Genomic DNA, 54220 nt, shown 5'->3' on the forward strand with positions numbered 1-54220 from the left:
GACGCGGTAGCCGGACGCTCCGTCCGTCTCGCGGCGCAGGAGCGAGAAGACCTCGGGGGGTCCGGTGACGTCGAGGAGGTCGACGCCGTCGAAGAGGACGATGACGACGAGGCGTTCCATCGGGCGGCTCCTTTCGGCGTGTCCGTTTCTGCAAGTTGGCTGACATTGCCGACGTGTTGGGGGCGGCCATAGCGTTTCAGACGTAGCGAGAACCGCCGAACAAGGGGTCACTTCCATGGGTACGACCGCGTCCACGACCGCGTCCACGACCGCGTCCTTCCGCGCCTCCACGACTCTGCGTGAGCTGAACGGCTTCGACGAGACGCCCGGGTCGCTCGCCGACGCGACGCTGATCCTGGTCGACTACCAGAACACGTACACGCGCGGTGTGATGGAGCTGGACGGCTGGCAGCCCGCGCTGGACGCGGCCGCCGCGCTGCTCGGGCGGGCCCGGGAGGCGGGCGCCACCGTGATCCACGTCGTCAACGACGGCGGCGAGGGAACCCCGTACGACATCCGGGCGGAGATCGGCGCGATCCACCCGAGCGTCGCGCCCGTCGAGGGCGAGACGGTGGTCGTGAAGCAGGTCCCGAACGCCTTCGTCGGGACGGACCTGGCCGAGCACGTCGACGCCGCCGGTCACAAGGACGTCGTCATCGCCGGGTTCATGACCCACATGTGCGTGACGTTCACCGCCGAGGGCGCGTTCCTGCGCGGAAACCGTCCCACCGTCGTCGCCGACGCGTGCGCGACGCGCCCGCTGCGGACGGCGGTCGCCGGGGTCTCCGCCGAGCGGCTCCACCACGGCGCGCTGGCGACGATCGGGGACCTGTACGGGGTCGTGGTCGCGTCGGGGTCGGACCTGGGCTGAGCTGGGCTGGGCTGTACTGGGCTGAGCGGGCTGGGTTGAGCTGGGCTGGGCTGTACTGGGCTGAGCGGGCTGGGTTGAGCTGGGCTGGGCTGGGCTGAGCGGGCTGGGTTGAGCTGGGCTGGGCTGACCGGGCCGTCGGGTTTTTCGCAGCTGAAGGGCCTCGACGTCCCGCTCGTCTCAGTTGGCGTGGTCCTTGAGCTTTTCGCGGGCGCGGATGGCCGCCGCGTGGGCGCGGACTCGGGCGGCGGGGAGGACGGCGGTGCGGCGGGTGGGCGGGGGTTCGCCTTTGCAGGGGCCGCATTCGCCCTCCCGGAGGAGGTCGGCGTAGGTCGGCGCGCCGCACTTGGCGCACTCCAGGAGACGGAGGGGTGGTCGGTCCCGGCGGATCGGCTCCGGGGGGAGCTTCGTCGTCAGGCGCTTGCGGGCGAGGGCCGCCGGGTGGTGGACGGGGGTCGGGAGGCCGGTGGTGAGGGCGCGCGTGACGTCGTCCTCGGTGGCGTCCCGGACGAACCACTCGTTGACCAGGGGCGCGAGGGCCTGGCACTCCGCGTGGGAGAGGGACATCGCGGAGTTCGTACGGCCGAGGGCGGCCAGGAGGATGTACGCGCGGGAGCGGGTGGGCTTCTCCTTCGGCACGTCTCCGCGCTGGAACGCGGACCACCAGGCGTCGTCACGTGCCGTACGGGACCACCACGTTCGGGTGATCCAGAGGCCGTCGAGGCACTCGCGTCCACGGCGCAGATGACCGGCCCGTGTGATGCGGGTGAGGGCGGTGCGTAGCGCGCACTGACCGTAGGCGAGGTGCTTGGCCAGCGTCTTCACGGAGATGTCGCTGCCGTCGGCGAGCCGGTCGATGTAGGCGGCGATGGCGGCTTCGCGGGGCGGGAGGTGCGCGAAGTCGGTTTCGGTACGGGGTTGTTCGTACGGCGCGGCGCGCTTGCCGTAGCCGGGGTTGGCGAGGGGGTGGGGCTCAGCACTAAACTCGGCGTCAGCCATGGATCGAACTTTCTGGTTTGTCGATCTGGTTGGTGAGGCCCTCGCAGGTGTTGGAGCACCGGCGGGGGCCGTTCTTATGTCTTATGGACGTGTTCACTCACCGTAGAGGCATATGACGCTGGGTGGCAAGTTGCTCGCGGAGAGTCAACTCGGGGGGTGGGTGGGCGGGTTGATTACCGGACCCGTACCCCTTCCGTAGAACAGCGCTCGAAGCTCGGAGCTTGAGCTTCGGGTCTCTGAGGGGGTCGTGGCAGGGGCCCTCGCGGGCTTCTGGTTCGGCCGCCCTCGTCTTGAGTGTGGCAACCTCCGGCGGTGCGCCAAGGGCGCTCCCTGCGGTCGCGTCGGCTGCGCCGATTCCGCTCCGCTCCACCCTTGACCCACCACCTCCGGTCGCCGGTTCTCTACTCGGGGGCAGCCTGGGGGCGTGGCCACGGGACAGACCGGGGATCGCTGCGGTGGCGTGACTGGCCTGCGGCCCGGTGGGTGGGGGGCCGGGTATCGCTCCGGTGGCGTGGGGTTCACCCGCCCGGTGGGTGCGGGCTCGGTTTGCGGCGGGGGTGGGGGAGTTGGTGCGGGTTGAGTGGGGTGCGCGGCAGTGGAATGGGGCGGTGGCGGCACCGGCTCAGCGGCGGACGGTCGTCGTGGGGCCGGGACTCATGCCCCGCCGGTGACTGTCCGGTGGGTGGCGGGGCTCCGAGCGCGCCTTGTAGCCGTAGGTGCAACGTACTCGCGGTAACGCTCTGGGCATATCGGACATGGAGCGGTGATTCGGCGCTTGGAGGGGGAATTGGGCGACGTTAGGTGTGTCCGCGGCTATCCCATCGACAGAGTGCGCAGAGGTCTGCCGGTCTCGGGGTCGAGGTCGATGAGGTGGACCTGAACTTCTTCGGTCGGGTCACCGGTGACGAGGCGTATCCGGTCGGGGCCTGCCCACGACGCTTCGTGCAGGCCGTTGGTGTAGTCGTCGCCGTTGAAGTAACCCACCTTCCAGCGGCGTTGGGCCGGGCCCCAGTCCTCGTCGACGTAGACCCACCAGACGGGTCGATCATCGCCGATCCCTCTTCGATCACGAGGTGTCGGTTTGGGTGGCTGGGAGCCGTTCTGTCCGACGTCTCCGAAGGGGTGGAAGCGAGGAGGAAGAAGGGCATCACCGCGAAGAGCGCGAGGCCGGCCCGGCGAGGGAGACGAGTGCCGCCGCCAGCACAAGGTCGCGTGCGCGCTTCCGAGGGTGCCGTGCCGTCGTCTCCACGGTGATCCTTGCTGTTGGCCGGTCGGGACACGTGAGTGTGGCGCACTCCCACCGGGCGGATACCAGCGGGGCATGAGTCCGGGCCCGACGACGGCCGTCCGCCGCTGAGCCGGTGCCGCCACCACCCCATTCCACTGCCGCGAACCTCACCACCCGACCCGCACCAACTCCCGCGCTCACGCCGCAAACCGAGCCCCCACCCACCGGGCACAGGGGGCCCGCCCGGCCGGAGCGATACCCGGACCCCCACCCCACCGGGCCGCAGGCCGCCCCGCCACACTCGGAGAGAGGGCGGCCCCGCCAGAGGCTCACGGGGGTGGTCAGCACTGGGGCCGGCGGAGACCAACCGGGGGGCGCGCTCGGGATGCGCGTGCCGGTTGGCCCCGACGTACGGGCTTCGTTCAGTGCCGTTCTGCGACGCCCTCGATGAACCTGGCCCAGGCGGCCGTCCGAAACGCGAGCTTCGGGCCGTCGGGGTTCTTGGAGTCACGGACGGGGACGATGCCGGGGTGGTCGTCGGAGACCTCCAGGCAGTTGCCGCCGTCGCCGCCGCTGTACGAGGACTTGCGCCAGGTGGCGACCTCGACGCAGTCGCCGCCGCTGGCCCCGCTGTAGCTGGACTTGAACCAGACAGCCGTGCTCAGATCGTACTCAGGAGGGGTGATCTTCATGGGTGAAATCCTCCACCACGGACTCGATCAGGGCTAGGGAATCTCGGGGCGACAACGCGGCGGCGACAACAAGGTCGTAGGTGAGAGTGTGGCGCGCGACGGTAGCCGGATCGTCCTCCAGGCGGCCCGATACGTGGCCCTGCAGGTACGCCAGGGGAGGGGCGTCCTCGAAGGACATCAGCTTGACCGGGCCGTCGAGTGACGCGTGGGCCCCTGCCATGAACGGGAGCACCTGCACAACTACCCTGTGGCTCCGCGCGAGTGTTGCCACATGGCCCAGTGCCTCGGCCATGACCGCAGCTCCGCCCACCTTCTGGCGCACCACCGCTTCTCCCAGCACCACCCACAACAACGGCCCGGTTGCGTTGTCCAGCAATCGGCCACGAGCCAGTCTGGCCGCCACCAGTTCATCGATCACCCCCTTCGCGGCCGTCGGCTGATACGCCCGGAACACCTCAGTGGCGTAAGCCGGCGTCTGCAACAAGCCCGGGATCAGCAGCGGCTCGAACTCCTTGATCACCGTAGCCACGGCCTCCGCCTCCGCCGCCTCCGCGAAGTGGTCCGGGTACTTGGACTTGTTCGCCGCCGCGCAGTTCCGCGTGAAGAAGCCGCCGGTCCCCAACACCTCGTCCAGTTGGGACGCGATCTCCGGCCGGATCCGTCTCGTACCCGCCTCCATCTGGCCGATGTACGAGCCGCTCACGAAGAGCAATTCGCCCAGCGCCTCCTGGCTCAGGCCCTTCCGTTCCCGTGCGTGGCGCAGTTCCGCGCCGATTATCGCTCTGGGTGAGGTCGACGGGTCTGGCTTCCGCTGTCCGGCCATGGCCATGGTCATCAACTCCCGCTTGCACATCTGGGGTTGTTGGGGCTGCACCACTGTTCCCCAGTCTTCTCCATCCGGACACTCGGTGTAGTCGAAACCGATACACAGAGTGGAAAGGTCCGTAAAATGCCTACTTCGCTTGAGCGTCTCCAAGCCGTTCAGGAAGTCGTCAGTCAGCTCAGGGGTGAGTTCGACGCCCTCGGTGTCGCCCTGCCCTCCCTCGGGGTCGACCCGCTCACGATGGCCGGGACCGGGGAGGCGTATCCGCTGGTCGAGCTGGGGCGGTGCAATCTCGACACCGCCTTGCGGCTCGCGGCCGTCCTGAACGAGGTGCGTCGGTGAACGTCGGGGCGTACGTCATCGACTCCCGTGACGGGCGGATCGGGCGGGTCATGGGGTGCGTGGGGCCCTGTGTGCAGCTGAGGCCGCCCGGTGGCGGGCGGGAGTGGGGCTGTCCGGCCGAGCTGCTCAGTCCCGCACCGCCCGGGGAGGTGCTCCGGGCCCGGGTGCGGGCGATCAACCGTGACGGGCGACTGCCCTGAAGTCCCCAGGCAGCAGGTGGGGTTGACCCCACCCGCGATCCGCCTGCCGACCGGATGGGGTGTGAGTGGCTGATCGAAGAGGCTGCTCCCATGACGACTTACGGACGCACCAGCCTGGTTCTCGCCCTCTCGGCCGCCGCCGTCGCGGCCACCCTCACCGTCGCCCCCGGCGCCACCGCCTCGGGCTCCGCCGCGCCCGGCCTCTCCTGGAAGCCGTGTGGACCGGCCGGCCTCGGGCAGGAGTGCGCCACCCTCTCCGTACCGCAGGACTACGCCGACCCGGACGGCCTCCAGCTCTCCCTGGCCGTCTCCCGGATCCGCAGCGAGCGGCCCGAGGCGCGGCGTGGGACGCTCGTCGTGATCCCGGGCGGGCCGGGTGGTTCGGGGGTGCAGCGGCTCTCGCAGAAGGGCGCGGCGCTGGTCGGGGAGCTGGACGGGGCGTACGACCTGGTGGCGTTCGACCCGCGTGGGGTCGGCGGGAGTTCGACGGCGAACTGCGGGCTGGACCCGGACGACCGGCGGATGGTGACCCTGCGGTCGTGGCCGGCCGCCGACGGGTCGATCGACGAGAACGTCGCACGGTCCCGGCGGACAGCCGAGGCCTGCTTGCGCAACGGCGGTGAGCGCCTGCGCAGCTTCACGACGGCGAACCAGGCCCGGGACCTGGACCGGTTCCGGCAGGCGCTCGGGGAGGAGAAGCTCTCCGCGTGGGGCGTGTCGTACGGGACGTACGTGGGGGCGGTGTACGCGACGAAGTACCCGCAACGCACGGATCGTTGGGTTCTGGACAGCAGCGCCGACCCGAACCCGGAGCGCGTCGCGCGGGGGTGGCTCGCGGACATGGCGAAGGGCGCGGAGGACCGCTTCCCGGACTTCGCGAAGTGGGCGGCGGACCCGGCCAGAGGTGACCTGCGTCTGGCAGAACACCCGTCTGACGTTCGCCCGTTGATCCTGGCTCTCTCGACCCGCCTGGATCGCGAGCCGAAGGAGTCGACCACGCCGGGTCTTCCGCTGACGGGCAACATTCTCCGGCAGGCGCTGCAGAACGCCCTCTACTCCGACACCGCGTTCGCGCCCTTCGCGGAGCTGGTCCGGTCGGCCCGGGACCCGAAGGGCACGCCGGTCCTGCCCGCGCAGTCCTCCGCCCCGATGCCGGACTCGGACGCGGCGCTCAGCGTCGCCGTGATCTGCAACGACGTGAAGTGGCCCGGTTCGGTCCGCGCCCACGAGCGCGCCGTCGCCACCGACCGCGCCCGCCACCCGCTGACGGCGGGCATGCCGGTCAACATGACCCCGTGCTCCTTCTGGAAGTCCCCGGCCGAGAAGCCGACCCGGATCACCGACCGGGGCCCCTCCAACATCCTCATGATCCAGAGCCTCCGCGACCCGTCCACCCCGCACGCGAGCGGCCTGAAGATGCGCGAGGCCCTGGGCGCCCGAGCCCGCCTGGTCACCGTCGACCAGGGCGGCCACGGGATGTACCTGGGCAACGGCAACGCGTGCGGCGATGCGGCCGTGACGACGTTCCTGAAGACGGGGGAGCGGCCGGCGGGGGACGCGTACTGCGGCTAGATACGCCGGATGATTCCGACGATCCCGATGTTCCTTGGTCACCGCGCCGCCGTTTGGCCGGATCAGGTGCCTTCGCCACCAGCCTCTCGAACTCCGGCGTCACCCGCGCGACCGTGCCCGGGCCGAGGACGATCTGGTACGTGTCGTCCTCCACCACGCCCATCACCGACGGCAGGGCCCGTCCCGCAGGGCCCGGGGGATCGCGGCGGCGAAGGCGTGGTTCTTGTCGTCCGTGCTCGTGTGCGGTTGTGGTGCCTTGCTGCGCGGGGGAGCTTCAGGGGGTCAGGGCGGCGCGGAGGTGGCCCTTTGACGTGCGGAGGCGCCGGTCGGCGGTCTTGGCATCGACGTCGGCGAGAATCATCAGGATCGCCGTCTTCACCTCGCCGTCGGCCTCGGCGAGCGCCGACTCGATCTGCTCGTCCGGCGCTCCGGTGGCGAGGGAGACGATCCGGCGCGAGCGGGCCTGGAGTTTGTCGTTGGAGGCGCGGACGTCGACCATCAGGTTTCCGTACGTCTTGCCCAGCCGGATCATCGTGATCGTCGAGATCATGTTGAGGACCAGTTTTTGGGCCGTGCCCGCCTTCAACCTGGTCGAACCGGTGAGGAATTCGGGGCCCGTGACGATCTCGATGCCGTGCTCGGCCGCCGCTGCGAGCCCACTGTGGGCGTTGCCGGACAGGCCGATCGTCAACGCGCCCTTCGCACGGGCGTGTTCGACCGCCCCGATGGCGTAGGGGGTACGGCCCGAGGCGGAGATCCCTACCACCGTGTCGTCCGGGGTGAGGTCGAGTGTGTCGAGGTCGGCGGCTGCCAGTTCGCGCGAGTCCTCGGCACCCTCGACCGACTTCACCATCGCCGACGGGCCGCCCGCGATCAGGCCGACGACCTCCGAGGGGTCGGTGTTGAAGGTGGGCGGGCACTCGCTGGCGTCGAGGACGCCGAGCCGGCCGGCGGTGCCCGCGCCCGCGTAGATCAGCCGGCCGCCGCGCGCCATCCGCTCGGCGGTGGCGTCGATGGCGGCGGCGATGCGCGGCAGCTGCGCGGCGACGGCGGCGGGGACGGTCTGGTCCTCGGCGTTCATCGTCCGGGCGATGTCGAGGGTCGGGAGCTGGTCGATCTCCGCGAGCTCGGGCCGGAACGCCTCCGTGGTGAGGGTGGCCAGCTGGGCGCGCAGTTCGGAGTACGCGGCAGAGGAAGCAGAAGACACGTGCGGCTCTTTCGGTGCTCTGGTCAGCGGGTGCGGTCAGCGGGTGCGCGGGGAGTGGCGGTGCGCCAGGGCTTCGTACGAGGCCGCGAGGGCAGGTGCCGCCGTCTCGTACGTACGCTGGGTGACGCAGGTGAACAGGCAGTCCACGACGAGGAGTTGGCTGGTACGGGAGGACATGGCGGCGGGTCGCAGTTCGCTCTCGCGGGCGGTGGAGGTGGTGAGGATGTGGTCGGCGTACTGCGTCACGGGCCCGTCCGGGCGGCCGGTGATGGCGACGGTCGTCGCGCCGTGGTCGAAGGCGACGCGCAGGGGTTCTATGACGTCGCCGGTCGAACCGGAGTGGGTGATGGCGATGGCCACGTCGCCGGAGCGGAGCTGCACGGCGTTGGTGACGGCGAGGTGCGGGTCGCTGTGCGCGTGGGCGAGGAGGCCGATGCGCAGGAGCTTCTGGACGAGGTCCTGGGCGACGAGACCGGAGGCGCCGACGCCGTAGACGTCGATCCGGCGGGCGGTGGCGAGGGCGGCGACGGCGGCGCCGAGCTGGACGGTGTCCAGGCCGGCGGCGGTGTCGGCGAGGGTCTGCTGCTCGTCGTAGGCGAGCTTGGCGACGACGTCGGCCACGGGGTCGTCCACGGCGATGTCGGCGGTGACGGAGGGCGCGCGGCCGGACTGCTGCTGGGCGGCGAGGCCGGCGAGGGCGAGGCGGAGGTCGCGGTAGCCGGGGTAGCCGAGGAGGCGGGCGGTGCGGACGACGGTCGCCTCGCTGGTGCCGGTGAGCTCGGCGAGACCGGTGACGGTGAGGGCGGCGCAGCCGGCCGGGTCCCCGGCGACGGCCTCGGCGACGCGCTGCATGGACCTCGTCATGGACGGTGCGAGCGTCCGCACCTTGGCCGCGAGCGCGGCGGGCGCGGGCGGGGCGGCATCGGCCGTGCCACCGAGCGCGGGGGCGGTGCCGCCGGCGCCGGTGCCCGGAGCGGGGCGGGACGCGGCGGAGGGCGGCGCGGAGGGCGGGGCCCCGGGCGCGGGCACCTGGCCGCTGAAACTTTCCTTCACGTCATTGGTCACACCTGAAAGATATTTTCGGAGGTAGGGGCCGTCAAGACCTCGTCGGCCCCTACCCTTCCGGGACGGCCCCGGATGCGGAAGGCACCTTCGCCCCTGAGGCTTGTCGGGTGACAATGACTCCATGGACGACATCGACCCGCTGGAGCAGGCGCTGCACGCCGCCCGCGCCCTGGTCCTCGCCGATCTCGCGGCACGCGACGTGGCGGCGGCCGAGGTCGTGTCACTGGTCGAGGACGCCGTCACGCACCGGCGCTGGTGGGTCGAGCAGTGGCCCGAGGGCATCACGTACGTCGCCGGCCTCGTCGCCCAGGACGTCCAGGACGCCCTCCTGGAACGGTACGGCCGCTGGCCCCTCTGCCCGGTCTGCTCCACGGGCGACCCGCACGCCCTGGACGTCGAACCCGAACTCGGCCCCGACCCGCACTGGGTCTGCGGCAAGGCGGGCGTGGTCGTCGCCCCGGTGGGCGGCCTGAAGTGACCCTCTACATCGACCCGCCGACCTGGCCGGGCCACGGCCGCATGTGGTCGCACCTGGTCAGCGACGTCTCCCATGACGAGCTCCACGCCTTCGCCGCCATGATCGGCGCCCCGCCCCGTGCCTTCGAGCGCGACCACTACGACATCCCCTCGGACCGCTACGCGGACGCGGTGGCGGCGGGCGCGGTCGAGGTCGGCTCGAAGGAACTCGTCCGCCTGATCACGGAGGCGGGACTGCGGCGGCCCAAGGGCCGTTCGACGGCCTGAGCCGACCGCTTACGCAGCGTCCGACGGCGTGAGGGGCCTGTCGGCCGTCGTGGACGGTGCCGAGGAGGCCACCACGCGGGAGCCGGACTTGTTCAGGCGGAGTGCGAGCGCGGCCGTGGCCAGGGCCACCACCGTCATGGCCGCTCCCGCCCACGCCGTCGCGGCGAAGCCGTGGTCCGCGTCGATGACGGTGCCGCCGAGCCAGGGGCCCGCCGTGTTGCCCAGGTTGAAGGCGGCCGTCGTCGTGGCGCCCGCCAGGGTCGGGGCGGCGCCGGCCACGTTGAACATGCGGGCGTTCAGCGCGGGGGCCGTGTAGAAGGCCGAGACGCCGAGGAGGAAGGAGAGGGTCACCACGGCGACCGGGCTGGAGGCGAAGAGGGCCAGGGCCACCAGGAAGACCGTCGAGGCCGTGATGCCGCTCAGCAGGACCCCGAAGAGGTGGGCGTCCGCGACCCGGCCGCCGATCGTCGTACCGATCAGCGCGCCGATGCCGAAGAGGCCGAGGATCCCGGAGACCCAGCGCGTGTCGATCCCGGCGACGTCCGTGATGACCGGCGCGAGGTACGAGAACGCGCAGAACACGCCGCCCGCCGCGAGCGCCGTGATCACGATCGAGAGCAGCACCTGGCGGTCCCGGTAGATCGACAGCTCCCGCTTGAGGCGCGGCTTCGTCTCGGGCAGGGGGATGTGGGGGATCCGGGTGATCACGCCGACCAGCGCGATCGCGGAGGCCGCGCCGACCGCCCAGAACGCGGCCCGCCAGCCGAGGTGCTCGCCGAGGAAGGCGCCTGCCGGGACGCCGAGGACGTTGGCGATCGAGAGGCCGCCGATCATGACCGCCATCGCGCGCGCCCGGGAGGTCACCGGGACCATGGCGATGGCGACCGCCGCTCCGACCGCCCAGAAGCCCGCGCAGGCGAGGGCGCTCAGGACGCGGGAGGCGAAGAGGACGGCGTAGTTCGGCGCCAGCGCTCCGGCGACCTGGCCCAGGCCGAAGACCGTGATCAGGGTGACCAGTGTCGTCTTGCGGGGGAGGCGGAGGGTCGCGACGGCCAGCAGCGGGGCGCCGACGACCATGCCGATCGCGAAGGCCGAGATCAGGAGGCCCGCCCGGGGGATCGAGACGTTCATGTCGTCGGCTATCGGCGGCAGCAGTCCGGACAGCATGAACTCGCTGGTGCCGAGTGCGAAGACCGAGAGGCCGAGGATGTAGACGGCCAGCGGCATGCGGGTGCGGCTGCGGGTGTCGGACGGTGCGGTGCGCTCGGTGGAGGTTGACGGCATGACATGCGTCAACCCGGGTTTTGTGCCTGTCATTCCCTGGGGCGGGAGTGTCTCGCCATATGAAACGACGGCCCACCCCAGGGGCGGGCCGTCGTTTCGGTGCGTCAGAGGACGTGGTTGCCCGCGTCGCCCACGTACGGCAGGGACGCGCGCTGCCTGGTGCGCAGCGGCGCGCGCCAGTCGCCCGTACCTCCGTAGAGGTACTGGGACGACGTGTTGAGAGCGACCAGATCCGCGCGGCCGTCACGGTCGCCGTCGCCGATGGCGACGAGGTGCTGGTACGTGTTCCAGCCCGCGCCGACCTTGGTACGCGCCGCGAACGTGCCGTCGCCCCTGCCCAGGTACAGCCAGAGGACACCGGCCTTGTCCCGGGCGAGCAGGTCGCCCGCCGTCGCGCCGGCGATGTCGCCGGCGGCCACGAGGTCGTTGTAGATCCCCCAGCCGCTGCCGATCTTCGTCCGCGTGGAGAAGGGGGCGGTGGCGGAACCGGTGCTCTTGTAGAGCCAGAGCGCGCCCGCCTTGTCGGTGGCGAGCAGGTCCGGGCGCCCGTCGCCGTTCAGGTCGCTGCCGGCCGCGATCTTGTCGTAGATCTGCCAGCCGCCGCCGACCTTCACGCGGGTGGCGAAGCCGCCCAGGCCGTTGCCCTGGTACAGCCAGAGCACACCGGTCTTGTCGCGGGCCACGAGGTCGCCGACCGCCGAGCCGCCGAGGTTCCCCGTCGCCTCGATCCGGTCGTAGATGTTCCAGCCTGCGCCGAGCAGCTGACGTGACTCGGCCGTCAGCTGGCCGTACTCCTTGTAGAAGGTGGTGTCGCTCCGCCACAGCCTGCCGGCGGTGTCGCGGAAGAGGACGTCCGGGTGCCCGTTGTCGTCGAAGTCGTGCGGCACGGTCTTGCGGACGACCTTGAAGGTGCCGGATGCGGACGTGGCCGGGCCGATGCCGTTGAGCGGCTCCACGTCGAGGCGCCAGGTGTACTCGCCGTTGTAGGCGCTCGTGAGGGTCGGCCCGGTGTCGCCCTTCCAGCGGAACGTCGCATTCGGGGTCTGCGGGTGGTGGACCGTGAGCTCGCGGCTCATCCCGGTCCGGACGTGGCGCAGCGTGAGCGTCGCCGCGAAGCTGGTCCGGGACATCGGGAAGCTGAACTCCGCCGTGCCGCCGTTCTGGTCGAGGTCGACCAGGGCGGGGATGCCGGAGCCCTCGATGACGACCTTGGTGGGCTCGCCGGTGGTGGCGACCATGCTGACGGCCGGAGCCGCACCGTCCGCACCCGCCACGATCTTGTACACGCCTTCGCCCTGGGCGACGGTGCCGCCGCGTACGTACAGGGCGTCGGGCGCGGCGGAGGACGAGGTCAGGTGGTCGAGCAGCTTCACCTTCGCGCCGGTCGCCGGGTCGTAAGCGGTGAGGGCGTACAGCGGGTTGATGTCGCCGTTCGCGATGCCGCCCGCCTCGCCGTACACCACCCAGCCGCCGACCAGGCCGATCTGGAGGTCGCTCGTCCAGGCCGTGTCGATCGGGACGACCTGGACCTTGTCCGTGGCCCGGTCCAGGAGGAAGACCATCGGGCGGCCGGTCTCGTCCCCCTCGGTCCAGGCGATGTGCGTCTCGGAGACGGCGATGTCGCCGCCTGCCGAGCCCGCCGTACGGTCGTGGATCTCGTCGACGGTGCCGGTGTCGAGGTCGATCAGACCCCACTTCTTCGCCGTGCCGTCGGTGAAGGTGACGAGGGCGTCTTCCGGGGTGCCCTGGGCGACGGCGATGTCGGTCGCCCCGGCCGGGAGGCCGGTCACGGTCACGGTGCCGTTGCCCTCGGTGGGGTGCGTGTGCTTCCGCAGCACGGTGCCGTCCGCGGACTTCGTGAACACCGCGTTCGCCGCCGCACCGACGAACGTGGCTCCGCCGGCGGTCGACCCGACGGGGACGTCGAGGATCGACATGGTGCTCAGGTTCCGGACGGTGACCTGGTAGTTCCCCACGAGGACCAGGTGGTCCGTGGTCTGCGACGACCGGATGTAGGTACGGAACCCGTAGCCCGTGGCCGTACCGTGCTGGAGCGACCGCACCGCCGTGGTCATGGATCCGGCGGCCCGCGAGGTGATGTGTGCGAGCCCGGCGTCGATCAGCTTGGCGTCCTTCGGGAACGAGATCGGCGCCGCCGCGGTGTTCGTCGCAGCCGCGTCCGTCGTCGTCGTCGAACCAGTCGCACCCGTCGCCGCCGGGGCGGCCTGCGCCGGGGCCGTCAGCGCGCCCGCTCCGAGCGTGACGGCGAGGACGGTGGTGGTGGCGGCCAGGAGGCGCCGCCGGGTCCAGCGAGCTTGGGGCACGTGCTGTTCTCCCTCGGATGCATCAGGCGCACCGTGCGCCGCACCAGAAGGGACTCGTGAGCGGGTGAAAGGTTGTACGGCCGTCGCGACTCTTCTCGGGACCTCAGCCCTCCAGCTCCGCCAGCTCCCCCTCCAGGTTCCGCCGCGCCCGCGCCTCCCACGCCGTCGCGCCGTACGGCGTGCGGAACAGGCGGGGCAGGGCGAGGAGTTGACGCAGGACCGCCGCGCGGCCCTGCCGGAAGGCGTCGTCCGGGACGAACGCGTACTCCTCGCGGACCGCCCGCGCGTACCCCCCGTACGTATCCTCGTCCGTCGCCAGGATCGCCAGGTCCGCGTCGCACAGGAGCTCGCCGTTGACGTCGCCGTCCGCCGGGTCGTGCGTGACCGTCAGACGGACCAGGCGGGCGACCTCCGCGACCTCGTGCGCGGTCAGGCCCGCTTCCGTCAGGGCCTTCTCGGCGAGGGTCGCCGAGCGCTCCTCGTTCTCGGAGCGGTCCGGGCGGTAGACCGCGTCGTGGAACCAGGCCGCCAGGCGTACGAGCTCCAACTCCCCGCCCTCGCCGCCCTGTTCGGCCAGTTCGTCGACCCGGTCGAGGACCGCCCGCAGGTGGTCGACCGTGTGGTACCTGCGGTGCGACTCGGACCAGCGTGCCAGCAGGTTCCGGCCGTACGCCTCCGGGTCCGGGCGGTCCGCGAGTTCACGGCCCGCGTCCGAACCGGCCGTGGCCTCGTGGCCGGTGCGGGCGGCCCGCAGGGTCGACGTCCAGCGGGTGAGGAGCGCGTCGTTCACGTCTGCGGTCATGGCGGAATCCTCTCTCGTCCCGGCCATGATCGCCGCGATGTCCGGCGCCCCGAGTCCGCCCCGCAGCCGGACAAGGTCTCCGTCTGACGACCTGCCGATCCACCACGCCAGGGGCCGTCCGAACTCATCGGGCGGCCCCTTCTGCTCATCCACCGCTAGCTCGTTCGGTCTCGCCGCCGTGCGACGGGAGGGGGGTGCTGCTCGACTGGGAGCACCCCATCCCCACGCAGAACGGGAGCGTCACCATGGCGGTCATCGTCGTCATCGAATTGCCGGGCGTCACGAAGGATCAGTACGAGAAGAACTACAGCAAGATCCACTCCGCGCCGTGGTGGCCGGTCGAGGGCTTCGTCTCCCACGCGGGGGCGCCGGCCGACGGCGGCTGGTTCGTCGTGGACATCTGGGAGTCGATGGAGGCGTTCCAGGGGTTCAGGGAGAAGGCGGGGCCCATCTTCCAGGAGGTCGGGATGCCCCAGGTCGAGCCGAAGATCTACGAAGCGGTGCACGTGGACATCGGCTAGCCGGAGCGGGGCTCCGGGGAAAACCCTTTGCCGGGCCGAGACCGTGCACGCCACGCTACGACGCATGACTTCCCATCCCGTATCGAGCCCGGTGGCGGACCTGTTCTCCGCCGAAGGGCGCCTGAAGGCGATTCCGCGCAGGGCCCCGCGCCGGGCGCAGCTTCTCGCGTATCTGGCGGAGAGCCTCTTCGAGCCGTCCCGCTCCTACAGCGAGCGTGAGGTCAACGACGCGCTGCTCACGGTCCACGAGGACTTCCCGGCCCTGCGCCGCTACCTCGTGACCGGCGGCCAGCTCTCCCGTACGAAGGACGGCGCCCGCTACCGCCGACAGCAGCAGCCCGGCTCCCTCGGAGGCGCGATCCCCTCCGTCGCGTGAGCGGCGCGGTGGTGGCCGGTCTGGTGGCCGGCTACGGCATCGCGATCCCGGTCGGCGCGGTGGGCGCCTATCTGGTGGCGGTCACGGCACGCACCGGCTGGCGTACGGGAGCGGCCGCGGCGCTCGGCGTCGCGACGGCGGACGGGGTCTACGCCCTCGTGGCCATCCTCGGCGGTTCCGCGCTCGTCCCGCTGCTCGCCCCGGTGACGACCCCGCTGCGATGGGTCTCGGCGGTGGTCCTGGTGGTCCTGGCGGCGCGCTCGGCGTGGACGGCGGTCCGGGCGTACCGGGCCCGGGCGCAGGCGTCCCGCGACGGCGACGACGCCGAGCGGCCCCTCACCCCGCTGCGGGCGTACGGCACGTTCCTCGGCATCACGATCCTGAACCCGATGACCGTGGTCTACTTCGCGGCCCTGATCCTCGCGACCGGCCCCGCGGGCCCGTCGACCGCTCTCGACCGTACGGCCTTCGTGCTCGCGGCCCTGGTCGCCTCCGCCAGCTGGCAGCTCTTCCTGGCCTCCGGGGGCGCGCTCCTCGGCCGCGGGCTGACGGGGCCGAAGGGCAGGCTCGGGACGGCGCTGGTGTCGAGCGCGCTCATCGCGGGACTGGCCATCCACCTCGTGAGCTGACCGGATCCCCCTCGCAGAGGGGCGGCCGTCACGTCGTCATCGGCGCGGTGAGCGCGACGCCACCGTGAGCGCGACGGCGAGCGTGACGACCGCCCCGGCCGCCATGACGCCGCGCCGGGAGCGCCAGGACATCACCGACCAGCACGACTGGGCGGACAGCAGGGACCCGGTGCTCAGCCAGGAGCCGACGGAGGCCACGGAGGCGGCCGAGCCGACGGAGCCGACGGAGAGCACCGAACCGACGGATCCGACGGACAGGACGGATCCCACGGAGCCGATGGAGAGCACGGAGTCCCTCGACCAGAGGGAGAGCGCGGCAGCCATGCTCCGATCGTAGGCGCCGCGAGGCCCCAGGGCCTGCCGGCGTGAACTGCCGGAACCCCGGGGCCCGTCCCTGGCCGATCTGACGGCCCGTCGTACCGTCCGTCGACCCGTCACCTGTCGGCGGCCTGGAAGCCGCGCAGGCGCAGGCTGTTGCCGACCACGAAGACCGAGGAGAACGCCATCGCGGCGCCCGCGATCATCGGGTTGAGCAGGCCCGCCGCGGCGAGTGGCAGGGCGGCCACGTTGTAGGCGAAGGCCCAGAACAGGTTCGAGCGGATCGTGCCGAGCGTGCGCCGGGAGAGCCGGATCGCGTCGGCGGCGGCCCGCAGGTCCCCCCGTACGAGCGTCAGGTCGCCGGCCTCGATCGCGGCGTCCGTGCCGGTGCCCATGGCCAGGCCCAGGTCGGCCTGGGCGAGCGCGGCGGCGTCGTTGACTCCGTCGCCGACCATGGCCACCGAACGCCCCTCCTCCTGGAGGCGCTTGACGACATCGACCTTGTCCTGCGGCATGACCTCGGCGATGACCTCGTCGATGCCGACCTCGGCGGCGACGGCCTCCGCGACCGCCTTGTTGTCGCCGGTCAGCAGGATCGGGGTCAGACCCAGGCCGCGCAGCCGACGGATCGCCTCGGCGCTGGTCTCCTTGACCGCGTCGGCGACCTCCAGGACCGCGCGGGCCGCCCCGTCCCAGGCGACGACGATCGCGGTCCTGCCGGACTTCTCCGCCGCGTCCTTCGCGGACCTCAGCGAACCCGGCAGCTCCATCGCCCACTCCGCGAGCAGCTTCTCGCGGCCGACGAGGACCGCGTGGCCCTCCACGACGCCCTGGACGCCGAGTCCGGGGAGGTTGGCGAAGTCCTCGGGGGTGGGGAGCGTACCGACCTTGGCGGCGGCGCCGGTCGCGACGGCCTGCGCGATCGGGTGCTCGGAGGAGTGCTCCAGGGCGCCCGCGAGCCGCAGTACGTCCGACTCGTCCACGCCCGCCGCCGTGTGGACCTTGAGGAGCGTCATCCGGCCGGTGGTGACCGTACCCGTCTTGTCCAGGACGATCGTGTCGACCTTGCGCGTGGTCTCCAGGACCTCCGGGCCCTTGATCAGGATGCCGAGCTGCGCGCCGCGACCGGTGCCGACCATGAGGGCGGTCGGCGTGGCCAGGCCCAGGGCGCAGGGGCAGGCGATGATCAGTACGGCGACGGCGGCGGTGAAGGCGGCCGTGAGTCCGGAGCCGGTGCCGAGCCAGAAGCCGAGCGTGCCGAGCGCGAGCGCGATGACGACGGGGACGAAGACGGCCGAGATCTTGTCGGCGAGGCGCTGGGCCGCCGCCTTGCCGTTCTGGGCGTCCTCCACCAGCGCGGCCATCCGGGCCAGTTGGGTGTCGGCGCCGACGCGGGTGGCCTCGACGACGAGCCGGCCGCCGGCGTTCAGGGTGGCGCCGGTGACGGAGTCGCCGACGCCGACCTCGACCGGCACGGACTCGCCGGTGAGCATCGAGGCGTCGACGGCGGATGAGCCCTCGACGACGGTGCCGTCGGTGGCGATCTTCTCGCCGGGGCGGACCAGGAAGCGCATCCCGACCTGGAGTTCGGCGGTGGGCACCGTCACCTCGGCCCCGCCGCGCAGGACCGTCACCTCCTTGGCGCCCAGCTGCATCAGCGCCTTGAGGGCCGCGCCCGCCTTCCGCTTGGAGCGGGCCTCGAAGTAGCGCCCCGCCAGGATGAAGGCGGTGACGCCGGCGGCGGCCTCCAGATAGATGTTCCCGGCGCCGTCGGTACGGGCGATCGTGAACTCGAAGGGGTGGGTCATCCCCGGCGTACCGGCGGTGCCGAAGAACAGCGCCCACAGGGACCACAGGAACGCGGCGATCGTGCCGACCGAGATCAGGGTGTCCATGGTCGCCGCGCCGTGCTTGGCGTTGGTCCAGGCAGCCTTGTGGAAGGGCCAGGCGGCGTAGACGACGACCGGCGCGGCGAGGGTGAGGCTGAGCCACTGCCAGTACTCGATCTGGAGCGCCGGGATCATCGCCATCGCGATGACGGGGACGGCGAGGGCGACGGCGGTGACGAGCCGCTGCTTGAGGGGCCGTAGCTCCTCGTCGGCCTTCTCCTCGTCGGTGGTCCCGCCCTCGCCGCCCAACTCGGCCTGAGGGGGAGTGGGCTCCTGGGCGGTGTAACCGGTGGCCTCGACGGTGGCGATCAGGTCCTGGACGGAGATGTCGGCGTCGGCGTCGAAGGTGACCTTCGCCTTCTCGGTGGCGTAGTTGACGGTGGCCTCGACCCCGTCCATGCGGTTGAGCTTCTTCTCGATCCGGGCGGCGCACGAGGCGCAGGTCATGCCGCCGATGGCGAGCTCGACCTGGGCGGCGCCTGGGGTGGTGGTGGTCATTTCCTGCTCCTCGGTACAGCGGGTGCGGGGCCGGGGCCCCTGGGCGGACGGGCCCCGGCGGCCGGGATGCGGCGTGGACCGCGCGGTCAGGCGCGGCCGGTGAGGTCGTAGCCGGCGTCCTCGACGGCGGCGGCGATCGCGGTGTCGTCGGGCGCTCCGCCGGTGGTCACGGTCACCAGACCGCCGGCGACGTCGACATCGACGGAGATGACGCCGTCGAGCGCGGAGACGGAGGTGGTGATCGCGGTCCTGCAGTGTCCGCAGGTCATGCCGGACACGGCGTAGACGGTGCTGGTGCTCTCGGCGACGGCGGTGGCCGTGGTGGCCTCGCCCGTGCTGGTGGAGCAGCTGCCGTCAGGAGTACAGCAGGAACCCATGTCTTCCTCCTCGGATGGGGCGATACCCGGTGGGGGTATCCCGAACTGAGTCCAATGTATACCCCCAGGTGGTATCAGGCGCAAGGGCGGACCCGGCTTGACTTGATACCCCCTAGGGGTATCGTGAAAGGCATCGGAGTACGCGCACGACCACATACGTACGTACGGGAGAGCAGCCATGAACACAGGAGTGAGGATCACCGTCTTCGCCGCCGCGCTCGCCGCGACCTTCGGGACCGCGTACGGCGTCGGCACGGGCGTCGGGCCCGTGGGCGAACCGGCGAAGGCCGGGAACGGGGAGCACGCGACCGCCCACGCCGAATCGGGGTCGGACGCGGCGGCGAACGCGCCCGCGGCCGGGGGCCTCCAGGTCTCCGAGGGCGGCTACACGCTGGCCCTGGAGACGCCGACCCCTGCGCAGGGGCGGAGCGTCCTGAAGTTCTCGGTCAAGGACGCGGACGGCAGGAAGGTCACCGCCTACACCACCGAGCACGGCAAGGAACTGCACTTCATCGTCGCCTCGCGCGACCTCACGGTCTACCGCCACCTGCACCCGGTGCGCGCGGCGGACGGCACCTGGTCGACCCCGGTCGACCTGCCCGCCGCCGGCGGCTACAAGGCCTTCGCCGACTTCAAGCCCGCGGGCAAGAACGCCAAGGGCGTGACGCTGGGCGCCGACCTCGCCGTACCTGGCGCGTACGCACCGAAGCCGCTGCCGGCCGCCGCGCCGACCGCGCCCGTGGAGGACGGCTACGAGGTCCGGCTCGGCGGGACGCTCCGCCCGGGGCGGGCGGGCGAGCTGACGCTCACGGTCAGCAAGGACGGGAAGCCGGTCACGGACCTGGAGCCCTACCTCGGCGCGTACGGCCATCTCGTCGCCCTGCGCGACGGGGACCTGGCCTACCTCCACGTCCACCCCAACGAGGGCGGTCCCGGCCCGGACGTCTCCTTCACGGCGACGGCGCCGAGCGTCGGCACGTACCGGCTGTTCCTCGACTTCCAGCACGGCGGGAAGGTCCGCACGGCGGCCTTCACGGTGCACGCCGGGCCGAACCAGGCCGCGGATGAGGCGTCGCACGATGCGGGAGGGCACGCGCACGGCTAGGGTGGTCATTGGACTAGACCTGTAGCCGTCATTCATGGAGGAATGGGCTCGATGAGCAACCGTGCAGTCCTTGAGGTGATCGCCCTCGACGAGGAGGACGCGGTCGCCGCCCAGGCCGGTGGAGCGGACCGCCTTGAGCTGGTCACCGACATGGCGGCCGACGGGCTGACCCCGTCACGGACCGGCTTCGCCGCGATCCGCGCCGCCGTGGACATCCCGCTGCGCGTGATGCTCAGGCTCGCGGACGGCTTCGCGGCGGGCGACATCGACGCGCTGGTGTCCCGCGCGTCCGACCTCCGGGAGGCCGGCGCGGACGAGTTCGTGCTCGGCTTCCTGACGGCGGACGGCGACGCGGACCTGGTGGCGGTGGAGCGGCTCATCGCGATCCTCGACGGCTGCCGGTGGACGTTCCACCGGGCGATCGACCGCGCCGCCGACCGCGACGCGCTGCGCAAGCAACTCGCCGACCTGCCGGGCCTCGACACCTACCTCACGGCGGGCGCGGCCACCGGCGTCGACGACGGCCTCCCCGTCCTCAAGGCGGAGGCCGGCCGCTCCGGCGAGCCGGGCTACGAGCCCCAGATCCTGGTCGGCGGCGGCCTCCGCCTCGACCACCTGCCGGAACTCCGCGCGGCCGGTCTCGACGCCTTCCACATCGGCGGCGCGGCCCGCCCGAACGGCTGGAAGTCCCCGGTCACCACGGACGCGGTCCGCACCTGGCGCGAGGCGCTGGACGCCTAGGGGAGCCTCTCGACACCTCTAGGCCACGTCACGGCACCACCGGCTTCGCCGTCGCCGCGATGATGTTTTCGAGGAAGTCCTGGCCCGGTTCCTCCCAGTAGGGCAGCTCCGGGACCTTGCGGACGAGGTCGAACGCCTCGTCGATCAGCTCGTGGTGGATCGCGGGGCCGTGGCAGGACGCCGCCGTGTCGATGTCGAGCTCCTGGACGCGGTCCACGTGCTTGTTGAACTTCGTGGTGTCCAGCCACAGATGCCAGGGGTGGTTCAGCCGGTTGCCCAGGAGCATGCCGTCGCGCCAGGCCTCCCGGTCCAGGTCGGCGGCGTCCTCGACGGGATGCGGGAGGGCCGTGGCGAAGGTGTCGGCCGCCCAGTAGACGCGCGTCGTCGGGTCGAACAGCCCACGCGTCGTCGGGTTGTCGAAGAACGGCGGCCTGATCGCGAGGAGTGTGCGGTCACCGGCCGGGAAGCTCTCGCCGTCACGTACCCAGCGGGAGCGGTTGAACGGCATCCAGAACTCCTCGGTGTCGATGGCGTAGCGGGCCATCGAGAACCAGGTCGTCACCAGGGTGGCGTGCGGGCAGGCGGCCATGACCTCACGGACGTTGCCGGCGTGGTCGTGGTCGTCGTGGGTCAGGAAGACCCACCGGACGTCGGCCGGATCGACGAGGCTCCAGGCGTGATCCAGCCACTGCTGCCGGTTGGAAGGCGCACCGGTGTCGACGAGCACGGGCTCGCTGCCGGTGATCACCATCGAGTTGACGTAGAACATGCCGACCGGCGGCGCCTCCAGCAACTGCGGAATGACATAGGTCTCGGGCGCGACCTTGTACGGCTCGACCTTCGGCGCAAAGATTCCTTCGGCGCTGGTCATGGCCCCGCCTCCTCGTGACGGTATGCGTGACCGAGGGGTCCTCCCTCCATCGTGCGCACGTCACGCGGGCGGGCACCACCGCAGCCGCGACCCTCTGCGCCCGGCACGATCCGAACGAGAGGCCCTAGCGGCCGCCGGCCACCCGCAGGATCGTGCCCGTCGTGTACGAGGCGTCGGTGGACAGGAGCCAGGACACCGCCGCCGCGATCTCGTCCGGGCGGCCCGGGCGGCCCAGGGGGATCGTCGCCGCCGCCGTCGCCTCGGCGGCGCCCGCGTCCCGTACGTACCCGAGCGCCAGATCGTTGCCCCTCGGCGGCCAGACGTACACGGGTCGCCGCGCCGATCCCCCGGCTGCCACCGGTGGCGACAGTCGTACGGGACATGGTGTTCCACCCTTCTCGCGGTCGCGCCGCCCCACCGTAAATCGTTCGCCGCCCCGGTCGGCCGCTGGCTACCCTCCCCGGCATGGTCGACCTCGTGCGCAGACTGATCGCCGCCCAGTTCCCGCAGTGGGCGGAGCTGCCGGTCACCCGCGTCCCGTCGGCCGGCACGGACAACGACATGTACCGCCTCGGCGAGCGCCTCGCGGTCCGGCTGCCCAAGAACGCCGGGACCGCCGGGTCCATCGCCAAGGAACAGCGCTGGCTGCCGCACCTCGCCCCGCACCTGCCCCTGCCCGTCCCCGTGCCGGTGGGCCACGGCGTGCCCGGGGAGGGCTTCGGGCTGCCCTGGTCGGTGTACGACTGGCTCGACGGCGCCAACGCCTACGACGAGCCGATTGTCGACCTCGCCCACGCCGCCGTCGAGTTGGGCCGCTTCGGTGCCGCGATGCGCCGCGTGGACGCGAACGGCGGCCCGAGGTCCTTCCGGGGCGGTCATGTCACCGAGTGGGCGGACGGCGCCATGGAGAGCGCGATCCAGGGCCTCGGCGCGGAGGGCCTCTTCGACGCCGGCCTCGTGACCGGCGCCTGGGAGTCGGTGCTGCGGCTGCCGCAGTGGGTCGGCCCGCCCCGGTGGGTCCACGGCGACCTGCTGCCGGGCAACCTGCTGGCCCGCGACGGCCGGCTGAGCGCCGTCATCGACTTCGGAGCCGTCGGCACGGGCGACCCCGCCTGCGACATGATGGCCGCCTGGACCCTCCTCACCGCCGACACCCGCCCCCTGTTCCGGGAGGCGGCTCAGGTCGACGACGCGACCTGGGCCAGGGGGCGCGGCTGGGCGCTGTGCTGGGGTGTGGTGACGGAGCACCACTACCGCGCCTCCAACCCGGTCCTCGCGGCCGTGGCCCACCGCTCGTGGTCCGAGGCGCTCACGGAGTTCGAGTTCGAGGTGAACGAGCAGCCTGCCGACGGCGGCAGGTCGTGAAGTTTTCGACCGCGCGGGGCTGTTCATCGCTGCCCACGGGCCTCACCATGCACCTGACTACTCGTGCGTAACGCCTCGTAGGGGGAAGCGTGTTGAGACTCCGTGTCAGTTTCGTGGCGCTGCTGGCCCTGGTCACGTCCGTCCTCGTCGCCCAGGGACCCGCCCAGGCCGCCGCCCGTACCCCCGTCGTCTTCGTCCACGGCTACAACGCCGACCCGGGAGTCTGGGGCAGCCTGCGCGAGGACCTCAGGGTCGACGGGTACACGGACGCCGAGCTGTTCTCGTTCGGCTACGACACCCACCGGTCCGTCAACGAGGCCGTCGCCGGCGAACTGGCCGCGTACGTCGAGGACGTGAAGCGGCGGACCGGCGCGAGCCGGGTCGACCTCGTCGCCCACTCCTTCGGCAGCCTCGTCACGCGCTGGTACGTGAAGTTCGGCGGCGCCGGCCAGTCGTCCGTCGCCCACTGGGTCTCCCTCGCGGGCCCCAACCACGGCACCAGCACCGCCTGGGCCTGCGCGCTCTGGGACCAGGCGTGCCGGGACATGACCCCGGGCTCGTACGTGCAGAAGAAGCTCGCGGAGGGCGACGAGACCCCGGGGTCCGTCCGCTACGCCACCTGGTGGTCGAACTGCGACGAGGTCATCAACCCCGACAGCAGCGTCCCCCTGGCAGGCGCCACCAACAACGCGGCCGGCTGCCTCGACCACAACGCCCTCCTGGGCGACGACGGCGTGTCCCAGGGGATCCGCGCCTTCCTCCGCGCCTAGCCCGACCGCCCTGGCCCGACTGCCCTCGACCGCCTGCCCTATCCCAACTGCTCGGGCAGCGGTGAGGAGTGAACGACCGTCAGCCCCGAGACGGCACGCGTCAGTGCCACGTACAGCCGCCGCAGGCCCGTCCGCTCGTCCGGTTCGCCGTCCACGACGGCGGCCGGGTCGTCCAGGACCACGTAGTCGTACTCCAGGCCCTTGGCGAGGGAGGCGGGGACGAGTGTCAGCCGGGACTCGGCCGTCGTCTCCTCGCCCGGGGAGAGGTACGCGAGACCGGCGCCGGTCAGCGCCTCGGCGAGCGGCGCGATCCGCGCGTCGGCGGCGATCAGGCCGATGGAGCCCTCGTGCTCCAGGGCCTCCAGGCAGGCGGCGACGACGCCCGCGTCCAGGTCCCGCGGCTCGCGGTGGCGGATCGACAGCGAGCCCGGGTTCTCCCGGACCGACTCGACGGCCGCGAGCCCCGGGGACATGTGCGGCAGCAGCCTCGACGCGTACGCGATGACCTCGCGCGGCACACGGAAACCGGCGGTCAGCTCCTCCACGACGGCCTCCGGCTTGCCCAGGTGCCCGAGGGCCTCCGGCCAACTCCCGGTCGCCCAGGGCGTGGTGCCCTGCGCCAGGTCGCCGAGGATCGTCGCCGAACCCGTGGTGCACCGGCGGCCGACGGCCCGGTACTGCATCGGGGAAAGATCCTGCGCCTCGTCCAGGACCACGTGCCCGAGCGAGTGCGTACGCTCCACGAGGTCCTTCGCCTCGTCGATCAGGACGGCGTCCGCCGCCGACCACTTCGCCGATTTCACCGACCGCGCGGGCTTCGCCCACAGCAGCAGCTTCTGCTCGTCGTCGGTCAGGACTCCGGCCGCGTGCTCGGCGAGGAAGTCGGCGTCGCTCAGCAGCCGCAGCACCAGCTTCGCCGGGTCGACCGGCGGCCAGAGCGTCTTGACGACCGCCTTCACGGCCGCGTTGCGGGCCACCGCGTCCTGCACCCGGTCGTCGGGTGCCTCGCCCGCCTGCTCCATGCGGACGAGGACGGTGTGGGCGATGCGCTGCGGGAGGGCGTCGCGGGCGGCGCCGTAGCGGATGTCGCGGTCGAGCAACTCGCGGACGATCTCCTCCAGTTCGTACGCCGGGACGCGCCAGCGGCGTGAGCCGCGCACCACGACCAGCGGCTCCGTCGGCAGGGTGACGTGCGCGCGCACCGCCCGCCGCAGCACCTCCGCCATCCGCGCGTCCCCCTTCACGAGCGCCGTCGCCGCCTCGTCCGTACCCCGGACCTCGACGTGCGCGACGAGATCGTCGACGGTCGCCTGCTGCACCTCCAACTCGCCGAGGGCGGGCAGGACCTGCTCGATGTAGTGGAGGAAGGACCGGTTCGGCCCGATGACGAGCGTGCCGGTGCGGGCGAGCCGCTCCCGGTGCGCGTAGAGGAGGTACGCGACCCGGTGCAGGCCGACGGCCGTCTTTCCGGTGCCGGGTCCGCCCTGCACACAGACCGTGCCGGAGAGCCCGGACCGTACGATCTCGTCCTGCTCGGGCTGGATGGTGGCGACGATGTCCCGCATCGGCCCGACGCGCGGCCGCTCGATCTCGGCCTGGAGCAGCTTGCTGGTCTTCTCCAGCTCTTCGGGGTCGGAGAGGTGCTCGTCCTCGTACGCGGTGAGGTCACCGCCCGTGTAACCGAACCGGCGGCGAAGGCCGACGTCCTGCGGGTCCTTCCTGGACGCCCGGTAGAAGGGCTGGGAGACGGGCGCGCGCCAGTCGATGACCATGGGGTCGCCGTCGGCGTCGTGGACGTGCCGACGCCCGATGTAGACAGTGCCGATCGAGCCGCCTCCGGCGGCGGGTTGCCCCTCCTGCGTGGAGTGCAGGTAGTCGAGCCGCCCGAAGAAGAGGGGCGTGTGGGAGAGGTCGGCGAGCGCCTTGATCCGCTCCTCGATCTGGCGGCCGAGGACGGCGGCGTTGACCCAGTTCGCGGTGACGTCCTTGATGTCGAGCGCCTCGACGTCCTCGCGCATCGCGCGCAGGGCGGCACGCGAGTCGGCGAGATGGGCGCGCTCGCGCGCGAGCGGGTCGGACGAGGACATGCGGAAGCCTCCAGATGCGCGTGCATGACAGGGCGGCCGCCGGTTTCCGACCGGTCGGCGGCGCTCCACGAGGGGAGGCGGGGAAGTCGGAGAGTGTAACTTCCGCGTACGGCCAGGGGCGAATGGTTTTCGCGTGCGGGGCACATGAGGACGACCCGTAGGGGACGGGGTCCGACCCGAGAGGGACCCGGGTTCCACCCCGGGGCCGATGTGTTCGGAATGTCCGAAATCCATCATGGAGTCATGACCACAGCGACCCTGAACCCCGGCCTCCCCCGTTCCCACCGTCTCGGCCTCGCGCTCCGCGCGATACGCGCCTACGGCGGCGCCGCCGTGAGCGTCGTCCTGCTCGGCGAACACGGCCCGCGCGAGGCCGGCGTACGCGACCCGCGCCCCGTGTACGCGGCGCGAGGCGACTGAGCACCGGCCCCGTACAACTATTCCTCGCCCGTGTCGGTCTCCTGTTCGCACCGCACTCCCCCGGAGCAGTGAGGAACACAGGAGATCATGAGAAAGCTTTCCGCCGGCCGCGTCGCGCGGCTCGCCGCGAGCGTCACCGCGGCCGGCCTGGTCACGGTCGGCATGGCCGCCGGGCCCGCCGCAGCCTCCAGCGACCAGCTGTGGATCGTGTCGCCCTGGGAGCTCGCGCTGCCCAAGGCCGTCGACGGCCAGCAGGCCAAGGACACCACCGTCGCCCTCGGCCTGTACCACGACAACGCCAACTACCAGGTGACCGACGGCAAGCTCACCGTCGACGTCTCCGGGCTGACCGGCGTCGCCGACGTCACCTGGCCGGAGAACTGCGCCCCGACCGGCACCACCGCCGTCTGTTCCTTCCCCGAGGTGCCGCTGACCGGCGAGGCCCCGGTGGAGGTGAAGGTCCGCGCCGCCGTGGGCGCCGAGAGCGGCGCCACCGGCCAGATCACGTACGAGGCGACGGCGACGACCAGCTACGGCACCATGGTCGCGCCCGGGAGCACGACCACGATCCGGGTCGCCTCCGGCCCCGACCTCGTGCTGAACCAGCCCGCACCGGTGACCGGCGTCGCGCCGGGCAGCACCGTGCAGGTGCCGTTCTCCGTCGTCAACAACGGCAACGAGCCGGCGAACGGCGTCGACGTGTACTTCTACGTCACCCGCGGCCTGGAGCTCGGCGCCGTCGCCCCGCAGTGCACCAGCACCCCGCTGGGCGAGGGCGAGCCGCTCACCAAGGTGGAGTGCGCGTTCGACGACGTCGTCGCGCCGGGCGGCTCGTTCACCCTGCCGTCGGCGCTGCAGGCGAAGGTCGCCCCGTACGCGCTCGGCGAGCGCATCGACATCGGCGCCAACGCCCGCGGCGGCGTCACGGACCTGGAGCCGGGGAACAACGGCTGGGTCGCCCAGATCACCGCGACCAACACCGCGGACTTCGCGGTCCGGGGCGGGCGGTACACCGCCGCCGCCGGCGAGACCGTGCGTGCCGACGTGACCTTCCGTAACCGCGGCCCGGCCTGGGTCGCCAACCTCGGCTCCGGCGACCCGGTCGGCTCGGTGGAGGTGGCGATCCCGCGGGGCGCCACCGCCACCACCGTGCCGGACGCCTGCGAGCCGCGCACCGCGGACGGCGGCTGGTGGGAGAGCGAGGTGCGCACCGGCGCGCCGCGCTACGTCTGCCAGCTCCCGATGTGGGTGGCCGAGAAGCAGACCGTGACGTTCGGCTTCGACCTGCGGGTCGACACCGTCGTGACCGGTGCGAAGGGCGCGATCACGCTGAAGCCGCCGTACGGCACCTCGTTCCCGTTCGACCCGAACGCCGCGAACCACCAGGCGAAGCTGGTCCTGAACCCGGCCGCCTGACGGCCGCGTCCGAAGGCCCGGTCCGTGACAACGGACCGGGCCTTCGGACATCCGGTCAGCCGACCGGCTCCTCGCCCGCCATCAGCTCGTCCGCGTCGACGATCCGGTACGCGTACCCCTGCTCGGCCAGGAACCGCTGGCGGTGGGCCGCGAAGTCCTGGTCGATCGTGTCGCGCGCGACGACCGAGTAGAAGTGCGCCTGGTGCCCGTCGGCCTTCGGCCGGAGCACGCGCCCGAGCCGCTGGGCCTCCTCCTGCCGGGAGCCGAACGTGCCGGAGACCTGGATGGCGACCGTGGCCTCGGGCAGGTCGATGGAGAAGTTCGCGACCTTCGAGACGACGAGGACGCTGATCTCGCCGTTGCGGAACGCGTCGAAGAGCTTCTCGCGCTGCGCGTTCGACGTCTCGCCCTTGATGACGGGCGCGTCGAGATGCTCGCCGAGCTCGTCCAGCTGGTCGATGTACTGGCCGATGACGAGGATCTGCTGCCCGGCGAACTTCCGTACGAGCGCCTCGGTCACCTTCCGCTTCGTGGCCGTCGTGGCGCAGAAGCGGTACTTCTCCTCCTGCTCGGCGGTCGCGTACGCGAGCCGCTCGGAGTCGGTGAGGTTGACCCGTACCTCGACGCAGTCGGCGGGCGCGATGTACCCCTGCGCCTCGATCTCCTTCCACGGCGCGTCGAAGCGCTTCGGGCCGATGAGCGAGAAGACGTCGGACTCGCGGCCGTCCTCGCGCACGAGCGTCGCCGTGAGCCCGAGCCGCCGCCGGGCCTGCAGATCGGCGGTGAACTTGAAGACGGGCGCGGGCAGCAGGTGCACCTCGTCGTAGACGATGAGGCCCCAGTCGCGGGAGTCGAAGAGCTCCAGGTGGGGGTAGATCCCCTTCCGCTTGGTCGTCAGCACCTGGTACGTGGCGATGGTGACCGGACGGATCTCCTTCTTCGTACCGCTGTACTCACCGATCTCGTCCTCGGTCAGCGAGGTCCGCTTCACCAGCTCGTGCTTCCACTGCCGCGCGGAGACGGTGTTGGTCACGAGGATCAGCGTGGTGGCCTTGGCCTGCGCCATCGCACCGGCTCCGACCAGCGTCTTGCCGGCGCCGCAGGGCAGCACGACGACACCGGAGCCGCCGTGCCAGAAGCCTTCGACGGCCTGCTTCTGGTACGGGCGCAGGGCCCAGCCGTCCTCGGCGAGCTCGATCGGGTGGGCCTCGCCGTCCACGTACCCGGCGAGGTCCTCGGCCGGCCAGCCCAGCTTCAGCAGGGTCTGCTTGATCTGCCCGCGCTCGGAGGGGTGCACGGCGACGGTGTCCTGGTCGATCCGGGTGCCGACGAGCGGCTGCACCTTCTTCGACCGGAGGATCTCCTCCAGGACGGGCCGGTCGGTGCTGGTCAGGACGAGCCCGTGGGTGGGGTGCTTGGAGAGCGTGAGCCGGCCGTACCGCGCCATCGTCTCGGCGACGTCCACGAGCAGCGCGTGCGGCACGGGGTACCGCGAGAACTCGACGAGCGCGTCGACGACCTGCTCGGCGTCATGCCCGGCGGCCCGGGCGTTCCACAGTCCGAGCGGCGTCACCCGGTACGTGTGGATGTGCTCGGGCGCCCGCTCCAGCTCCGCGAACGGCGCGATGGCCCGTCGGCAGGCCTCGGCCTGCTCGTGGTCGACCTCCAGGAGCAACGTCTTGTCGCTCTGGACGATGAGTGGTCCGTTCACGTACGTACATCCCTTCGCACCAGCCAAACGTCCAGTGTGCCTGACCGGCGGCGAAGGTGCGCCTGAAGCGGGTCAGACCTGGTCGTCCGCCAGTTCCGCGACGCCCGTGATGCGGTGGAGGGGGTAGGTGCGGACCTCGTCGGCCGTGTGGTCGTAGCCCGTGACGAAGCCGCCCTCCACGCGGACGGGGGCGATCACGCGCTGGCTGGCCGCGCCCTCGGCGTTGACATAGCCGATCCAGACGGCCGTGCCGGTCATCGCGGCGGCCTGGACCGTGGCCAGGGTCTCGGCGGGGGAGGTGCGGGGGAGCTCACCGGCGGCCCGGGCCGGGGCCTCCGCGGTCTCGGGGCGCTCCTTGCGGACGGCCGTCGCGGCCAGGTCGCCCGCCCGGATCGCCCGGACCGCTGCGCCGAGCAGGGTCGCGTCCGGGGCGGGCGGGCCCTCGGGGACGGGTGCGGGCGCGGTGCGGGCGCCGGTGCGGTACGCGTCGGCGCGGGTGATCAGGACGTCTCCGGCGGCGGACTCGGCGGCCGGGGCGTACCCCATCGACCGCAGCCCGTCGAGCAGCGCCGCCGGGTCCGTCTGCGCGGCGAGCACCGTCGGCGCGAGGCGGCGCAGCCGCAGCGACGCGGACCGCTTGTCGGCCAGGATCTCGCCGAGGACCGCGTCGTCGTCGCAGCGCACGTACGCGGACGCGGCGCCGATCCGGAGGTGGCCGTGCCTGCGCGCCACGTCGTCGATCAGGTACGAGAGGGGTTGCGGCACCGGCGTACGGGAGTGGGCGGTCAGGAAGTCGTGCAGGTCGGACGCGCTGCGTCCGGCGTCGAGCGCGCGCCGCACCGAACCGGGCGTGAACCGGTAGACGGTCGCACCACCCTTCGACTCCACGTCCGCGAGTACGGAGAGGGTGTCGGCGAGCGGCCGCCGCAGCGGCCCCGGCGCGACCGCGGTGAGGTCGGCCTGGAGAAGGACGTGGTCGACGGCCTCCGGGAGCAGCGGGGCGAGCAGGGTCGCGGCCCGTGAGGCGGCGACGGACAGCTCGACCCCGTGCTCCGCGACCGGCTCAGGGGCCGCCTCGGCGAGGGGCAGGTTGAGCAGCGCCCTCGCGGGCGAGGCGAGGGCGCCGCGCCCGGTGATCCCGAGCATCTCGGCCTCGCCGAGGGTCCAGAGGGCGATCCGGGAGCGCAGATCGGTGGGGGACGGGCCGCCCGTACCGGAGCCGTACGCGGTGCTGGAGCCCGTGGCGGGGCTCGCGCTCGTGGGGCCGGCGCTCGCGCCGGTCCCCGTGCCCGTCGCCGTGCCGGGGCCGGACGGCGGGTTCGAGGCCCTCGCCGGGCCGCCGCCGCGCAACGGCCGCTCCCACCGCAGCCGCGCCAGCAGCGCCTCCGGGGCCGCCGCCGCGCCCGGCGGCAGGGTCGCCTGGAGGGTCAGGACGCGGCGCCGTACCTCCGGGGCCGCGCCTCGGTCGAGGTCCGGGCCGAGGGCCGAGAGCGTGCGGCCCTTGGTGTCCTGTCCGCCGACGAGGCCGGCGGTACGCGTTCCCATGAGCCAGGCCGTGGCGAGGCGGGCCCAGCGCTCGGCGGGCGGCAGGTCGAGCCAGTCGTCGTACGCGGGCGTCGGCGCGTACCGCTCGTCCGCCTCGCCGTCCGAGGCCAGCAGCCCGGCCCCGTAGGCCAGCTCCAGCCAGAACGCCGCGACCGGCTCGGCCACGTCCAGCGCGACGGCGGTCCGCTTGAGGTCCCGTACGGACAGGCCGCCCGCGCGGAGCACGGCGGGGCCGCCCTGGTCCCAGCTCTTCAGCAGCTCCTCGACCGTCGCGAGCGCCGCGTAGGCCTGGCCGGCCGCCGCGTTGTCCACAACCTGGGGGCGGTACTCGCGCAGGACCGTCAGCTCGGGCGGGTGCGGCTCCGGCGAACGGTGCGCCCGGCCGCCGCGCAGATGCAGCGCCGCCTCCCGGGGCAGGACGACCGTACGGGGCGAGGCGGGCAGCAGCAGGCCGCGGTCGCGCAGCCACTGGACGGGCGGGGCGGGGTTGGCCGTCACCTCGCCGTACGGCGGCCCCCACACCAGCCGGTCGAGCACGGCGAGCGCGTCCGGCGGAGCCGTGTCGAGCAGCGCGCCCATCCGGTCCCGGTCGGTGAACAGCTCCGTGAGAGCGGCGACCGCCGAGACCGGGTCGTGGGTCGCGGGCAGCCCGGCGGCGGCGATGATCTCCTGGATCCGGCCCGGCGACATGCCGGCGGTCGCCTCGGAGACGGTCGGCCCGAGGCCGGTCGGGGAGGGGTGCTGCGGGGACGGCGCGAGCAGCTCGCGCGCGGTCCGTACGAGCCGCAGCCGGTCGTCCTCGCCCCAGACCAGGGCCTGTTCGCGCAGCGCCTCCACCGCACGGGGCAGGGCGGCCTCGATGTCCGGGTCGCCGTCGTCGCCGGTGAGGAGGGCGAGGAGGACGGCGTACGGGGCGGGGTCCGGGGCGACGGCGAGCGCCTCGGCGGTCTGGAGGGTGAACCGGTCGAGCCGTTCGAGCGCGCGGACGACGGAGCCGCGGGTGCCGGCGCGGGTGGCGAGCTGGGTCAGGTCGTTCGGTACGGGGGAGAGCAGGTCCGGGCGCGCGCGCAGCAGCGCGGCGAGCCCCTCGTCGCCCCGCGCGCGCAGCGCCTCCGCGAGCGTGCGCGGCGCAGCGGCGGCGTCAGTTCCTCCGGGCACGTACGCCTCCCGATCGAGCTCACCGATCCCCATCCGGACCACGTTAGCCCCTGCGCGGGCGCTAACGTCGGGGCGTACCGGCCGTGGAGGGGACTGTGGGGATCGAGAGCGACCAGTTGGTCTTCGACTATCTGAGCCGGGTGGGGGATCTGGCGCAGCAACGACAGCTGCCGTCGGGGGACCGCATGAAGCTCGTGTCGTCGCTGCGCGGCGAGATCGACCGTCGGCGCGCCACGTTCGGCCAGGAGAGTCCGGCGGCCATACGCGGCATCCTCGACGCGCTGGGCTCCCCGGACGAGGTGGTGGACCGGGCGGCGGGGGGCGCGCCGGCGGCGGAGGTGCCGCGGCAGAGGGGGCGCCTGCGCAGGAAGAGGCCGGTACCGAGGCCGCGCAAGGAATCTGCGGCCGAGGCCTGGCCGACGCCCCCGCACCTGGCGGGTACGGACGAGGTCGGCGCGGCGGACACGGACCCGGACTGGTGGCGGCTGGACGAGGAGGTCGAGGAGTCGCTGCCGGGGGACGAGCTTGTGCCGGGCTTCCGGGGCGGGGTGGAGATCCCGGAGCTGCTGAAGCCGCCGGTGGACGAGGAGGACGAGGAGGCCGGGGGCCCGGAAGCGTCCGAGGAGCAGGCGAGGGAAAGGGCGCCGCTGTGGCGGCGGGTCCTGCGCCGGGGCGGCGGCGACCAGCCGGTGGAGGGAGGTTTCCGCCTGGGCAGCCCCGTCGTCGTGCTGGCGGCGCTCCTCCTGCTCGGCGGCGCGATCTTCGGCAACCTCCTGGCCCTGGCCTTCGGCTGGCTCCTGGCCTACGCCTCGCGCCGCCTCTCCCGTACGGAGACCCGATGGGCGGTCGTCATCCTCCCGGCCCTCGCGGCCACGGGCGGCGCGGTCTGGCTGTGGGGGCGGGTGCAGGGCCGCTGGGGGGACCCGGTCGCGGCGGGCGGCGAGGCGATGGGCGCGGCGCTCTCGGAGACCTGGCCATGGACCCTGAAGGCGGCGGCGCTCGCCTCCGCGGCCTTCCTCCTCTGGCGATCCCGCCGCGCCGCGTAGGACCCCCGCAGCCCCGTCAGGCGCTCCCCTCGTGGGTGGCCACGCGCACTCCCGCCCACGGCGCCCCCGGCACCACCAGAGGTGAGCCCGTCACGGGGTCCGGGACGATCACCGACTCCAGGCCGAAGACGTCGCGGACCAGGTCGGCCGTCACGACCTCCGACGGCGGGCCCGAGGCCACCACCCGGCCGCCCTTCATCGCGACGAGGTGGTCGGCGTACCGCGCCGCCTGGTTCAGGTCGTGGAGGACGACCACGACCGTGCGGCCCCGTGTCACGTTCAGGCGGCGGACCAGGTCGAGGACCTCCACCTGGTGGGCGATGTCCAGGTACGTCGTCGGCTCGTCGAGCAGCAGCAGGTCCGTCTCCTGCGCGAGGGCCATCGCGATCCAGACCCGCTGCCGCTGACCGCCCGACAGCTCGTCCACCGACCGGTCGGCGAGCGCGGCGACGTCCGTGCGCTCCATCGCCTCCAGGACCGCCCGCTCGTCCGCCTCCGACCACTGCTTCCACCACGCCTGGTGCGGCTGGCGCCCCCGCGACACCAGGTCGGCGACCGTGATCGCCTCCGGCGCCACCGGCGTCTGAGGCAGCAGCCCGATCGACTGCGCGATCCGCTTCGTCGGCAGCTTCGCCAGCGACTCCCCGTCCAGCAGCACCGCACCGCCCGCCGGCTTCAGCAGCCGCCCGAGCGCCCGCAGCGTCGTCGACTTCCCGCACGCGTTCGGGCCGACGATCACCGTCACCTTCCCGTCCGGGACGGCGAGGTCCAGCTCCTCCACGACCGTACGGTCCTCGTACGCGAGGGTCAGTGCCCGCGCCGTCAGCCGACTCACGACGTTGTTCCTCCCACGCTTCGGCTCCGGACGATGAGCCAGATCAGGTACGGGGCGCCCACCGCCGCCGTCAGGACGCCCACCGGCAGTTCGGTCGGCGAGAACAGCCGCCTGCCCAGCAGGTCCGCGAGGACCACGACGAACGCCCCCATCAGCGCCGAGCAGAGCAGCGGGATCTGGGCGGTACGGGTCATCCGCCGGGCGATCTGCGGCGCGAGCAGCGCCACGAAGTCCACCGGACCGGCCACCCCCGTCGCCACCGACGCCAGGACCACGCCCACGAGGACGAGCCCGAGCCGGACCCGCCCCAGCGAGACGCCCAGCGCCGTCGCGGTGTCGTCGTCCAACGACACGCTCCGCTGCGCCCGCGCCGCCCACAGGATCGCCGGCAGCAGCGCGATCAGCGTCCAGCGGATCGGCGCCGCCTCGTCCCAGCCCCGCCCGTTGAGCGAGCCGGTCATCCAGATCTGGGCCTGCTGGGCGACCAGGTAGTCGCCCTTGGTCATGAACAGCGTGATCAGCGACCGCAGCGCGATCGCGAACCCGATGCCGATGAGCACGAACCGCGTCGCGTGCAGCCCGCCGCGCCAGGCGAAGACGTACACGAGCGCGGCGGCGGCGATCCCGCCGACGATCGAGAGGTACGGCAGGACGGTGTACGAGGTGAGGCCGAAGGTCATCGCGCCGACCGTCAGCGCCCCCGCGCCCTGGCTGATGCCGATGATGTCGGGGCTGGCGAGCGGGTTGCGGGCGACGGTCTGGATCAGGGCGCCCGCGACCCCGAACGCGGCGCCGACCATCAGTCCGACCGCGAGCCGCGGCATCCGCAGCTCCTCGACGACGAACGCCGAGCGCGAGTCCTGCCCAAGCAGCACCTTCAGGACCTCGCCCGGTGCGACGAACTTCTCGCCGACACAGAGGTACGCGACCGAGACGGACGCCAGCACCAGCACCAGGCCCACGGCCACCACCGCCGAGCGCCGGTGCAGCAGGAACGATCCGCTCCCGGTGCGCACGACTCCGTACCCAGCAGGCCGTACAGACGCCGTCGTCATGCCGGCACCGCCTTCCGCCGCACCAGCGTCACCAGGAACGGCACCCCGATGAGCGCCGTCATCACCCCCGCCGGGACCTCGCCCGGCGGGAAGAGGATCCGGCCGATCACGTCCGACACCAGCAGCATCACGGGGCCCACCAGCGCCGCCATCGGCAGCACCCAGCGGTGGTCGCCGCCCACGATCGCGCGGGCGATGTGCGGCACCGCGAGGCCGACGAACGCCAGCGGGCCGGCCGCCGCCACCGCCGCCCCCGTCAGCACGGTCGCCCCGATCCCGCCCACGATCCGTACCGTCGCGACCCGCTGACCGAGCCCCTTCGCCACGTCCTCGCCGAGCGCGAGCGCGTCCAGGCCTCGGGCCACGGAGACCACCAGCACCGCGCCGACCAGCAGGAACGGCCAGATCTGGCCGACGACCTCGGCGTCCCGGCCGTCCAGCGAGCCGATCTGCCAGAACCGGAACTCGTCGAGCGCCGAAGCCTTCATCGTGAGGATCCCGGTCGTCACCGACAGCAGCAGCGCGTTGATCGCGGCGCCGCCGAGCGCCAGCTTCACCGGCGTCGCCCCGCCCCGCCCGCTCGCCGCGATCGCGTACGCCGCGACCGCCGCCAGGGCCGCGCCCACGAAGCCGAACCACACGTACCCCGTGAGCGTGTGCACCCCCGCGAAGGCGATCGCCATGACCACGCCCACCGAGGCGCCCTGGCTGATGCCGAGGATGCCGGGGTCGGCGATCGGGTTGCGGGTGATGCCCTGCAGGGCCGTACCGGCCAGCGCGAGCGCGGCGCCGACCATCAGGCCGATCAGGGTCCGGGGCACCCGCATCTGACGTACGACCTCGGCGTCGTCGCTCGTCCCGCCGTGCAGCAGCGCGTCGAGGACCGTGGACGGGGCGATGCCCCGGGCGCCCACGGCGAGGCTCAGCAGGATCGCGACGAGAAGGGCGACGACGGCGACGGCGGTGGCCAGAACGCGTCTGGAACGGAGAGCGGCGGTCATCGAGGCCCATCGGAAGGTGCATGGCTGGTTCGGTAAGGCTTGGCTCAGTCTAAGCAGGGGCCTGATTCGAACATGTGGGCACAATGTCCCTCATGACTCCGCCGCGACTCCCGCTCACCGTCGGCTTCGACCTCGACATGACCCTGATCGACTCCCGGCCCGGCATCAAGGCCACGTACCTGGCCTTCTCCGCGCAGGTCGGCGTCCCGATCGACGCCGACCTCGCCGTCTCCCGCCTCGGCCCGCCGCTGGAGCACGAGCTCGCGCACTGGTTCCCGGCGGCGGAGGTCGCGGAGCGGGTCACCCAGTACCGCGCGCTCTACCCGACGTACGCGATCGAGCCCTCGCTCGCGCTGCCCGGCGCCAGGGATGCGATTCAAGCCGTTCAGGAGGCCGGCGGCCGGACGATCGTCGTCACCGCCAAGAACGAGCCGCACGCCAAGCTGCACCTCTCCCACCTCGGCATCGACCCCGACGCCGTCATCGGCGGACTCTGGGCCGAGGGCAAGGCGGAGGCCCTGCGCGAGCACGGCGCGGGCGTGTACGTCGGCGACCACACAGGCGACGTACGCGGCGCCGCGCACGCGGGCGCCCTGTCGGTGGCCGTGACGACCGGACCGTGCGACGAGGAAGAGCTCCGCGCGGCGGGCGCGGACGTCGTCCTGCGGGACCTGACGGAGTTCCGTGCCTGGTGGGAGGCGTACCGGGGCTAGTTCCCGCCGACCGTCACGGTCTTCGCCTGGCGGCGCTGGGCGGCGATCGAGCGCAGCACACCGGCACCCGCGACCAGGAAACCGACGCCCATCAGCATGCAGACGCCGTACGCGATCGGCGGGAACGGGTCGGTGCCGAGGAAGAGCGGCGCGACCGTGACGAGCGTGGCCACCGCGCCGATGATGAAGACGATCGCACCGGCCCGGACGAGACCGTCACCCGGAGCGCTGTCGTCGACCGGCGCGGCCGAAGGGGTTTCACTACGCATTCGGCCAGGGTAGTTCCCAGGCGCCAGGAACAGACCGGCGACGTCTTGTCACCAGCCCGAAGCCCATTAGCCTTGGTGCGGCAGGTCACGCGACCTGCTGTATTGCTCTCCAGAGCCGGATTCCCGGCGCATTCCATCGAGTACGAGGACGAGGACAGACGTGCCTACCGGCAAGGTCAAGTGGTTCAACAGCGAGAAGGGCTTCGGCTTTCTCTCCCGGGACGACGGCGGCGACGTCTTCGTCCACTCGTCGGTGCTCCCTGCCGGAGTCGACGCCCTCAAGCCGGGGCAGCGCGTGGAGTTCGGGGTGGTCGCGGGCCAGCGCGGTGACCAGGCGCTCTCCGTGACGGTCCTCGACCCGACCCCGTCCGTCGCCGCGGCGCAGCGCCGTAAGCCCGACGAACTGGCGTCCATCGTGCAGGACCTGACGACGCTCCTGGAGAACATCACGCCGATGCTGGAGCGCGGCCGTTACCCCGACAAGGCGCAGGGCGCGAAGATCGCGGGCCTGCTGCGGGCGGTCGCGGACCAGCTCGACGTATAAGCCCGACGAGGCTTACGGGAACGACAGCGCGTCCGGGCCGAGGGGCGGTACCAGCCCCTCGGCCGCCGCGCGTGTGAGCAGTCCGCGCACGGCCGCGTAGCCGGCCTCGCCGAGATCGGCCGTGAACTCGTTGACGTAGAGACCGATGTGCTGATCGGCCACCTTCGGGTCCATCTCCTGTGCGTGCTCACGTACGTACGGCCGCGAGACCTCCGGGTCGTCCCAGGCCATCCGGACCGACGTACGGGCCGCTTCGGCGATGCTCCGCAGCACCGCCGGGCCGAGCGAGCGGCGGGCGACGATCGCGCCGAGCGGGATCGGGAGGCCGGTGGTGTCCTCCCAGTGGGCGCCCATGTCGGCGAGGGCGTGCAGATCGTAGTTCTGGTAGGTGAAGCGGGCCTCGTGGATGACGAGCCCCGCGTCGACCTTCCCGTCCCGCACGGCGGGCATGATCTCGTGGAACGGCATGACGACGACGTTCCCGACGCCTCCCGGGACGACGTCGGCCGCCCACAGCCGGAAGAGCAGGTACGCGGTCGAGCGCTCGCTCGGCACCGCGACCGTCTTCCCGGTGAGGTCCACGCCGGGCTCCCGCGTGAGCACCAGGGGGCCGCAGCCGCGCCCCAGCGCGCCGCCGCAGGGCAGCAGGGCGTACTCGTCGAGGACCCAGGGCAGGACGGCGTACGAGACCTTCAGGACGTCGTACTCGGCCGTGCCGTGCTCCGCCCAGCCGTTGGTGAGGTCGATGTCGGCGAACGTCACGTCGAGGCGGGGCGCGCCGGGGACGCGGTCGTGGGCCCAGGCGTCGAAGACGAAGGTGTCGTTCGGGCAGGGCGAGTACGCGATCTTCAGTTTTCGCACGTCGGCTCCACGAGGACGGAGTGGCTGAGCAGCTGGAACGTGGACCGCAGCGCGTCCAGGGCCTCGCCGATGCGCCAGGCGGCGCGGTCGCGGGGGCCGACGGCGTTGGAGACGGCCCGGATCTCGACCACGGGTACGCCGTGGGCGGCGGCGGCCTCGGCGACGCCGAAGCCCTCCATGGCCTCGGCGGCGGCGCCGGGGTGCCTGGCCGCCAGCTCGGCGGCGCGCTCGGCGGTGCCGGTGACGGTGGAGACGGTGAGGACGGGCGCGACGGTGTGGGCCTGTCGGCCGAGGCCGCGGGAGACCCGCAGGGTCAGCCGGCTGTCCACGCGGTGGACGGACCGGCCGAAGCCGAGTTCCTCGACGGTCAGATAGCCGTCGGGGGTCTGGGCGCCGAGGTCGGCGGAGACGATCGCGTCGGAGACGACGACGGAGCCGATCGGCGCGTGGGGCTGGAAGCCGCCGGCGATCCCGGCGGAGACGACGAGGCCGTAGGGGGCGCTCGCCCGCGCGAGGGCGGTGGCGGTCGCGGCGGCGGCGGAGGCGGGCCCGACGCCACCGACGAGCAGGTCGACGTGCCCGCCGGGGAGCGCGATCCCGGCCCCCTGACCCGGACCGTGGCTTTTGTCGTGACCGTCACGGCCGAGGTGGTCGTGCCGGCCGTCGTGGCCGTCGTGGCGAAGGCCGCGTGCGACGGAGTCCGCCTCCGCCGCCACGGCCGTCACGATCAGGGTCCGGAAGGTCACCGGAGGATCAGGAGTCCTTCTTCAGCTCGAAGTGCCAGATGCCGGTCAGCTTCTTGCCGTCGTTCTCGACGATGGTGATCTGGGTCTGGTTGGTCGCCTCGCCGGTCTGCGAGGAGAAGAAGGCGCTGGCCGGGATGGTCCGGTAGGTCTTCTTGTACGGCTCCGGCTCGGCGTTCTGGCCACCGAGGAAGATGGTCCAGCCCTTCTCGGCGATCTCGGGGTCGACGCCGAAGCGGATCTTGTCGTCCGCGGCGACCGTGAGGGACTTCTCGGCCTTCTTGTTGAGGCACTGCTGGATCTGCGACTCCTTGATGGCGTCGCCGTCGTTGTAGCAGGCGGCCTCGGAGTGGATGGACTCGGTCCCGACCGTCAGGGTCGCGAGCGGAGTCGGCTTGTCGCCGCAGGCGGTGAGGACGAGGAGCCCGGCGGAGACGGCCCCGAGGGCGGCGGCCCGGCGGCGCGAGCCGGTGAAGAACGCAACGGTCATGGCCCGAAGGCTATCGGGCGCACGGAACTCCGCCACGCGGGGGTGCGGCGCGCCGCGTTTTCCCCTCACGGGCGTGGCCCGTCCGCGCCCACCTCCGGCGCGGGGCGCTACGCCCCCGTGGTCTCCGCCTTGCGCCGGGTCTCCGCCCGGGCCGCGCCCACGAGGCCCCGGACCGCGAGGAGCGCGCCGAGGCCGAGGATGCCCGCGGCGACCGACATGCCCATGGGGCCGCTCAGCGGCAGCGAGATGCCGATCGCGCCGCCCACCACCCAGGCCATCTGCAGCAGCGTCTCCGAACGGGCGAAGGCCGACGTCCGTACGACCTCCGGCACGTCCCGCTGGATCAGCGCGTCCAGCGACAGCTTCGACAGGGCCTGCGTCAGGCCCGCCACCGCCCCGAGCACCGCCACCATCAGCCCGCCGAAGAACACCGCCGCCAGGACCGCCGCCCCGCACACCGTGGTGATCATCGTGGCGATGATCACCTCGGGAGCGTGGCCGCGTTCCTTCAGGAGCGAGCCGACCGCCGTCCCGCACGCGTTCCCGACGCCCGCCGCCACCGCCACCATCGCCAGCGACACGGCCGCGCTCTGCCCCGACAGCGGATGCTCGCGCAGCAGGAACGCCAGGAAGAAGATCAGGAACCCGGAGAGCATCCGCTGCGCCGCGTTCGCCTGGAGCCCGTGCAGCACCGAGGGCCCCACCGTCCGCAGGCTCGGCTTCTTCTCGCCGTGGGTCAGCAGGTGCACCCGCCGCTCGCCCTTCGCGGAGTCGACCTTGTGCGGCATCCGGAACGCCCAGTACCCGCCCAGCAGGAAGAGCGCGCACGCCCCGTACAGCGGGTACGGCGGCCCGATCTGCTGGAGCCCCGCACCGATCGGCGCCGCGATCCCGGTCGCGAGGAGGCCCGCGAGGGTGACCCGGGAGTTGGCCTTGACCAGCGAGAAGCCGGGCGGAAGCAGCCGTGGCACGACCGCGCTGCGGACGACCCCGTACGCCTTCGACGCCACCAGCACGCCCAGCGCCGCCGGGTACAGCTCCAGGCCGCCGGTGGCCACCGCGCCCGACATCGTGATCGCGAGGACCGCCCGGGTCCACATCGCCGCGGCCATCGCCGCGCGCCGCCCGTGCGGCAGGCGGTCCAGGAGCGGGCCGACCACCGGGGCCAGCAGGGTGAACGGGAGCATCGTGATGCCCAGGTACAGCGCCACCCGGCCACGCGCCTCGTCCGTCGGTACGGAGAAGAACACCGTGGAGGCGAGCGCGACCGTGATCATGACGTCGCCGGCGCCGTTCACGGCGTGCAGCTCGATCAGTTTCCCGAGGCCCGACTCGCCCGCGCCGTGCGCGTGCGTCGCCTTGCGGATGCCGCGGGCCGTGCCCGTGAACGGCAGATGCAGGGCGCGCCCCACCGTCCGGCCCGCTCGGCGGAGCGGCCCGGCAGGATCGTGGGATCGTGCGGACGACCGTGCGGCTGCCACTCCGTCATAGTGCCCCACGCCCCTGACTTGTGAACCGTGGCACGGCGGGCCGCCGGTCCACGATCCGGGCCACTTGGGGCGGGCAGGTGGGCGGCGGGCGGCGGAGGGGGTAGCGTGCGTAGCGCGCCACCGGCGGAAGATCTCGGCCGCGCGCCTCTTCGGCATCCCGCAGAATGGATGACGATAGGTGTGCCCGAGAGACGCGAGACATGTCGGGCGCGGACGTCGATGCGGCCCCCTGGTCCGCTCCGCCCGCCGCCCGGGGCTTTTCGCTCCCGCTCCTCGGCCGGCGCACCCGTGAGACGGCGTAGGAGAGAAGCGAGACCTGTGAGTGCTGCGACGACGCGAAGCCGTACCCCGCGTACCCCGCGTACCCCCGACCGCCTGTGCGCCGAGGCGGTAGACCTGGCGAGGGCGGCCGCCGAGGAGGCTGCCGCGCCCGGGATCGTCGGCGCCCATGTGGAGGCCGTCGCCGACGGCGACCGGGTCGTCACGCACTTCTTCGAGTGCAAGGAGCCCGGCTACCGCGGCTGGCGCTGGGCCGTGACGGTCACCCGCGCCTCCCGGGCCAAGAACGTCACCCTCGACGAAACCGTCCTGCTGCCCGGCTCCGACGCCCTCCTGGCCCCCGAGTGGGTGCCGTGGAGCGAGCGGCTGCGGCCGGGTGACATGGGGCCGGGGGACCTGCTGCCGACGGAGCAGGACGACCTCAGGCTGGAGCCCGGATACACCGGCGAGGACGCGCCGCCGCCGAACTCCGCGGTCTCGGAGGAGATGGCGGACCACCTCGACGCGGAGGACGCCGAGATCGTCTCCCGTACGCCGTCCCGGGGCGCGATCGCCTCGGTCGCCGAGGAACTCGGCATGCGGCGCGCGCGGGTGCTGTCGCGGTACGGGCTGCATGTGGCGGCGGACCGCTGGGACGAGTCGTTCGGGGCGAAGACCCCGATGGCACAGGCCGCACCGGCCTCGTGCGAGTCGTGCGCCTTCCTGGTGCCGCTGGCGGGCTCCCTGAAGCAGGCGTTCGGCGTCTGCGCGAACGAGTTCTCGCCGGCGGACGGGCGCGTGGTGTCCCTCGCGTACGGCTGCGGCGGCCACTCGGAGGCCGCGATCATGCCGAAGCCTCCGCGCCCGGCGCCGCCGGTCCTGGACTCTGTGGGCGCGGACGCCTTCCCGCTCCGCCCGGCGAAGGACTCGGGCTCGACGACGGAACCGGACGGCACGTCGGAAGACCTGGGCCACTCGTAGGCGGGGGGTTGGACCCTCCGTTGTGGGCAGTCGTTCCGCTCGAGCAGGGCGGACCCCCATCGCCCTGCGGGACGTTTGCCCACACGGGGGTGGGGCGACGCCGAGGGCCGGCGGGGCGCGGTACCTTCGGGCACCCGGCATCTATCCCGCCCGCAGAGTGGAGCAGACGTGAGCGTCAGCGTCAGGACGTCGACCGACGGAGCCGACCCCTTCGGCACCGCCCGGCTGCGGAGGGGCGTGCTCGACGCGTGGGGGGCCGGGCCCGCCCGGTTCCGGGAGGACGCCAACGCCGAGGAGGACCTCGCCCTCGGCGGCTACCGCGACCGCCTCGTCGTCGAGCTCGCCCAGAACGCCGCCGACGCCGCCCACAGGGGAGGCGTCACCGGACGGTTGCGGCTCACCCTCCACCCCGCCGGGCCCGACGCCCCCGCGATCCTCGCCGCCGCCAACACCGGCGCCCCCCTCGACGCCACCGGCGTCGAGTCGCTCTCCACACTCCGCGCCTCCGCCAAGCGCGGCGAGCACGGCCAGGGAGCCGTCGGCCGCTTCGGCGTGGGCTTCGCCGCCGTTCTCGCCGTCTCCGACGAGCCCGCCGTCCTCGGCCGGCACGGCGGCGTCCGCTGGTCCCTCGCCGAGGCCCGCGAGCTGGCCGCCGACGCCGCCCGGCACAGCCCCGGCCTCGGGGACGAGCTGCGCCGCCGGGACGGTCACGTACCGCTGCTGCGCCTCCCGCTGCCCGCCGAGGGCACCGCGCCCGACGGCTACGACACCGTCGTCGTCCTCCCGCTCCGGGACTCCGCCGCCGTCGACCTGGCCGAGCGGCTCCTCGCGTCCATCGACGACGCCCTCCTGCTCACCCTCCCCGGCCTCGCGGAGATCGTCGTCGACACCCCGGACGGCGTGCGGACGCTCCGCCGCTCCGAGGCGGACGGCTACGTCCACGTCGCCGACTCCGCGACCGGCACCCACCGCTGGCGGACCGTCACCCACGGCGGCCCCCTCGAAGCCGCGCTCCTGAAGGACCGGCCGGTCGAGGAGCGGCTGCGCCCGTACTGGTCGGTGACCTGGGCCGTGCCCGTGGACGCCGAGGGCGCCCCGCTGTACCCCCGTACCGCCCCCGTCGTCCACGCCCCCACCCCCACCGACGAACCGCTCGGCCTGCCCGCCCTCCTCATCGCCTCCCTCCCGTTGGACACCGCCCGGCGCCACCCCGCGCCCGGCCCGCTCACCGACTTCCTGGTCGAGCGCGCCGCCGACGCCTACGCCGAACTCCTCGCGGACTGGGAACCGGTGTCGGTCGCCACGATCGACCTGGTGCCCGGACCGCTCGGCAAGGGCACCCTCGACGGGGCGCTGCGCGCGGCGATCCTCCAGCGGCTGCCGCGCGTCGCGTTCCTCGCGCCCGAGGCGCCGTCGGAGGACGTGCCCGCGCTGCGGGCGGTGGAGGCCGAGGTCGTGGAGGGGGCGGGGCACGAGACCGTCGCCGTCCTCGCGGAGGTCTTCCCGACCCTGCTGCCCGCCGGGCTCGAACGGCGCGTCGAGCTGCGCACGCTCGGCGTCGGACGCGTGCCGCTGACCGAGGCGGTCGACCGGCTCGCCGGGGTGGACCGGGCGCCGTCGTGGTGGTGGCGGCTGTACGACTCGCTGGCCGGGGTGGACCCCGACCGGCTGACCGGCCTCCCGGTCCCGCTGGCGGACCCGGACGCGGGGGACAGGGCCAAGGAGGCCGACGAGGCCCGAGAGGGCGCCGAAGCCGACCACGCCCACGACACCCACCACGCCGGCGACACCCACCACGCCGGCGACCTGACCCCCGCCGCCCCCACCCGCACCCGGACCACCATCGGCCCCCGCCACGTCCTCCTGCCGCAGGACCGCCGCACCCCCGCCGATCTCACCCGCCTCGGCCTCAAGGTCGCCCACCCGGAGGCGGCCCACCCCCTCCTGGAGAAGCTGGGCGCGCTCCCGGCCACGCCTCGGGCGGTCCTGACGACCCCTCAGGTAAGGGCGGCGGTCGCCGCGTCGCTCGACGCGGGCGAGATCTGGGACGAGGACGCGGAGACGCTTGACGCCGACGAACTCGCCGAGACGGTCCTCGCGCTCGTACGGGACGCGGAGCTGGAGCCCGGCGACGAGCCGTGGCTCGGCGCGCTGGCCCTGCCGGACGAGGACGGGGAGCTGGCGCCCGCCGGTGAACTGGTGCTGCCCGGCAGCCCCTTCGCCGCCGTGATGAGCGAGGGCGAACTCGCCCTGTGCGACGCTGAACTTGCCGAGCGCTGGGGCGAACAGCCCCTCGCCGCCTGCGGGGTGCTCGCCAACTTCGCCCTGGTCCGGGCCACCGACCTCGTCCTCGACCCGGACGAGCTGGAGCCCCGCGAAGGGGACTTCGCCGAGCCCGACGACGCTGGACTGCTCGACGCCGTCGACGTCTGGTGCGAGGACGTCCTCGACCGCCTCCCTGACGCGCCGGTGCCCCCGGTGGCGACCGAGATCGTGGCCGTACGGGACCTGGACCTGGTCGACGACGACGCCTGGCCGCAGGCGCTCACCCTGTTGGCCCGGCCGCCGCTGCGGGACGCGCTGACGCAGCCCGTACGGGTCCTGATGCCGGACGGTACGACCGAGACCGTACGGTCGTACACCGCCTGGTGGCTGCGCGACCACCCGGTCCTCGACGGCCGCCGCCCGGCGGGCCTGCGGGCCGCGGGCACCGACCCGCTTCTGATCGGCCTGTACGACTCCGCCGACGCGACCGGGTTCGAGGACGAGCAGGTCCTGCGGGCCCTCGGCGTCCGCACGTCGGTCTCCGCGCTCCTGGACGAGCCGGGCGGAGCGGCCGAGCTGCTGGCCCGCCTGGCCGACCCGGACCGCGAGGTCTCCGGCGCCCAGCTGCACGCCCTGTACACCGCCCTCGCCGACCTGGACCCCGACCAGGTCACCCTCCCCGACGAGCTGCGAGCGGTCGTGGACGGCGAACTCGTCGTCGTGGACGCCGCCGAGGCCCTGGTCGCCGACGCCCCCGACCTCCTCCCGCTCACGGGCGGCCTCGCCCTCCTCCCGGTCTCCCCGTCCCGCGCGGCGGACCTGGCGGAGCTGTTCCAGGTCCGGCGCCTGAGCGAGGCCGTCGAGGCCGAGGTCACGACGGTCGGCGAGGAACACGACGTCCCGCCCTCGGTCCACGCCCTCCTCGGCCCGGCGACCCCGGACTCGTACGTCGAGCACGAGGAACTCCGCGCGGCGGGCGTCGAACTGGACTGGCGCCGCACCCCCGACGGCACGATCCACGCCGCCACCCTGGAAGGCGTGGCGGCCGGCCTCGCCTGGTCAGCAGGCCAATGGCCCCGCCGCTTCGAGGTCGCCGCCCTCCTGGAAGACCCTTCCCGCACGACGGAACTGGCCCGCGATCGGTGGTTCGACTAGGGTCTTTCGTTTGGATCATGCCGGATCAGGGAGCGGGGTCTGGTGCCGTGGATCGCAAGGCGGAGGAGGGCGCCATGGCGGAGCCATGGCAACCGACGACAACGCGGCGAGGCGCGGTGCCAGGGCCCGCGAGCCCGGCATGATCCAAACGAGAGGCCCTAGGGGCTCACGCGCTCACGCCGGGAACCTGCGGTCCACCCAGCGCCACGCCACCTCCAGGAGGGCCGCGCCCGTTGCCGCGATGGCGACCGCTGTCCACGGCATCGTGACGCCGACCAGCTTGAGGGCGAAGAAGTCCTGGAGCCAGGGCACGACGAGGACGAGGAGGAACGCCCCGCCCATGGTCGCCACCAGGGCGATGCGCCACCACGTGTAGGGGCGGGCGACGATCGCCAGGACCCACATGGAGACCAGGAAGAGGGTCAGCGTCGCCGCGCTCGTCTCGGCGTCCAGCGCGCCCGGGCCGCTGTAGTAGGAGCGTGCGACCAGGTACGTGGCGAAGGTGGCGGCCGCCGCGACGATGCCGCCCGGGATGGCGTACCGCATCACCCGTTTCACGAAGTTCGGCTTCGCGCGCTCCTTGTTGGGCGCGAGCGCGAGGAAGAAGGCCGGGACGCCGATCGTGAGGGTTGAGAGGAGCGTGAGGTGCCTGGGGAGGAAGGGGTATTCGACCTGGCTGCATACCACCAGGACCGCCAGGAGGACCGAGTACACCGTCTTCGTCAGGAAGAGCGTCGCCACGCGTGTGATGTTGCCGATCACCCGGCGGCCCTCCGCGACCACCGACGGCAGCGTCGCGAAGGAGTTGTTCAACAGGACGATCTGGGCCACCGCCCTCGTCGCCTCCGAGCCCGAGCCCATGGAGACGCCGATGTCGGCGTCCTTGAGCGCGAGGACGTCGTTGACGCCGTCGCCGGTCATGGCGACCGTGTGGCCGTGGGACTGCAGCGCGCCGACCATGTCCCGCTTCTGCTGCGGGGTGACCCGGCCGAAGACCGCGTTGCGGTCGAGCTCGTCGGCCATCGCGGACTGCTCGGTGGGCAGTCGGCGGGCGTCGATGGTGTTCTCGGCGCCGGGCAGGCCGAGCTTGCCCGCGACCGCGCCGACCGAGACCGCGTTGTCGCCGGAGATGACCTTCGCGGCGACGTTCTGGTCCGCGAAGTACGCGAGGGTGTCGGCCGCGTCGGGCCGCAGCCGCTGTTCGAGGACGACGAGGGCGGTGGGGCGCGCCTCGGCGGCGACCTCGGGCGAGTCGAGCTCGCGGGTGGTGCGGGCGAGGAGGAGGACCCGGAGGCCCTGCTCGTTGAGGTGGTCGATCTCGGTGAGCGTGGGGTCCCCGGCGGGCAGCAGCACGTCGGGCGCGCCGAGCAGCCAGGAGGAGGAGTCGCCGTCGCCCTCGCTGAAGGCCGCGCCGCTGTACTTGCGGGCCGAGGAGAAGGGCAGCGACTCGGTGCAGCGCCAGTCCTCCGCGTCGGGATAGGCGTCGATGATGGCCTGGAGGGAGGCGTTGGGGCGCGGGTCGGACTCGCCGAGGGCGCCGAGGACCTTCCGTACGTACGTCTCGTCGCTGCCGTTCAGCGGGCGCAGTTCCGTGACGTCCATGCCGCCCTCGGTGAGCGTGCCCGTCTTGTCGAGGCAGACGACGTCGACGCGCGCCAGGCCCTCGATGGCCGGGAGCTCCTGCACGAGGCACTGCTTGCGGCCGAGGCGGATCACCCCGATCGCGAAGGCGACGGAGGTGAGGAGGACGAGTCCCTCGGGGATCATCGGGACGATGCCGCCGACGGTCCGGGCGACGGAGTCCTTGAAGTTGGTGTCCTTGACGACGAGCTGGCTGATGATGAGGCCGATCGCGGTCGGGACCATCATCCACGTCACGTACTTGAGGATCGTGGAGATGCCGGAGCGCAGCTCGGAGTGGACGAGCGTGAAGCGGGAGGCCTCCTCGGCGAGCTGGGCGGCGTACGCCTCGCGCCCGACCTTGGTGGCGGTGAACGCGCCGCCACCCGCGACGACGAACGAGCCCGACATCATCGTGTCGCCGGGCTTCTTGACGACCGGGTCGGCCTCGCCGGTGAGCAGCGACTCGTCGACCTCCAGGTTGTCGATCTCGGCGACCTCTCCGTCGACGACGACCTTGTCGCCGGGGCCGAGTTCGATGAGGTCCCCGAGGACGATCTCGGAGGTGGAGACCTCGGTGGCGAGTCCGTCGCGGCGGACGGTGGGTCTGGCCTCGCCGATGACGGCGAGCCCGTCGAGGGTCTTCTTGGCGCGCAGTTCCTGGATGATGCCGATGCCGGTGTTGGCGATGATCACGAAGCCGAAGAGGCTGTCCTGGATCGGCGCCACGAAGAGCATGATCACCCAGAGCACGCCGATGATCGCGTTGAAGCGGGTGAAGACGTTGCCGCGGACGATGTCGGCGGTCGAGCGGGAGCTGCGGACGGGTACGTCGTTGACCTCGCCGCGCGCGACGCGTTCGGCGACCTCGGCGGAGGTGAGTCCGGCGGCCCGGTGGACGACGAGTGGTTCGTCCGCGGTGTTCCCGCCGCCGCCGGTGTCGATCTTCGCCCGCTGAGTCATGTTTTCGACGGTACGACCGGAAGCGGTCGTTCACCCGCCGAGAAGGGCGAAGATCCGACCAGGGGAGGACCGGAATGGTCCCCCGGTACTACGGAGCGGAAGCCTCCGTGGAGCGGGCCGCCTCCGCGCGCTTGATCGCGGCGTCGCGCTTGCGTACGTACCAGATGCCGATCAGTCCGAGGCCGGCTCCGGCCAGGCACGTCCATACCCACCAGGTCAGGTCGCGGTCGTCGAACCAGCCGTAGAAGGGGACCTGGACGAGGAAGAGTACGAACCAGAGGATCGTGCCGCCGGTGATGGTGGCGACGACGGGCCCCTCCAGGGGCTCGGGTGCCTCGTATTTGGGGGTCCACTTCGCCATGCGGTCAGTCTAGGCGGCCGGAAATGGGTTCTACGCGCGGAGATGGACTCCCGCTCGTTCATGTGTTCATACTGAAACGGTTTGCCTCCGGCGGGCTTCCTTCGTATGAACCGCCAATTACCACCCCCACGAGGAACCCCATGAGCACCACGGCCACCGCCAAGGCCACGCCCCCTTCCCCCCAGGGTGGCGGCCACGTCTCCGGTCTCGACCGCTTCTTCAAGATCTCCGAGCGCGGCTCCACCGTCGCCCGCGAGGTCCGCGGCGGTTTCGCCACCTTCTTCGCGATGGCCTACATCATCGTGCTGAACCCGATCATCCTCGGCAGCGCCAAGGACATGTACGGGCACCAGCTCGACGGCGGCCAGCTGGTCACCGCGACCGTGCTCACCGCGGCCTTCTCGACGCTCCTCATGGGCGTCATCGGCAACGTCCCGATCGCCCTCGCGGCCGGCCTCGGCGTCAACACGGTCGTCGCGCTCCAGCTCGCGCCCCGCATGTCCTGGCCGGACGCCATGGGCATGGTCGTCCTCGCCGGCATCGTCGTGATGCTGCTGGTCGCGACCGGCCTGCGCGAGCGCGTGATGAACGCGGTCCCGGTCGGCCTGCGCAAGGGCATCGCGATCGGCATCGGCCTGTTCATCATGCTCATCGGCCTCGTCGACTCGGGCTTCGTCTCCCGTATCCCCGACGCCGCGCACACCACCGTCCCGCTCCAGCTCGGCGCCGACGGTCACCTCTCCGGCTGGCCGGTCCTGGTCTTCGTCCTCGGCACGCTGCTCACCCTCGCGCTGATCATCCGCAAGGTGCCGGGCGCCATCCTCATCTCCATCGTCGTCATGACGATCGTGGCGATGGTGATCAACGCCGTGGCGGAGATCCCGTCCTGGGGTCTGACCACCCCGACCTGGCCCGGCAACCCGGTCGCCTCGCCCGACTTCGGCCTCGTCGGTCAGGTGAGCCTGTTCGGCGGGTTCGAGAAGGTCGGGATGCTGACCGGCGTCCTCTTCGTCTTCACCGTGCTGCTGTCCTGCTTCTTCGACGCGATGGGCACCATCCTCGGTGTCGGCGACGAGGCGAAGCTGATGGACAAGGACGGCAACTTCCCCGGCATCAACAAGGTCCTGCTGGTCGACGGCCTGGCCGTCGCCTCCGGCGGCGCGACCTCGTCCTCCGCCACCACCTGCTTCGTGGAGTCCACGGCCGGCGTCGGCGAGGGCGCCCGTACGGGCCTCGCCTCGGTGGTCACCGGTGCGCTCTTCTCGGTGGCGCTGTTCCTCACGCCGCTCGCCACGATGGTCCCGTCCCAGGCGGCGACGCCCGCGCTGCTCGCGGTCGGCTTCCTGATCCTGGCCGGTTCGGTCAAGGACATCGACTGGAGCGACTTCACCATCGCGGTGCCGGCGTTCCTGGCGATGGTGATGATGCCGTTCACGTACTCGATCACGAACGGCATCGGCATCGGATTCATCGCGTTCAGCGTGCTGCGGCTCGCGGCGGGCCGGGGCCGTGAGGTCCCGGTGGCGATGTACGTCGTGTCGGCGGTCTTCGTCTTCTACTACGCGATGCCGGCCCTCGGCCTCACGTGATCCCTCAGGTGACGGGCTTCGTCAGCCCGTAGAACTTCTCTGTCTCGTCGACGGCCGACTGGAACCGTTCGTCGAAGTCATCGCGGATGAGCGTCCGGACCACATAGTCCTGGACGCTCATTCCGCGTTTGGCGGCGTGTCCCTTGAGACGGTCGAGCAGCTCACCGTCGATGCGCAGGCTGAGCACGGTCGATCCCATGCCAGTCAGGGTCGCGGCACGGACGGGCCCGATGCGTCACTTTCCGGATCCATCTCACTCGTACGGGTGACAGATTCCGTCACGGGCATCCCGAGTGGTATTTAGCCCGTCTAATGAGTTAAGCTAAGGAACATGCCTGACCTGTCCCACGGCACCGCCGACGCCGCCGCCGTGAACGCGCTCCGCTCCGCCGTCATGCGCCTCAGCCGACGACTCAAGCACCAGCGCGTCGACGAGTCGCTGAGCCCGACCGAGATGTCGGTGCTCGGCACCCTGGCCCTCTGCGGCTCCGCCACCCCCGGTGAGCTGGCCCGCAAGGAACACGTCCAGCCGCCGTCGATGACCCGCATCGTCGCGCTGCTCGAAGCCAAGGGACTGGTCCGGCTGGAGCCTCACCCCGACGACCGCAGGCAGAAGGTCGTCACCCAGACCGAGCGGGCCGAGACCATGCTCGAAGAGTCCCGCCGCAAGCGGAACGTCTGGCTGGCCTCCCTCGCCGAGGGGCTCGACGATGACGAATGGGCCAAGCTTCGCGCCGCCGCCCCCGTCCTGGAGAAACTCGCACACCTTTGACCCCTACGCCGAGGAGGCGACGCACTTTGAGTACGGGACCCGGAGCAGACTCCGCACCCGTCCATGAACCCGATACCCACACCCGCGGGCGGGGGGAAACCTTCTCCTCACTCCGCATACGCAACTACCGGCTGTTCTTCACCGGTGCCATCGTCTCCAACACCGGCACCTGGATGGCCCGCATCACCCAGGACTGGCTGGTCCTGAGCCTCACCGGCTCGGCCGCCGCCGTCGGCATCACCACGGCGCTGCAGTTCCTCCCGATGCTGCTCTTCGGTCTGTACGGCGGAGTCATCGCCGACCGCTACCCGAAGCGGCGCATCCTCCTCGTCAGCCAGGCCGCCCTCGGCCTCTGCGGACTCGCGCTCGCCGCCCTGACGCTCTCCGGCCACGTCCAGGTCTGGCACGTCTACCTGATCGCCTTCCTGCTCGGCATGGTCACGGTCGTCGACAACCCGACCCGGCAGTCCTTCGTCTCCGAGATGGTCGGCCCCGACCAGCTGCGCAACGCCGTCTCGCTGAACTCCGCGAACTTCCAGTCCGCCCGGCTCGTCGGCCCCGCCGTCGCCGGTCTGCTGATCGCCACGATCGGCAGCGGCTGGTCCTTCCTCCTGAACGGCCTGTTCTTCCTCGCCCCGCTCGCCGGGCTGCTCCTCATGCGCCCCGCCGAGTTCCACAAGGTGGAGCGCGCACCGCGCGGCAAGGGCCAGCTGAGGGAGGGGCTGCGGTACGTCGCCGGGCGGCCGGAGCTGATCTGGCCGATCGTCCTCGTGGGCTTCGTCGGCACGTTCGGCTTCAACTTCCCGATCTGGCTCACCGCGTTCTCCGGGGAGATCTTCCACGTGGGCGCGGGGACGTACGGCTTCCTGAACACCCTCATGGCGGCCGGTTCGCTCGCGGGCGCGCTCCTCGCGGCCCGGCGCGGCTCCACACGGCTACGGACGCTGGTGGTCGCGGCGGTCGTCTTCGGCGTCCTGGAGATCGCGGCGGCGCTGTCGCCGGCGTTCTGGCTGTTCGCGCTGCTGCTCGTGCCGATCGGAATGTTCGGCCTCACGGTCAACATCACCGCCAACTCGGCCGTCCAGCTGGCGACGGACCCGGTGATGCGGGGCCGGGTCATGAGCCTCTACATGATGGTCTTCGCGGGCGGCACGCCGATCGGCGCACCGCTGCTGGGCTGGATCACGGACACGTACGGCCCGAGGGTCGGCTTCGCGACGGGCGGCCTGGTCTCCCTCGTGGCGGCGTCCACGATCGGCCTGATCCTCGCCCGCGTCGGCGGCCTGAAGATGGACCTCGGCTGGCACCACGGCCACCCCACGGTCCGCTTCGTCCCGCGGGAGCGGCTGGCGGCGGCGGCGTAGGCCTGGAAGGGCGGGGGCGGGGCGGCACCCCGCCACCGCCCTTCACACCCGGAGCTCCAGAACCTGCCCCGGCCAGTCGCCCACCATGAAGGACTCCGTCCTCGTGAACCCCTGGCGCTCGTAGTACGCGACCAGGCGGCCCTCGCTGCCCGCGAAACAGTCCACGCGGAGCAGGGAGAGGCCCTGGCGGCGGGTCTCGTCCACGGCGTGGGCGAGGAGCGCCGCGCCCACACCACGGCCGTGGAAGCGCGCCTCGGTCGCCAGCAGGTGGACGTACGCCTCCGGCTCGTCCGCCGGCGTGACGTACGACCCCGGATACGGGGTCAGGGTCAGGGTGCCCGCCGGTACGCCGTCGATCTCCGCGATCCACGGGGTGCCCTCGCCCACGATCCTCTCGACCAGCTCCACGGCCTTCGGGCGCGCGGACCACGGCTCGGTGCCCCACTGGGCGGTGATGCCCCGTCCGTTCAACCACACGACCGCGCTGTCGAGCAGCGCGAGTATCGCGGGGACGTCCTCGGCCCCGCCCTTCCTGATATTGATCTCCATCCGGCCGAGGCTAGCGGGTGTCCCGCTAACCGCTGCCACACTCTCCCCATGAGGCTTTTCGCAGCCGTGCTGCCGCCCCGGGAGCAGCTCGCCGAACTCGCCGGGGCCGTGGACCGCCTGGCCCACCTGCCCGGCGCCGACGCGCTCCGCTGGACCTCCCGGCCCGGCTGGCACTTCACGCTCGCGTTCATGGGCGAGGTCGACGACGAACTGGTCCCCGACCTGCGCACCCGGCTCGCCCGCGCCGCCCACCGCACGGAGCCGTTCGGCCTGCGCCTCCACGCGGGCGGCCACTTCGGCCGGGCGGTGCTGTGGACGGGGGCCGCGGGAGACCTCGACGCGATGCGCCTGCTCGCCGAACGCGCCGACGCCGCCGCCCGCCGCGCGGGCATCCCGATGGACGAGCACCGCCGCTACCACGCCCACCTGACCGTCGCCCGCGCACGCGACGGAGCCGACCTGCGCCCCTTCGTCGACGCGCTCGCCCCCTTCGAGGGCACCCGCTGGCAGGTCTCCGAGCTGGCCCTCGTCCGCAGCAACCTCCCGGGCGGCGGCACACCGGGGGAGCACCCGCGGTACGACACCGTCGACACATGGCCCCTGGGCGGGGCGGTGGAGCCCCCGGGTTAACCTCGTTACGTGGACCCGAAGACCCGTAACCGGATCATGGCCGGTGTGCTTGTGCTGATGTTCGCGATCGTCGCGGTGTCGTCGGTGCTCGGCCAGTAGGCGGCCGAGCACCTGACGGCCGCCTACCAGGCGAACGCCTCCGGCGAGGGGCCCGGGCCCGGGAAGATCTCGTCGAGGCCGGTCAGCAGCTCGTCCGGGAGCTCCAGCTCGACCGCCCGCAGGGCGCCCTCCAGCTGCTCCGCCGTGCGCGGGCCGACGATGGGGCCGGTCACCGTGGGGCGGGTGAGCAGCCAGGCGAGGCCGACCTCGCCCGGTTCGAGGCCGTGCTTCTCCAGCAGGTCCTCGTACGCCTGGATCCTGGCGCGCGAGGCCGGGTCGGCGAGGACGTCGGCCGCCCGGCCACTCGCGCGCCGGCCGCCTTCCTCCTGCTTCTTGATGACGCCGCCGAGCAGCCCGCCGTGCAGCGGGGACCAGGGGATGACCCCGAGGCCGTACTCCTGCGCGGCGGGGAGCACCTCCATCTCGGCGCGCCGCTCGAACAGGTTGTACAGGCACTGCTCGCTGACGAGACCGACCATGCCGCGCCGGGCGGCGGCCTCGTTGGCCTGGGCGATCTTGTAGCCGGGGAAGTTGGAGGACGCGGCGTAGAGGATCTTGCCCTGCTGGATCAGGACGTCGATCGCCTGCCAGATCTCCTCGAAGGGGGTCAGGCGGTCGAT

At 72.4% G+C, this 54220-nt stretch carries 54 protein-coding genes and 1 pseudogene (2 of these 55 only partly in view); 24 read left to right on the forward strand and 31 right to left on the reverse strand.

Annotation, left to right across the window (positions count from 1 at the left end; translation table 11 throughout):
* Window positions 1-120, reverse strand: partial view of a GlxA family transcriptional regulator gene (locus ACWF79_RS03025; protein WP_453726289.1) — the beginning only. The gene continues 936 nt to the left of window position 1, outside the view; only the first 120 of its 1056 coding nucleotides appear in the window; the start codon lies at window positions 118-120; the stop codon falls past the left edge of the window.
* A 115-nt stretch (window positions 121-235) separates the two neighbouring features.
* Between ACWF79_RS03025 and ACWF79_RS03030 the strand changes: the two genes are divergently transcribed.
* Window positions 236-871, forward strand: coding sequence for a cysteine hydrolase family protein (locus ACWF79_RS03030; RefSeq protein WP_453726290.1), 636 nt, complete (start codon window positions 236-238; stop codon window positions 869-871).
* A gap of 177 nt (window positions 872-1048) precedes the next feature.
* Here ACWF79_RS03030 and ACWF79_RS03035 read toward each other — a convergent pair whose 3' ends face one another.
* From ACWF79_RS03035 to ACWF79_RS03050, 4 genes are all read right to left on the reverse strand, one after another.
* Window positions 1049-1867 carry a hypothetical protein gene (locus ACWF79_RS03035; protein WP_453726291.1) on the reverse strand — a complete coding sequence of 273 codons (819 nt, stop codon included), beginning with the start codon at window positions 1865-1867 and terminating at the stop codon, window positions 1049-1051.
* A gap of 813 nt (window positions 1868-2680) precedes the next feature.
* On the reverse strand, window positions 2681-2851 hold the full coding sequence (locus tag ACWF79_RS03040; RefSeq protein ID WP_453726292.1) for a hypothetical protein: 171 nt from the start codon (window positions 2849-2851) through the stop codon (window positions 2681-2683).
* Between the two features lie 666 nt (window positions 2852-3517).
* The gene (locus ACWF79_RS03045; RefSeq protein ID WP_453726293.1) at window positions 3518-3787 is read right to left on the reverse strand and encodes a DUF397 domain-containing protein; all 270 of its coding nucleotides are present in this window, start codon (window positions 3785-3787) and stop codon (window positions 3518-3520) included.
* Window positions 3768-4610 carry a helix-turn-helix domain-containing protein gene (locus tag ACWF79_RS03050; RefSeq protein WP_453726582.1) on the reverse strand — a complete coding sequence of 281 codons (843 nt, stop codon included), beginning with the start codon at window positions 4608-4610 and terminating at the stop codon, window positions 3768-3770. Before ACWF79_RS03050 ends, ACWF79_RS03045 begins: the two co-directional genes overlap by 20 nt.
* Before the next feature lie 126 nt (window positions 4611-4736).
* Here ACWF79_RS03050 and ACWF79_RS03055 point away from each other — a divergent pair, with 126 nt between their 5' ends.
* The 3 genes from ACWF79_RS03055 to ACWF79_RS03065 all read left to right on the forward strand — a co-directional run bounded on the left by ACWF79_RS03055 (window position 4737) and on the right by ACWF79_RS03065 (window position 6724).
* On the forward strand, window positions 4737-4952 hold the full coding sequence (locus ACWF79_RS03055; protein ID WP_453726294.1) for a hypothetical protein: 216 nt from the start codon (window positions 4737-4739) through the stop codon (window positions 4950-4952).
* Window positions 4949-5152, forward strand: coding sequence for a hypothetical protein (locus ACWF79_RS03060; RefSeq protein WP_453726603.1), 204 nt, complete (start codon window positions 4949-4951; stop codon window positions 5150-5152). Before ACWF79_RS03055 ends, ACWF79_RS03060 begins: the two co-directional genes overlap by 4 nt.
* Window positions 5153-5242: 90 nt before the next feature.
* Window positions 5243-6724: an alpha/beta hydrolase gene (locus tag ACWF79_RS03065; RefSeq protein ID WP_453726295.1), complete on the forward strand. Its 1482-nt coding sequence runs from the start codon at window positions 5243-5245 to the stop codon at window positions 6722-6724.
* A gap of 274 nt (window positions 6725-6998) precedes the next feature.
* On the opposite strand, the gene murQ is transcribed toward ACWF79_RS03065, so the two are convergent.
* Entirely contained in the window at window positions 6999-7931 is a 933-nt protein-coding gene (murQ, locus tag ACWF79_RS03070) for an N-acetylmuramic acid 6-phosphate etherase (RefSeq protein WP_453726296.1), read from the reverse strand.
* A 36-nt stretch (window positions 7932-7967) separates the two neighbouring features.
* Window positions 7968-8816, reverse strand: coding sequence for a MurR/RpiR family transcriptional regulator (locus ACWF79_RS03075; protein ID WP_453726583.1), 849 nt, complete (start codon window positions 8814-8816; stop codon window positions 7968-7970).
* A 301-nt stretch (window positions 8817-9117) separates the two neighbouring features.
* Between ACWF79_RS03075 and ACWF79_RS03080 the strand changes: the two genes are divergently transcribed.
* Both ACWF79_RS03080 and ACWF79_RS03085 read left to right on the forward strand, forming a co-directional pair.
* On the forward strand, window positions 9118-9474 hold the full coding sequence (locus tag ACWF79_RS03080; protein ID WP_453726297.1) for a hypothetical protein: 357 nt from the start codon (window positions 9118-9120) through the stop codon (window positions 9472-9474).
* A complete protein-coding gene (locus tag ACWF79_RS03085; protein ID WP_453726298.1) occupies window positions 9471-9740 on the forward strand; it encodes a DUF4031 domain-containing protein in 270 nt (89 codons plus the stop codon). The genes ACWF79_RS03080 and ACWF79_RS03085 overlap by 4 nt, the downstream gene beginning before the upstream one ends.
* A gap of 9 nt (window positions 9741-9749) precedes the next feature.
* Here ACWF79_RS03085 and ACWF79_RS03090 read toward each other — a convergent pair whose 3' ends face one another.
* The 3 genes from ACWF79_RS03090 to ACWF79_RS03100 form a co-directional block, all read right to left on the reverse strand.
* Window positions 9750-10967: a Cmx/CmrA family chloramphenicol efflux MFS transporter gene (locus ACWF79_RS03090; RefSeq protein WP_453726584.1), complete on the reverse strand. Its 1218-nt coding sequence runs from the start codon at window positions 10965-10967 to the stop codon at window positions 9750-9752.
* A gap of 161 nt (window positions 10968-11128) precedes the next feature.
* Window positions 11129-13348, reverse strand: a complete 2220-nt coding sequence (locus ACWF79_RS03095; protein WP_453726299.1) for an FG-GAP repeat domain-containing protein — start codon at window positions 13346-13348, stop codon at window positions 11129-11131.
* A gap of 103 nt (window positions 13349-13451) precedes the next feature.
* Complete coding sequence (locus ACWF79_RS03100) at window positions 13452-14150, reverse strand: HD domain-containing protein (RefSeq protein WP_453726300.1); 699 nt, start codon at window positions 14148-14150, stop codon at window positions 13452-13454.
* Window positions 14151-14344: 194 nt separating this feature from the next.
* Between ACWF79_RS03100 and ACWF79_RS03105 the strand changes: the two genes are divergently transcribed.
* From ACWF79_RS03105 to ACWF79_RS03115, 3 genes are all read left to right on the forward strand, one after another.
* A complete protein-coding gene (locus ACWF79_RS03105; protein ID WP_453726301.1) occupies window positions 14345-14671 on the forward strand; it encodes a hypothetical protein in 327 nt (108 codons plus the stop codon).
* A gap of 64 nt (window positions 14672-14735) precedes the next feature.
* Window positions 14736-15047 (forward strand): DUF2087 domain-containing protein, encoded by a 312-nt coding sequence (locus ACWF79_RS03110; RefSeq protein ID WP_453726302.1) that lies wholly within the window; start codon window positions 14736-14738, stop codon window positions 15045-15047.
* Entirely contained in the window at window positions 15044-15676 is a 633-nt protein-coding gene (locus ACWF79_RS03115) for a LysE family transporter (protein WP_453726303.1), read from the forward strand. Before ACWF79_RS03110 ends, ACWF79_RS03115 begins: the two co-directional genes overlap by 4 nt.
* Window positions 15677-15712: 36 nt before the next feature.
* Here the strand turns inward: ACWF79_RS03115 and ACWF79_RS03120 are convergent, their stop codons facing one another.
* The 3 genes from ACWF79_RS03120 to ACWF79_RS03130 all read right to left on the reverse strand — a co-directional run bounded on the left by ACWF79_RS03120 (window position 15713) and on the right by ACWF79_RS03130 (window position 18758).
* Window positions 15713-16000: a hypothetical protein gene (locus ACWF79_RS03120; RefSeq protein WP_453726304.1), complete on the reverse strand. Its 288-nt coding sequence runs from the start codon at window positions 15998-16000 to the stop codon at window positions 15713-15715.
* A gap of 110 nt (window positions 16001-16110) precedes the next feature.
* Window positions 16111-18381, reverse strand: coding sequence for a heavy metal translocating P-type ATPase (locus tag ACWF79_RS03125; RefSeq protein WP_453726305.1), 2271 nt, complete (start codon window positions 18379-18381; stop codon window positions 16111-16113).
* A gap of 86 nt (window positions 18382-18467) precedes the next feature.
* A complete protein-coding gene (locus ACWF79_RS03130; RefSeq protein WP_453726306.1) occupies window positions 18468-18758 on the reverse strand; it encodes a heavy-metal-associated domain-containing protein in 291 nt (96 codons plus the stop codon).
* Window positions 18759-18936: 178 nt separating this feature from the next.
* Here ACWF79_RS03130 and ACWF79_RS03135 point away from each other — a divergent pair, with 178 nt between their 5' ends.
* Both ACWF79_RS03135 and ACWF79_RS03140 read left to right on the forward strand, forming a co-directional pair.
* On the forward strand, window positions 18937-19863 hold the full coding sequence (locus ACWF79_RS03135) for a hypothetical protein (protein WP_453726307.1): 927 nt from the start codon (window positions 18937-18939) through the stop codon (window positions 19861-19863).
* Between the two features lie 51 nt (window positions 19864-19914).
* Complete coding sequence (locus ACWF79_RS03140) at window positions 19915-20604, forward strand: copper homeostasis protein CutC (protein WP_453726308.1); 690 nt, start codon at window positions 19915-19917, stop codon at window positions 20602-20604.
* A 28-nt stretch (window positions 20605-20632) separates the two neighbouring features.
* Here ACWF79_RS03140 and ACWF79_RS03145 read toward each other — a convergent pair whose 3' ends face one another.
* Together ACWF79_RS03145 and ACWF79_RS03150 are read right to left on the reverse strand one after the other, a co-directional pair.
* The gene (locus ACWF79_RS03145) at window positions 20633-21475 is read right to left on the reverse strand and encodes an MBL fold metallo-hydrolase (protein ID WP_453726309.1); all 843 of its coding nucleotides are present in this window, start codon (window positions 21473-21475) and stop codon (window positions 20633-20635) included.
* 124 nt (window positions 21476-21599) lie between these two features.
* Window positions 21600-21752: pseudogene (locus ACWF79_RS03150) on the reverse strand (SDR family oxidoreductase); the annotation flags it as partial.
* 188 nt (window positions 21753-21940) lie between these two features.
* Here ACWF79_RS03150 and ACWF79_RS03155 point away from each other — a divergent pair.
* Window positions 21941-22840 carry an aminoglycoside phosphotransferase family protein gene (locus ACWF79_RS03155; protein ID WP_453726310.1) on the forward strand — a complete coding sequence of 300 codons (900 nt, stop codon included), beginning with the start codon at window positions 21941-21943 and terminating at the stop codon, window positions 22838-22840.
* Between the two features lie 89 nt (window positions 22841-22929).
* Window positions 22930-23610, forward strand: coding sequence for an esterase/lipase family protein (locus ACWF79_RS03160; RefSeq protein ID WP_453726311.1), 681 nt, complete (start codon window positions 22930-22932; stop codon window positions 23608-23610).
* Window positions 23611-23648: 38 nt separating this feature from the next.
* Here ACWF79_RS03160 and ACWF79_RS03165 read toward each other — a convergent pair whose 3' ends face one another.
* Window positions 23649-25697 carry a HelD family protein gene (locus ACWF79_RS03165; protein ID WP_453726312.1) on the reverse strand — a complete coding sequence of 683 codons (2049 nt, stop codon included), beginning with the start codon at window positions 25695-25697 and terminating at the stop codon, window positions 23649-23651.
* Between the two features lie 243 nt (window positions 25698-25940).
* On the opposite strand from ACWF79_RS03165, the gene ACWF79_RS03170 reads away from it, so the two are divergent.
* Window positions 25941-26117, forward strand: a complete 177-nt coding sequence (locus ACWF79_RS03170) for a hypothetical protein (RefSeq protein WP_453726313.1) — start codon at window positions 25941-25943, stop codon at window positions 26115-26117.
* A gap of 87 nt (window positions 26118-26204) precedes the next feature.
* A complete protein-coding gene (locus tag ACWF79_RS03175) occupies window positions 26205-27533 on the forward strand; it encodes a hypothetical protein (protein ID WP_453726314.1) in 1329 nt (442 codons plus the stop codon).
* A gap of 55 nt (window positions 27534-27588) precedes the next feature.
* On the opposite strand, the gene ACWF79_RS03180 is transcribed toward ACWF79_RS03175, so the two are convergent.
* Complete coding sequence (locus tag ACWF79_RS03180; protein ID WP_453726315.1) at window positions 27589-29244, reverse strand: DNA repair helicase XPB; 1656 nt, start codon at window positions 29242-29244, stop codon at window positions 27589-27591.
* Window positions 29245-29316: 72 nt separating this feature from the next.
* On the reverse strand, window positions 29317-31980 hold the full coding sequence (locus ACWF79_RS03185; RefSeq protein ID WP_453726316.1) for a helicase-associated domain-containing protein: 2664 nt from the start codon (window positions 31978-31980) through the stop codon (window positions 29317-29319).
* A gap of 62 nt (window positions 31981-32042) precedes the next feature.
* Here ACWF79_RS03185 and ACWF79_RS03190 point away from each other — a divergent pair, with 62 nt between their 5' ends.
* Complete coding sequence (locus ACWF79_RS03190; protein WP_453726317.1) at window positions 32043-32993, forward strand: hypothetical protein; 951 nt, start codon at window positions 32043-32045, stop codon at window positions 32991-32993.
* A gap of 16 nt (window positions 32994-33009) precedes the next feature.
* On the opposite strand, the gene ACWF79_RS03195 is transcribed toward ACWF79_RS03190, so the two are convergent.
* From ACWF79_RS03195 to ACWF79_RS03205, 3 genes are read right to left on the reverse strand one after another with little or no spacing between them, the layout of a single operon-like run.
* Entirely contained in the window at window positions 33010-33828 is an 819-nt protein-coding gene (locus tag ACWF79_RS03195; RefSeq protein ID WP_453726318.1) for an ABC transporter ATP-binding protein, read from the reverse strand.
* Window positions 33825-34883, reverse strand: coding sequence for a FecCD family ABC transporter permease (locus tag ACWF79_RS03200; protein WP_453726319.1), 1059 nt, complete (start codon window positions 34881-34883; stop codon window positions 33825-33827). Before ACWF79_RS03200 ends, ACWF79_RS03195 begins: the two co-directional genes overlap by 4 nt.
* Window positions 34880-35884 carry a FecCD family ABC transporter permease gene (locus ACWF79_RS03205; RefSeq protein ID WP_453726320.1) on the reverse strand — a complete coding sequence of 335 codons (1005 nt, stop codon included), beginning with the start codon at window positions 35882-35884 and terminating at the stop codon, window positions 34880-34882. The genes ACWF79_RS03200 and ACWF79_RS03205 overlap by 4 nt, the downstream gene beginning before the upstream one ends.
* Before the next feature lie 92 nt (window positions 35885-35976).
* Between ACWF79_RS03205 and ACWF79_RS03210 the strand changes: the two genes are divergently transcribed.
* Window positions 35977-36597 carry an HAD family hydrolase gene (locus tag ACWF79_RS03210; protein WP_453726321.1) on the forward strand — a complete coding sequence of 207 codons (621 nt, stop codon included), beginning with the start codon at window positions 35977-35979 and terminating at the stop codon, window positions 36595-36597.
* On the opposite strand, the gene ACWF79_RS03215 is transcribed toward ACWF79_RS03210, so the two are convergent.
* A complete protein-coding gene (locus ACWF79_RS03215; protein WP_453726322.1) occupies window positions 36594-36866 on the reverse strand; it encodes a hypothetical protein in 273 nt (90 codons plus the stop codon). The genes ACWF79_RS03210 and ACWF79_RS03215 overlap by 4 nt on opposite strands.
* Before the next feature lie 160 nt (window positions 36867-37026).
* On the opposite strand from ACWF79_RS03215, the gene ACWF79_RS03220 reads away from it, so the two are divergent.
* Window positions 37027-37410, forward strand: coding sequence for a cold-shock protein (locus ACWF79_RS03220; RefSeq protein ID WP_308354918.1), 384 nt, complete (start codon window positions 37027-37029; stop codon window positions 37408-37410).
* 12 nt (window positions 37411-37422) lie between these two features.
* Here the strand turns inward: ACWF79_RS03220 and ACWF79_RS03225 are convergent, their stop codons facing one another.
* From ACWF79_RS03225 to ACWF79_RS03240, 4 genes are all read right to left on the reverse strand, one after another.
* The gene (locus ACWF79_RS03225) at window positions 37423-38271 is read right to left on the reverse strand and encodes a 1,4-dihydroxy-6-naphthoate synthase (RefSeq protein WP_453726323.1); all 849 of its coding nucleotides are present in this window, start codon (window positions 38269-38271) and stop codon (window positions 37423-37425) included.
* The gene (locus tag ACWF79_RS03230) at window positions 38259-39017 is read right to left on the reverse strand and encodes a futalosine hydrolase (protein ID WP_453726324.1); all 759 of its coding nucleotides are present in this window, start codon (window positions 39015-39017) and stop codon (window positions 38259-38261) included. The genes ACWF79_RS03225 and ACWF79_RS03230 overlap by 13 nt, the downstream gene beginning before the upstream one ends.
* 7 nt (window positions 39018-39024) lie before the next feature.
* On the reverse strand, window positions 39025-39504 hold the full coding sequence (locus ACWF79_RS03235) for a DUF2771 domain-containing protein (RefSeq protein ID WP_453726325.1): 480 nt from the start codon (window positions 39502-39504) through the stop codon (window positions 39025-39027).
* A gap of 107 nt (window positions 39505-39611) precedes the next feature.
* Window positions 39612-41003, reverse strand: a complete 1392-nt coding sequence (locus ACWF79_RS03240) for an MFS transporter (protein WP_453726326.1) — start codon at window positions 41001-41003, stop codon at window positions 39612-39614.
* A 309-nt stretch (window positions 41004-41312) separates the two neighbouring features.
* On the opposite strand from ACWF79_RS03240, the gene ACWF79_RS03245 reads away from it, so the two are divergent.
* Together ACWF79_RS03245 and ACWF79_RS03250 are read left to right on the forward strand one after the other, a co-directional pair.
* Window positions 41313-42233: a DUF3027 domain-containing protein gene (locus ACWF79_RS03245; RefSeq protein WP_453726327.1), complete on the forward strand. Its 921-nt coding sequence runs from the start codon at window positions 41313-41315 to the stop codon at window positions 42231-42233.
* 168 nt (window positions 42234-42401) lie between these two features.
* Window positions 42402-45653: a sacsin N-terminal ATP-binding-like domain-containing protein gene (locus ACWF79_RS03250; protein WP_453726328.1), complete on the forward strand. Its 3252-nt coding sequence runs from the start codon at window positions 42402-42404 to the stop codon at window positions 45651-45653.
* A 174-nt stretch (window positions 45654-45827) separates the two neighbouring features.
* Here the strand turns inward: ACWF79_RS03250 and ACWF79_RS03255 are convergent, their stop codons facing one another.
* Both ACWF79_RS03255 and ACWF79_RS03260 read right to left on the reverse strand, forming a co-directional pair.
* Window positions 45828-48236, reverse strand: a complete 2409-nt coding sequence (locus ACWF79_RS03255; protein ID WP_453726329.1) for an HAD-IC family P-type ATPase — start codon at window positions 48234-48236, stop codon at window positions 45828-45830.
* 88 nt (window positions 48237-48324) lie between these two features.
* Window positions 48325-48597, reverse strand: coding sequence for a DUF2530 domain-containing protein (locus tag ACWF79_RS03260; protein ID WP_453726330.1), 273 nt, complete (start codon window positions 48595-48597; stop codon window positions 48325-48327).
* 140 nt (window positions 48598-48737) lie between these two features.
* On the opposite strand from ACWF79_RS03260, the gene ACWF79_RS03265 reads away from it, so the two are divergent.
* On the forward strand, window positions 48738-50186 hold the full coding sequence (locus ACWF79_RS03265) for an NCS2 family permease (RefSeq protein ID WP_453726331.1): 1449 nt from the start codon (window positions 48738-48740) through the stop codon (window positions 50184-50186).
* Between the two features lie 4 nt (window positions 50187-50190).
* Here ACWF79_RS03265 and ACWF79_RS03270 read toward each other — a convergent pair whose 3' ends face one another.
* The gene (locus tag ACWF79_RS03270; protein WP_401437154.1) at window positions 50191-50385 is read right to left on the reverse strand and encodes a ribbon-helix-helix protein, CopG family; all 195 of its coding nucleotides are present in this window, start codon (window positions 50383-50385) and stop codon (window positions 50191-50193) included.
* A 132-nt stretch (window positions 50386-50517) separates the two neighbouring features.
* Between ACWF79_RS03270 and ACWF79_RS03275 the strand changes: the two genes are divergently transcribed.
* The gene (locus ACWF79_RS03275; RefSeq protein ID WP_453726332.1) at window positions 50518-50958 is read left to right on the forward strand and encodes a MarR family winged helix-turn-helix transcriptional regulator; all 441 of its coding nucleotides are present in this window, start codon (window positions 50518-50520) and stop codon (window positions 50956-50958) included.
* Window positions 50959-50984: 26 nt separating this feature from the next.
* The gene (locus tag ACWF79_RS03280; RefSeq protein ID WP_453726333.1) at window positions 50985-52322 is read left to right on the forward strand and encodes an MFS transporter; all 1338 of its coding nucleotides are present in this window, start codon (window positions 50985-50987) and stop codon (window positions 52320-52322) included.
* 42 nt (window positions 52323-52364) lie between these two features.
* On the opposite strand, the gene ACWF79_RS03285 is transcribed toward ACWF79_RS03280, so the two are convergent.
* A complete protein-coding gene (locus tag ACWF79_RS03285) occupies window positions 52365-52871 on the reverse strand; it encodes a GNAT family N-acetyltransferase (RefSeq protein WP_453726334.1) in 507 nt (168 codons plus the stop codon).
* A gap of 48 nt (window positions 52872-52919) precedes the next feature.
* Here ACWF79_RS03285 and thpR point away from each other — a divergent pair, with 48 nt between their 5' ends.
* On the forward strand, window positions 52920-53501 hold the full coding sequence (thpR, locus tag ACWF79_RS03290) for an RNA 2',3'-cyclic phosphodiesterase (protein ID WP_453726335.1): 582 nt from the start codon (window positions 52920-52922) through the stop codon (window positions 53499-53501).
* A gap of 122 nt (window positions 53502-53623) precedes the next feature.
* Here the strand turns inward: thpR and ACWF79_RS03295 are convergent, their stop codons facing one another.
* Window positions 53624-54220: the 3' portion of an aldo/keto reductase gene (locus ACWF79_RS03295; protein WP_453726336.1), read on the reverse strand. It continues 393 nt past the right edge of the window; 597 of the gene's 990 nt are visible here — the last part of the coding sequence; the start codon falls outside the window, past its right edge; its stop codon occupies window positions 53624-53626.

The organism is Streptomyces sp. NPDC054975 (assembly GCF_053609105.1).

Bases quoted from the DNA above. Each gene is read 5' to 3' on its own strand.
- ACWF79_RS03155 (WP_453726310.1), top strand. From the start codon at position 21,941: ATGGTCGACCTCGTGCGCAGACTGATCGCCGCCCAGTTCCCGCAGTGG.
- ACWF79_RS03120 (WP_453726304.1), bottom strand. From the start codon at position 16,000: ATGGCTGCCGCGCTCTCCCTCTGGTCGAGGGACTCCGTGCTCTCCATC.
- ACWF79_RS03110 (WP_453726302.1), top strand. From the start codon at position 14,736: ATGACTTCCCATCCCGTATCGAGCCCGGTGGCGGACCTGTTCTCCGCC.
- ACWF79_RS03175 (WP_453726314.1), top strand. From the start codon at position 26,205: ATGAGAAAGCTTTCCGCCGGCCGCGTCGCGCGGCTCGCCGCGAGCGTC.
- ACWF79_RS03030 (WP_453726290.1), top strand. From the start codon at position 236: ATGGGTACGACCGCGTCCACGACCGCGTCCACGACCGCGTCCTTCCGC.
- ACWF79_RS03130 (WP_453726306.1), bottom strand. From the start codon at position 18,758: ATGGGTTCCTGCTGTACTCCTGACGGCAGCTGCTCCACCAGCACGGGC.
- ACWF79_RS03235 (WP_453726325.1), bottom strand. From the start codon at position 39,504: ATGACCGTTGCGTTCTTCACCGGCTCGCGCCGCCGGGCCGCCGCCCTC.
- ACWF79_RS03140 (WP_453726308.1), top strand. From the start codon at position 19,915: ATGAGCAACCGTGCAGTCCTTGAGGTGATCGCCCTCGACGAGGAGGAC.
- ACWF79_RS03270 (WP_401437154.1), bottom strand. From the start codon at position 50,385: ATGGGATCGACCGTGCTCAGCCTGCGCATCGACGGTGAGCTGCTCGAC.
- ACWF79_RS03185 (WP_453726316.1), bottom strand. From the start codon at position 31,980: ATGGGGATCGGTGAGCTCGATCGGGAGGCGTACGTGCCCGGAGGAACT.
- ACWF79_RS03100 (WP_453726300.1), bottom strand. From the start codon at position 14,150: ATGACCGCAGACGTGAACGACGCGCTCCTCACCCGCTGGACGTCGACC.
- ACWF79_RS03265 (WP_453726331.1), top strand. From the start codon at position 48,738: ATGAGCACCACGGCCACCGCCAAGGCCACGCCCCCTTCCCCCCAGGGT.
- ACWF79_RS03170 (WP_453726313.1), top strand. From the start codon at position 25,941: ATGACCACAGCGACCCTGAACCCCGGCCTCCCCCGTTCCCACCGTCTC.
- ACWF79_RS03035 (WP_453726291.1), bottom strand. From the start codon at position 1,867: ATGGCTGACGCCGAGTTTAGTGCTGAGCCCCACCCCCTCGCCAACCCC.
- ACWF79_RS03205 (WP_453726320.1), bottom strand. From the start codon at position 35,884: ATGACCGCCGCTCTCCGTTCCAGACGCGTTCTGGCCACCGCCGTCGCC.
- ACWF79_RS03045 (WP_453726293.1), bottom strand. From the start codon at position 3,787: ATGAAGATCACCCCTCCTGAGTACGATCTGAGCACGGCTGTCTGGTTC.
- ACWF79_RS03260 (WP_453726330.1), bottom strand. From the start codon at position 48,597: ATGGCGAAGTGGACCCCCAAATACGAGGCACCCGAGCCCCTGGAGGGG.
- ACWF79_RS03065 (WP_453726295.1), top strand. From the start codon at position 5,243: ATGACGACTTACGGACGCACCAGCCTGGTTCTCGCCCTCTCGGCCGCC.
- ACWF79_RS03080 (WP_453726297.1), top strand. From the start codon at position 9,118: ATGGACGACATCGACCCGCTGGAGCAGGCGCTGCACGCCGCCCGCGCC.
- ACWF79_RS03210 (WP_453726321.1), top strand. From the start codon at position 35,977: ATGACTCCGCCGCGACTCCCGCTCACCGTCGGCTTCGACCTCGACATG.
- ACWF79_RS03255 (WP_453726329.1), bottom strand. From the start codon at position 48,236: ATGACTCAGCGGGCGAAGATCGACACCGGCGGCGGCGGGAACACCGCG.
- ACWF79_RS03285 (WP_453726334.1), bottom strand. From the start codon at position 52,871: ATGGAGATCAATATCAGGAAGGGCGGGGCCGAGGACGTCCCCGCGATA.
- ACWF79_RS03165 (WP_453726312.1), bottom strand. From the start codon at position 25,697: ATGTCCTCGTCCGACCCGCTCGCGCGCGAGCGCGCCCATCTCGCCGAC.
- ACWF79_RS03125 (WP_453726305.1), bottom strand. From the start codon at position 18,381: ATGACCACCACCACCCCAGGCGCCGCCCAGGTCGAGCTCGCCATCGGC.
- ACWF79_RS03275 (WP_453726332.1), top strand. From the start codon at position 50,518: ATGCCTGACCTGTCCCACGGCACCGCCGACGCCGCCGCCGTGAACGCG.
- ACWF79_RS03215 (WP_453726322.1), bottom strand. From the start codon at position 36,866: ATGCGTAGTGAAACCCCTTCGGCCGCGCCGGTCGACGACAGCGCTCCG.
- ACWF79_RS03090 (WP_453726584.1), bottom strand. From the start codon at position 10,967: ATGCCGCTGGCCGTCTACATCCTCGGCCTCTCGGTCTTCGCACTCGGC.
- ACWF79_RS03145 (WP_453726309.1), bottom strand. From the start codon at position 21,475: ATGACCAGCGCCGAAGGAATCTTTGCGCCGAAGGTCGAGCCGTACAAG.
- ACWF79_RS03200 (WP_453726319.1), bottom strand. From the start codon at position 34,883: ATGACGACGGCGTCTGTACGGCCTGCTGGGTACGGAGTCGTGCGCACC.
- ACWF79_RS03050 (WP_453726582.1), bottom strand. From the start codon at position 4,610: ATGGCCGGACAGCGGAAGCCAGACCCGTCGACCTCACCCAGAGCGATA.
- thpR (WP_453726335.1), top strand. From the start codon at position 52,920: ATGAGGCTTTTCGCAGCCGTGCTGCCGCCCCGGGAGCAGCTCGCCGAA.
- ACWF79_RS03135 (WP_453726307.1), top strand. From the start codon at position 18,937: ATGAACACAGGAGTGAGGATCACCGTCTTCGCCGCCGCGCTCGCCGCG.
- ACWF79_RS03055 (WP_453726294.1), top strand. From the start codon at position 4,737: ATGCCTACTTCGCTTGAGCGTCTCCAAGCCGTTCAGGAAGTCGTCAGT.